Source organism: Flavobacterium sp. UGB4466, assembly GCF_903469665.1.
Lineage (GTDB): Bacteria > Bacteroidota > Bacteroidia > Flavobacteriales > Flavobacteriaceae > Flavobacterium > Flavobacterium lipolyticum.
Window position 1 is genome coordinate 1 of sequence record NZ_CAGKLC010000035.1, and the last position, 42,695, is coordinate 42,695.

The window sequence follows — 42,695 nt, forward strand, 5'->3', positions numbered from 1 at the left end:
GAATTGGAGCGGAGTACCAATCCTATAATTCTGATGCAAAGTATGCTTCTTTTAGTGGACAATATGTTACTAAAGATACCGAAAATGAAACCTTTCAGTTTAGATACAAAGCCACTAACTTCAGAGAAGAACAAAGCCTGAGTTACATAAATGTTCCAATCGCCATTCAATTTGAAACTCCGGGAACTACTCAATTGTACGTTGCTGCGGGTGCTAAAGTAGGATTTGCGATCAAAGGATGTTATCAGAGTACCTTTCAAAACCTTACTACAAGCGGTTACTATCCGCAATACAATGTAGAATTATTTAACCCTGCGTTTGCCGGTTTTGCAAGTACTAATGATGTAAAGATCAGCGAACAGGATTTAGATACTAAAGTGTCTTACTCTGCTACTTTTGAAACAGGTGTAAAACAAAAGATTGGGAACGGAAGTTCATTCTATCTTGGGGCTTATATCGATTATGGTCTAAATAACATCTACAATAAAAATGGAGACAAAAGTCTGGTACAGTACAATCCGGGCCTTCCTGTGCAGCTGCAATACAACAGCGTATTGGATTCTCCATCCGTACACAATGTCAGACTGGTTTCTTACGGACTTAAACTGAGATTTGCTTTACGTTAATTAACAAACAAAAAATCTTAAAGAACTCCTTTTCCCGCTTGGGAAAAATTAAAAATCGGCTTCTTCTTTATTGGTTAATTGACCAAACGGAGTATCCTTTTGGAAGACATTGTATTTTTGCGCAGTTGTCAGCCTGTGTGGTAGGATCCAGCCTGAATTTCTTGTAAAATCTTTTATTTGAGATTTGCCCAATTCGTCTGAATCCATCTTTCCTGCCAGGTGTCAGAGTTGTTAATGTAAACAACCGATCCGGGATTTCCGTTGTAACTATTTCTATTCGTCATTGTCAGCGTATAAAATAGAAGTTGTTCCGGTCGTTTTATTGTTGTGTATCCAGATGAGATCGTTTAGTTGTTCTTGTCCTGCCATTTTTCATAATCTCTGTCGAAAATAGTGCGATAGCTTTCATGGGTTAGGACGTAAGAATAAGCTAATAATTTATTCCAAATTTCATCGGTATCATGATTGGTCACGAAGGTTATTGCTTTGTACGGATTTCTTTTGAACATGCCCCAAATAGTGTCTAACTATTTGGGGGCAGTTCAATGATGCAGATTCCCTCTTTTCTTATTGAAACTTTATTGGTTAATTGACCAAATGGAATATCCTTTTGGAGGACATTGTATTTTTACCCATTTGTCAGCCTGTGTGGTAGGATACCAGCCTGAATTTCCTGTAAAATCTTTTATCTGAGTATTGGCCCAATTCGTCTGAATCCATCTTTCCTGCCAGGTATTAGAGTTATTAATGTAAACAACCAATCCGGGATTTCCGTTGTAGCCGTTTCTTCTGGCGATGTATTCGTCATTGTCGGCGTATAAAATAGAAGTTGTTCCGGTTGCTTTATTGTTGTGTATCCAGATCAGATTGTTTAGTTTGTTTTTGTCCAGCCATTCTTCATAATCTCTGTAAAAAATAGTAGGATAGCCTTCATGGGTCAGGATATAAGAATAAGCGAGTAATTTACTCCAAATTTCATCGGTATCATGATTGGTTACGAAGGTCACTGCTTTGTACGGATTTCTTTTCCACATCATGTCATCATTCAAAAGTGCCAGATTATTTCCGTCAAAAGCATCATTCATTTTATAGTAACAAGCAAAATCGAATACAGAGCTGTTAGCATTGTTTGCCCAGTCGTTCAGAGTATTTACATTAGAATCCCATAATTCACCAACAGAAAATCCACCTACATTCGCATTCCAGGAGTTTACCACCCAAGCACCAAAACCTTTTACATAATCGAATCTCCAGCCGTCAAATTTCATGGTATTTTTATAATATTTTCCCACTCCGTCAGCTCTCAGCCATAGCCAATCTTGTACATGTGGGTTTGCGTGGCATAAATCAGGGAAACCGCCAAATGCGCCTTCATCATTGTTACCATAGCTGTTTTTATAAAAATCGTTATAATTACGAGTGAATTTTCCCGAAGCAACTCCGCTAAAATTAGTCCAGGTGTTTGTTCCGGTAAAAGGATTTGCTTCCGATTGTCCACCGCTGTTGTGATTGATCACAATGTCTGCGTATACTTTTAAATTCTCGGCATGTGCGTTAGTAATTAAGTTAACCAGTTCGGTTTTTGAACCAAAACGGGTTTCGACAGAGCCATTTTGGTTGTAATCTCCAAAATCAAAATAATCTGTAGGGTCATATCCCATAGAGAAAGCACCGTTTTGTGCTTTAGAAGCCGGAGGAAGCCATATCGAACCAATTCCTGCGTTAGACCAGGCGGTTACTTTACTGCTCACCGTATTCCACCAGGTCCCTCCCGAAGGAACATCCCAGTAAAAGGCCTGCATCATAACACCGCCTCCGGGATTGTCTACATATTTTCCGGTCGATGATGAATTGGAAGTTCCGGTACTAAATGGTCTTCCGTTATGATGTGTAACGTTAATAATTTCGAATTGTTCGCTCTGAGCTTTAGAATCTGTTTCAGTAGTTTCATTTTGCGAACACGAACCTAAGAATGCAGTAATCGCTGCAATCAGGTAAAATTGTAAAATTGGTTTTTTCATAATTTTCGGGTTGGTTAAAAAAGTTAATAAAGTTTGTAATTATAGTTTTAAGAGGTGAAAAGAGTTGTTATTTATAATTTATCCCTCTTTAAATTATCAATTACATATCTAAAGTAGGTGTTTTTTGATTTCATTTGATTTTACAGGAAATTAGTTATTCAACGAAAACGTTGTAGTATGGATAACTTTTTTAGGGTAAGGGAGTTTAACAGCTTGAGATGTAATAGAGTATAGTTATATAACCCATTTTTTCAGGGCTTAAGGATGATTTATGCCGGTTTTTCGGAACCCTTGAACGAGACTCAGAACTTAGTTCCTTTGAAAATAGAGATACATCTCTATAATTTTTTGTTAATAGTATAGCCGATAGTTGTATTATGTAATTGAATTGTTATTTTTGTTCGTCATAAGTCAAAATGAACTAGATCTTAATTGTTTAATATTTCAGGAATTATAGGTCTGAGGTATTTTTTAAATGATTTTAGTTTATGACAAATTCTAAAGCAGGATCTTTACATTCAAATTAAATTTTAAATAATGTTATTAAAAAAATTAGCGCTAAAAACAATTGATTTCCGATACGTGTTGACAATGTGTTTTTTATTTTTTTTCAACTCAATTATTTCGGCACAAGAAGTTATTAAGGATACAGTAGTCAGCAAACCTGCCATTACAATGACCTCCGGACAGAAGTTGAAAGTTGATGGTATTATTGCTACAGTTGGAGATTATATTGTTTTAGATTCAGATATTGATAAAGCATTTTTAGAAATTTCAGCACAGGGCGGATCTACAAAAGACATTACAAGATGTCAGATGTTAGGGAAGCTTTTAGAAGATAAACTTTATGCACATCAGGCAATTCAGGATAGTATCGTAGTGAGTGATGCCGAAGTAAGAAGCATGATGGACGAGCGATTGAATTATATGGTACAGCAGGTAGGGGATATTAATAAAGTTGTAGCCTATTATAAAAAGAATTCTGTAGAGGAGTTTAAAACCTATTTTGCAGATATCTTAAAAGAACAAAAATTAGCGTCAGAAATGACAAAAAAAATTGTTGATGCTGTAGAAATAACTCCTGAGGAAGTTCGTAACTTCTTTAAAAAGATTCCTAAAGAGGAATTACCGACTTTTGGAGCTGAGATGGAAGTAGCACAGATTGTTGTGGAGCCAAAGGTTTCTAAAGAAGATGAGCAGAAGGTAATTGACAGACTGAATGCGATAAGGAAAGATGTTCTTGAGGGATCCAGTTTTGCGACAAAAGCAGTATTGTATTCGCAAGATCCCGGATCTGCACCAACGGGAGGTTTTTATAAAATGACACGAAAGACTCCTTTTGTCAAAGAATTTAAAGATGTAGCTTTTAGTTTAGCACAGGGAGAGATTTCCGAACCTTTTAAAACTACTTTCGGATACCATATTATCATGGTTGAAAAAATTAAAGGACAGGAAATTGAATTACGACATATTTTGATTCCGCCAACAGTTTCTGAAAATGCATTGAAAGAAGCAAAAGAAAGAATCACTAATGTTAGAAATAAGATTATAAATAAAGAGATTACTTTCGCAGAAGCTGCAAGAACAGAATCTGATGAAAAAGAGACAAGAGCAAACGGAGGAACACTGGTAAATCCAAATACTCAGGATACCCGTTTTGAACTGACTAAAATGGATCCGACTTTATACGGTCAGGTTTCAAATTTGAAAGACGACGAAATTTCACAGCCACTTTTAAATACAGACGATAAAGGAAAAAAAACATATAAGATAATCACAGTTACGAATAGAATTGAACAACACGTGGCTGATTATGCTAAGGACTACACTAAAATTAAAGAACTGGCATTGAAAGAAAAACAGATCACGACAATCTCGAAATGGTTTGATACTAAAATAAAAGATACCTATATCAAAATTCTTGGAGAGTACAGAGATTGTAAGTTTGTTTACAATTGGCTAAAAAAATAATTTTTATTAAATAAAGAAAAAGAGTTAGTTTTATGAATTCATAATACTAACTCTTTTTAATTTTAAAAACATATCTAAATGTCTGACGTAACAGCAATTCATAATTTAGTTCAGAAACGAAACGAATTAAAAAACGAAATAGCAAAAATTATTGTTGGCCAGGATGCCGTAGTTGACCAAATTTTACTGTGTATATTTTCAGGTGGTCATGCTCTTTTGATTGGTGTTCCGGGCTTGGCAAAAACTTTAATGATTAATACTTTGTCTCAGGCTTTAGGTTTAGATTTTAAAAGAATTCAGTTTACGCCGGATTTAATGCCTTCAGATATTTTAGGAAGTGAGATTTTGGATGAAAACAGACATTTTAAATTCATTAAAGGGCCTATTTTTTCCAATATCATTTTGGCTGACGAGATCAACAGAACTCCGCCAAAAACACAAGCAGCTTTACTGGAAGCCATGCAGGAGAGATCGGTTACCATTGCGGGGCAAAACTATAAGTTAGATTTACCTTATTTTGTATTAGCTACTCAAAACCCAATTGAACAGGAAGGAACCTATCCGTTACCGGAAGCACAGTTAGACCGTTTTATGTTTGCTATTAAGCTGGAGTATCCAACTTTCGAAGAAGAAGTTCAGGTAGTGAAGCGTACGACTTCTGATGCTAAGACAGTCATTAACCCATTATTCAGTGCACAGGAAATTATTGATTTTCAACATTTGATTCGCAGAATTCCCGTAGCCGATAATGTAATTGAATATGCAGTAACTTTAGTGAGTAAAACACGCCCTGATAATGCTTTGTCGAATGATTTTGTTAAAAATTATTTAGATTGGGGAGCAGGACCAAGAGCTTCACAGAATTTAATTTTAGCAGCAAAAGCCCATGCGGCTTTTAATGGGAAATTCTCGCCGGATATTGAAGATGTCAAAGCAGTGGCAACCGGAATTTTAAGACACAGAATTATTAAAAACTATAAAGCAGATGCCGAAGGAATAACGGAAGAAGTTATTATTAAAAAACTGATGTAACAGATTCAATAAAAACAGCAGAAACCCAAACTAGTAATGATCTCTAGTTTGGTTTTTTTGTTTAATTTGATTTTGAGGTTTCGTTTATTAAAAAAATGGGTTGGCCATAAATCAATTTTATAAGTAAAACTTCAATAAGAGAGCTGTATTTTTTGCCATTAGATTCGTACCACCAATACGATGTATAATTTTGGCTGTCTTTCTCCATTTTATTAAACCATATTTCCTCTTTGTTTACTGCAACTTTCTTAGATTCAATAATTTTGTATCCGGAGCCAGTCCAGCAAACCATCGGATTATGAGAGGGTGTTTTTATATAAGTCAGTTTCTCAGGAGTTTCAATTTTAAAAACCTCCTTGTTTACCCAAGAGCCTTTTTTTGTATTGTATTCAAAACTAACTTCCTGGTGAAAACTAGTTTCTGTTTCATTTTTGATTTTTATACTGGTTGCTAAAAGGAGTGTAAAAGATACGAATACAATAAGTATTTTAGGTTTGATTTTGTTTGAATCATTGTTTTCGGTTTTTGGTTTTATATACTTAATAATGAATAGCATCGGTATAATTTGATAAACGGTAAAGCAGATTAAACCAATAGCGTGATGCAAAAAGTTTTCCTGAGTACAATTGAAAAAAATTAAGGTTACGATTCTAAAATAATTAGAGGTAATATTGAGCGCTATTATAAGTAAGCAGAAAGAGAGTATCTGAAAAACGCCGTAATATTGTTTAAGTCTTCTTTCTTCGAGAGTCATTAAAACTGCGCCAAACAACAATCCTGTCTTGAACATTGACAATCCCATGCAGGCAGTGTCGATGGTGATTTTTGCATTATTGATGTAAAAATTAACACCTTCGATTTTATTTATAGGTATAAAATTCTTTAGTGTCAGATAAACTATGTAGCAAAGACTTTGTTTTATTTCGGAGGTTAAGTGTGCAAAAAAAGCACTAAAAAGGGTCGAAAATAAAACAAGACAAATGAAAGCAATAAAGGAAAATTTCCCAGTGAAATAATGGAAAACCAAACACAGAAATAATAGTATAGAAAGAAAATGAACTGATTTTGTGTTTAAACGCCAGCTGATGAATTCTAACAATAGAATACTTGGAATTAAAAAATAATTAATTCTGAAATTTGTTTTTCTTCCGCCAACGATAAAAAGACAAAGAGAACCCAGAATTCCAAGGAAATCGTTGTTTAGATTTATAAACAATATCTTGCTGTTTATGGCAAAAAGCAATAAGATTGCAAAAACAGCAAGTATTGTTTTTTTCTGTAGAATTAAATTCTTCATTAATTCGTTAATTTTTGCTTTCTGTAATAGAATAAAATGGCAGATAAAACGATGAATAATAGCGCCCATTCGTGTGGCTCAGGTACGGCTCCGTCATTATTGATAGAAGCATTTCCTAAAGTATTGACGTTTTTCTCAATTCCGTTATTTTTGTAATCTTCATCAGTCTCAAGTACGATTAAAGAAGAAATAGGAGTTACAATATTGGCATCCTTTGCCAGGTCAACATATTTGTTTTGTTTTAAAGTGTCAGCCTGAATTTCGACCTGATCGTTTAAAACTTTTCCAAAACAGAACATTCTGTATAAATGATTTGAACCGGTATGAGCTGTTTGCTGAATTGCTGAATTTTCATGGATTGAGATTCCGGCAGTTTCTATATTAATACTGTTTTCATTAGTTTGAAATTTTATGAAATGCTTTTTGCTGATAAGGTCTTTACAAGTATTAAGATTTGTTTGTATAAAATTCGCATATTTCTGTTCCTTTGCGGTCTGCCAAAACGGATTTATTTCGTTCGAGATATTGATAACTTTTAAGCCTTTGTCTTTTGTTCCTTTTCTTATTTTTTCTAAATATTTTGAAGATTCTAACTCTTCAAAGTTCGAAGAAAATGTACCGCATTTTGTGATAATCAAAGTATTTTCCTGTAAATCAAAAAGTGGCAGAAGTGAATAATTCAATTCGTCAAATTGGTTCCAAATATTCTCGTAATTGGAAGTATTGATTTCTTGTTTTGTATTATTTATAAGTACAAAATATTTATTTTTCGAGAGATTGAGTATCGATTCAAGTTCTTCTATTTTCCAGTTGTTATTGAGGTCAAGAATGATTTCGCTTGGCGTAAAAGCAATCCTTTCTTTGATAAGCGGTTTAATCTCATAACTTTTATTCTTCCAAACAAATGCGCTGCTCAATGGTTTTTGGGTTAAAGGGAGTTCAGCTTCCCATTTGTCCAGACCTTTAGATTCATTTATGTGGTAATTATCCGCAAAGTCAAAATCTTTTGAAGTCTTAAACTCAGTATTTCCATTAACCTGAAATCTCGAAATAGTCGCAGCATTATTGATATTTGGACCTTTTATACTTAAACTTTGATAGATCAGTTTATCGCCTGTAATTTTTAAAGGTGTTGTAAAGCCACATTTAAAAGTTCGGGGTAATTCGCTTGTAATTGGAAATACGCGAACTGTAACTCGGTTTCCTTCTTTCCACTGCATCAATGAAGGGTCTCTTGCCTCAATACCCACAACCTGATTGTACGCTTCTTTTGCTTTTTCTTTGGTAGTCAAAACACCTTTTCTTTCTATTCCGTTAACCCACAATGACAAAGAAGTTGCAACAGAGCCTTCAGGCAGTTGGAAGGAATAAATAGCTTCTTTCTGCCCCCTGCTTTCTTCTTCGCAAACAACATCCATTGTAATCTCGGTGTAAGCGAGTCTGTCATTTGGATAAATTTTTACATCTTCCTTAATGTTTTTTGTAATAAGATCTCGTCCACTCCATAATTGCTCTTCGGATTCAAGTCTTTTATCAAAATTAGATTTCAGAATATTGACTTTATCATCATCGCTTAAATTGATGTTTTCTGCAAAATGATAAGCAATATTTAAAAAAGGATTGTGAGTCTTTCTTTCGTGATACTGAACATTGTTATTAAATCTGCCAAAACCGTCTAGTTCAAAGAAGTCTTCTGATGCAATGTATACAATGTTTTTCTTTAGCAGAATTTCATTCAAAAAATTAGGTTTAAGATTCTGAGAAACTTTAATGTAAGTGGGTAAATCGTTATTTTCTTCAAATGTTTTGGTAATGCCATATTGGTTTATTTTTTGACTTTCCCTGTTTAATAAAAAAGTAAACACAATCAGGCTGGTTAAAATGATTCCGATGCCTGAGAGGAACGCATAGGTGTTGTTTTTTTCTTCAAAAAGAACCTTAGACAGGATGTAGGTGTGGATTGTAAGTACAATTCCGGGCACTAATCCATAAAAACCTAATCCTAAGGCAAGAATTCCTATAATAGAAAACATGCTTATTGGTATCAGGAATACAGCATAATATACGATTAAGAGAAAGGAACAGCCGTTGATGAAATAAGAAATGAAGTTAATGTTGCGATTTGTTATTTCGCGATTGTAAATTACAAAGTTTGAAAAGCAAAACAGAAACGTTGTGCAATACACCCAAAGGGGTAAATTTTCGAAAACATTTACATAAACATTGGTAGAGAAACATCCGATAAACCAATTGAGAAATAAGAAAGGAAGTAAATGAAGGTAGCTCTTTTTGTTTCTTAATAGGTTGTAAGTAAGGATAGTACCGTACGGGAGGAGAATAATGATATTGAGTACAGAAAGCATTTCAAAGCTTTCGTAATCTGATTTACTTCCCAATAAAGAAAGTGCCAGCATCGTTGTGCTGAATAGCGTAATAATAAGGCTAATTTTTACTCCAATTTGGTCATTTAAAAAAGAGTTTATTTTGGTTGCATTCATAGAAAGTGTTTTTTAATTAAAAGAACTTTGAATTGCAAAGTTATAATAATAATTGAAAAATAAACTTTTTGTTTCCTTTTTTTGATTTAAAGATTTCTTTAAATATTCTTAATGATTTTTTGGTTTTGAAAGAGGCTGATTCGAGAAGACAAATCGGTTACTATAACGTTATAATTGCTTATTTAGAAAGGTTCTTTGTTAAAGTTGGGGTAAAATCTCACTTCATTTATAGCATCAAATTTCGACTTTGCTAAAGAAAGGATTTTAAAATGGCAATAATTCATTTTTTTAATATAAAATTGAAATTTTGGCAAAAATAAGTAATGAAAATTGTTTTTTAGCAATAATAATGTTTGAAAAGGCGAGTTCTGTTATATTTTTTTTAATTCTCGGCTTTAATAGCTAAATTTGCAAACAAAAAATAAAAAGACTTCTATAATATTATGAATACTTATCAAGATTACATTAAAGAAATCGAGGAAAGAAAAGGCCAAGGTCTTCATCCAAAGCCAATCGATGGTGCAGAATTAGCAAGCGAAATCATTTCACAGATTAAGGATGTTAACAATCCGTATAGAGAAGATTCGCTTAAATTTTTTATTTATAATACTTTGCCGGGTACTACAAGTGCTGCAGGTGAAAAAGCTGAGTTTTTAAAAGAGATTATTCTTGGAGAAGCTGTAGTAAGTGAAATTACTCCTGCTTTTGCGTTTGAATTATTATCTCACATGAAAGGTGGTCCTTCTATCAAGGTACTGCTTGATTTAGCTTTGGGTAATGATGTTGCCATTGCAAAAGATGCAGCAAAAGTTCTTAAAACACAGGTTTTCCTTTACGAGGCAGATACAGATCGTTTAGTAGAGGCATTCAAAAATAATAATGAAGTTGCTAAAGAAATTCTGGAAAGCTACGCGCAAGCAGAATTCTTCACGAAACTTCCGGAAGTAGCTGACGAAATTAAAGTAGTTACTTTTATCGCCGGTGAAGGAGATATCTCAACAGATTTACTTTCTCCGGGTAATCAGGCGCATTCGCGTTCCGATCGTGAACTTCACGGACAGTGTATGATTACACCACAAGCTCAGCAGGAAATTAGAGCTTTACAGGCACAACATCCTGATAAAAGTATAATGTTAATTGCTGAAAAAGGAACAATGGGAGTTGGTTCTTCAAGAATGTCAGGTGTAAATAACGTAGCACTTTGGACAGGAAAACAATCAAGCCCGTATATTCCATTCGTAAATATTGCTCCAATTGTTGGAGGTACAAATGGTATTTCTCCAATTTTCTTAACGACAGTTGATGTTACCGGTGGTATTGGTCTTGACCTTAAAAACTGGGTTAAAAAAGTGGATGCAGCAGGTAATGTTGTGCGTAATGAAAATGACGAACCAATTTTAGAGCAAACGTATTCTGTAGCTACAGGGACTGTTTTAACAATTAATATTAAAGAGAGAAAACTTTACAATGGAGATCAGGAACTGATCGATATTTCTAAAGCATTTACTCCTCAAAAAATGGAATTTATCAAAGCAGGTGGTTCATATGCTATTGTATTTGGTAAAAAACTTCAAACATTCGCAGCAAAAACTTTAGGGGTTACGGCTCCGACTGTATTTGCTCCTTCAAAAGAAATTTCTCATGACGGACAAGGTCTTACAGCAGTAGAAAAAATCTTTAACAGAAATGCTGTAGGTTCGACACCAGGAAAAGTATTACACGCTGGTTCTGATGTTCGTGTTGAAGTAAATATTGTAGGTTCTCAGGATACTACTGGTCTTATGACAGCTCAGGAATTAGAATCTATGGCGGCAACTGTAATTTCACCAATCGTTGATGGTGCTTATCAGTCAGGATGTCACACTGCTTCAGTTTGGGATAAAAAAGCGCAGGCAAATATTCCTAAGTTGATGAAATTTATGAACGATTTCGGTTTAATCACAGCTCGTGACCCGAAAGGGGTTTACCATTCAATGACAGACGTAATCCACAAAGTATTAAACGATATCACTATTGATGAGTGGGCTATTATTATTGGTGGTGACTCTCATACGAGAATGTCAAAAGGGGTTGCTTTTGGTGCGGATTCAGGAACAGTTGCTCTGGCATTAGCGACAGGAGAGGCTTCTATGCCAATCCCGGAATCTGTAAAAGTAACTTTCAAAGGAGATATGAAAGGATATATGGATTTCCGTGATGTGGTTCACGCTACACAAGCTCAGATGTTGCATCAGTTTGGTGGAGAGAACGTATTCCAGGGTAGAATTATTGAGGTTCATATCGGTACGTTAAATGCAGATCAGGCGTTTACATTTACAGACTGGACTGCAGAGATGAAAGCAAAAGCTTCTATCTGTATTTCGGAGGATGATACTTTGATCGAATCATTGGAGATTGCTAAAGGCAGAATCCAGATTATGATCGATAAAGGAATGGATAATGACAAACACGTTCTTCAGGGATTGATCAATAAAGCGAATAAGAGAATTGAAGAGGTGAGAACTTCTGAGAAACCAGCTTTAACGCCAGATTCAAATGCTAAATATTATGCTGAAGTTATCGTTGATTTGGATCAGATTGCTGAACCAATGATTGCCGATCCGGACGTAAACAATGCTGATGTTTCTAAAAGATACACTCACGATACGATCAGACCGTTATCTTTCTATGGAGGAGAGAAAAAAGTAGATCTTGGATTTATCGGATCTTGTATGGTTCACAAAGGTGATATGAAAATCCTTGCTCAAATGTTGAAAAACGTAGAAGCGCAAAAAGGAAAAGTTGAATTTAAAGCGCCTTTGGTTGTTGCTCCGCCTACCTATAATATCGTAGACGAATTGAAAGCAGAAGGTGACTGGGAAGTTTTACAAAAATACTCAGGTTTTGAGTTTAACGATAGCGCTCCAAAAGGTGCAGCACGTACAGAATACGAAAACATGTTGTACTTAGAGCGTCCGGGATGTAACCTTTGTATGGGGAACCAGGAAAAAGCAGCAAAAGGAGATACGGTAATGGCAACTTCTACACGTCTTTTCCAGGGAAGAGTTGTGGAGGATACTGAAGGTAAAAAAGGAGAGTCTTTACTTTCTTCTACACCGGTTGTTGTGTTGTCTACAATTTTGGGCAGAACTCCAACACTAGAGGAGTATACCACTGCAGTTGAAGGAATCAATTTAACTAAGTTTGCACCTTCAAACAAACAGTTAGTGATGTAATTTACGATTAGTTATAATCATTATATATAGAGAGCCCGAGTGATAAACTCGGGCTTTTTCTTTAATTACTCCTCTATTTTTTGTAACTTGGGATGTTCAAAAAAAAACACAAAAACAATTATACTTATGGCTTTTGATATTGAAATGATTAAAAAAGTGTATGAGAACATGCCCGGTCGTGTTGATAAAGCACGAGAGCTTGTTGGTCGCCCACTTACGTTAACAGAGAAAATTTTATACAATCACCTTTGGGACGGAGTACCGTCTCAGGTGTTTAAAAGAGGAGTAGATTATGTTGATTTTGCCCCGGATCGTGTAGCCTGTCAGGATGCAACAGCACAGATGGCATTATTGCAGTTTATGCATGCCGGAAAATCTAAAGTAGCGGTACCTACAACGGTACATTGCGATCACCTGATTCAGGCAAAAGTAGATGCTGCAACCGATTTGGCAAGGGCAAAAACACAAAGTAACGAGGTTTTTGACTTCCTATCATCGGTTTCAAATAAATACGGAATTGGCTTCTGGAAACCGGGAGCAGGAATTATTCATCAGGTTGTACTTGAAAATTACGCTTTCCCCGGCGGAATGATGATTGGTACCGATTCTCACACCGTAAATGCAGGTGGATTAGGAATGGTTGCGATTGGTGTTGGTGGAGCTGATGCTGTAGACGTGATGTCAGGCATGGCTTGGGAGTTGAAGTTTCCAAAGTTAATAGGAGTAAAACTAACCGGTAAGTTATCAGGTTGGACAGCTCCTAAGGATGTTATTCTTAAAGTAGCCGGTATACTTACGGTAAAAGGTGGTACAGGAGCTATTGTTGAGTATTTTGGCGAAGGAGCAACTTCTATGTCTTGTACCGGAAAAGGGACGATTTGTAATATGGGCGCCGAAATTGGAGCTACCACTTCAACTTTTGGTTATGATGCTTCTATGGGGCGTTACCTGCGTTCTACAAACAGAGCTGATGTTGCGGATGCTGCCGATAAAGTGGCTTCTTATCTAACAGGAGATCCGGAAGTATATGCTAACCCGGAACAATATTTTGATCAGGTGATCGAAATTAATTTATCTGAATTGGAACCGCATTTAAATGGTCCTTTCACTCCGGACTTAGCGACTCCAATTTCTAAAATGAAAGAGGAAGCTATCAAAAATAATTGGCCTTTACAGATTCAGGTAGGTTTAATTGGTTCTTGTACCAATTCCTCTTACGAGGATATTTCCCGAGCGGCTTCTTTAGCCCGGCAGGTAAGTGCGAAAAACTTAAAAACAAAATCTCAATTTACAATTACGCCGGGTTCCGAAGTAGTTCGTTATACCATCGAGCGTGATGGTTTTATTGATACCTTTCATAAAATTGGAGCGACTGTTTTTGCTAATGCCTGCGGACCTTGTATTGGTATGTGGGACAGAGACGGAGCAGAGAAAGAAGAAAGAAACACCATTGTGCACTCTTTCAATCGTAACTTCTCCAAACGTGCAGATGGTAATCCAAATACTTTAGCCTTCGTAGGTTCGCCTGAATTGGTGACTGCTATGGCTATTGCAGGAGATTTAAGTTTTAATCCGTTAACAGATACTTTAATCAATGAAGATGGAGAAGAAGTAATGTTAGAGGAACCGACAGGAGACGAATTGCCTCCAAAAGGATTTGATGTTAAAGATCCTGGATTCCAGTCTCCTGCTGAAGATGGTTCAGGAGTTCAGGTAGTGGTAAGCCCAACATCTGAGCGTTTGCAATTATTAGCGCCTTTTGATGCCTGGGACGGTAAAAACATTACGGGTGCTAAATTGTTGATCAAAGCATTCGGAAAATGTACTACCGACCACATTTCTATGGCGGGACCATGGTTGCGTTTCCGTGGACATCTGGATAATATTTCGAACAATATGCTGATTGGTGCCGTAAATGCCTTCAATCAAAAAACAAATTCGGTTAAAAATCAATTAACAGGGCAATACGATGCTGTTCCTGCTGTAGCACGTGCCTACAAAGCTGCCGGAGTTCCATCTATTGTTGTGGGAGATCATAACTACGGAGAAGGTTCTTCGCGTGAGCATGCGGCTATGGAGCCTCGCTTTTTAGGAGTTAAAGCGGTGTTGGTAAAATCTTTTGCCCGTATCCACGAAACCAACCTTAAAAAGCAAGGTCTTTTAGGATTGACTTTTGCTAATGAAAAGGATTATGATAAAATCAAGGAGGATGATACTATTAATTTCACTGATTTAACCCAGTTTGCTCCCGGAAAACCATTAACATTAGAGTTCGTTCACGCCGATGGCACCAAAGACATTATTCTGGCGAACCATACTTACAACCAAGGTCAGATTGGCTGGTTTGTAGCAGGTTCAGCTTTAAACTTAATTGCTGCCGGAAAAGCTTAATCTTTAAGATTTATTCCTATTAAAAATGCTCTGTGAAAACAGAGCATTTTTTTATGTAGATTTTCAAAATGAATACTAATAAATACATTTGTAGTATTCAATAAGTTTAGCTGAAAGTTGCTTTTGAGGTATGATTTTAGTTTTAATAGGCTTAAAAATGAAACTTCTCATAAAAAGCATTATTTCAGGGGGTTGGATCAATTTTTATGCCGAGTTTGTTAATTTCAATAAAATAAGTTGTTAAAAAAGATGCTTTTTTTACTTTAAAAAGTTAAATTCGCTTATCGGGTAAAATAATTGCTTTTTTTGAGCCTATAATTCAGAAAAGTAATTGCATTCAGAGCGTATAATAATAGATGTAAATGTAACAGATAATGGTTTTCAGGTTAATAGCAATTTTGTTTTTTTTCAGTGTTGGTGCTTTCTCACAAGAAAAGTATATTAAGCATAAAATCTCACAAGGAGAAAATCTTACTGTAATTGCTAAAAAGTACGGAGTAAAACCAAAAGATATTACAGCAGCAAATTCTAATGCACCCAAAGTTCTAAAGTTAAATTCGGTTTTGTTAATCCCAAATCGCAATAAAACAGTTGCTAAAACAGCTACCAAAAAGCCTGAGGAAATTATTGCAAATGTTACTGCCGAAACTACTCCAGGCTCTCATGAAGTTGCTGCCAAAGAAACGCTTTGGGGAATTTCTAAAAAATACAATGTTTCAGTTGATGACTTAAAAAAGGCCAATCCGCTTCTGGAAAGTGAAGGTTTAAAAATCGGACAGCAAATTGCTATTCCATCCAATACAGCTACAACAACTGCAACAACAGTTCCGGTAATCGAGAAAGTTCAGGAACCTGCAATGGTTGAGGTAACCCGGGAAGTTTTGTCAAAAGAAACGAAATATGCGATAGCAAAGGAGTTTGGGATAACCGTTAAAGAACTGGAAAAACAAAATCCTGCAATTAAAAAGAGACTAAAAGTGGGGTACCTGCTTAAGATTAATGTTTCTCCGGAAAAAGCAGCAGCCTTACAAGAAATAAAGCCTATCGAAACCACAACATCGACACCATCCATACAAATTGCTGAGGAAACTGTTGTAAAAAAAGATTCCACATTTGTTAGAGGAATAAGTAATAATTTGGAACTTATTGAGCAATTGATTGTAAATGCAACAGAGAATATTGGGACTCGTTACCGGTCAGGCGGAACTACAAAAGCTGGTTTTGATTGCTCAGGATTAATGATTTGCACCTTTAATAATTTTGACATTAAACTGCCTAGAAGTTCGATCGAACAATCCAGAATTGGGGTTAGAGTTGACACCGATGCCGCGCAAAAAGGAGATTTAATTTTCTTTAAAACTAACGGAAGACGCCGCATCAATCATGTTGGAATGGTAGTCGAAGTGACCGAAGGTGAGATTAAGTTTGTGCATTCTTCTACACATGGTGGGGTAATGATTTCATCTACAAAGGAACCTTATTACCAAAGAAGTTTTTCTCAGGTAAACCGTGTTCTTCAATAGTTAAGCAGTATTGTTTTAAATTCATCTATTGGAAACGGCTTGTTTAAAAAAGCACTTACATATTTATTTGCCGTAATTGCAGCAATTTCGTCAGGATCTAAAGTCGATGAAAGTATGTAAATTTGAATTCCTTTTTTTATTTCTTTTTTTAATTTATGAAATTCTTCTAAGAATTCAAAACCATTCATTATTGGCATTTGAATATCCAGTAAAATGATAAGCGGATGGTCATTGTTTTTAGTAACAAGCCACTGAATTCCTTCTCTGCCATTATTCGCAATGATGATCTGATCGATATCAAGGACTTTTGTCAGTAGTTGTTTGATGACAAGCTGATCAATCAAATTGTCTTCAATGACCAGGAATATGGGCTTAATTTCCATGATAATTTGGAATTGCTACAATAAATTTACTTCCGATAGTGTTTTCAGAGAAAACAGAAATACTTCCTTTGATGTTTTCTACAGCTTCTTTTACAATGTAAAGACCTAATCCCGAACCTTTGTTTTTGTTCGTACCAAAATACATTTCAAAAATATTGTTTTTAAATTCATCTTTAATTCCAATACCGTTATCTGTTATTTCAATTTTGTCGTAACCCTCTTCCGTATAAGTTTTAATCGAAATAAACATTTCCTCCTTATTAATGTCAGCGTATTTTATAGCATTCGAGAGCAAATTCGAGATAATGATTCTCAGACGCAAGTCATCGCTTTGAATGGTATCGATTAACAGTTCTTTTGTGAATTTTATTTTATTGGCATTTTCAATATGCATCAACTGTGAAATGGATTCGTCAAATATTTCTTTTAAACTGACAGGTTCTATAATAACTTGTTTGCGTTTATTTTTAGAGTAATCGATAATATCAACTATAAACTGATCCTGCCTGATAAGACTTTTGTGCATAAGTGTCAGGTAGTCTCTGACTTGCTGAATGTCATCTTCAAGCTGGGTAATTTCGATCAATCCTTTTAGTGATGTTATAGGTGATCTTAAATCGTGTGATGCGCTATAGACAAATCGGTCCAGTTCATGATTTACATGGATTAGGTTTTCATTTTTTTCTTCAATTTCTTTCTTCGAAATGAGCAGACGTTTTACCATAATCGAGTAATAAGTGCATACGCTTATTACGATGATCAGAATAAAAATAATATTGGTGATGATGAGAAGGCTTTTTATTTTTCGTGTTCCTTCTCCTAATGTATTCAGGAAGTTACGTTCGTTAATAGTGAGTTTATCGCTGATGGTACTAATTTCGTTAAGAAATTTTTGCTGACTTGCCGGTGTCAGCAGATTTTGTTTGATCTGGCCATCGACTTGCTGACCCAACGTGGATAATTTAGCGATTAATTCGTCACCCTGACCCCATTCGTGAATCGCTTTTGCCAAAAAAGAGACATCTTTGAAGTTTACAAACAACCAGACAATATCATCCAGGTCATCTTTATGATTTCGTCCTGTCAGAAACCCTTTTCGGGCAATTTCGCTGTCTCCATATTTCAAAAGCGATCTCCTCGCAATACCATCACCCTGAGGGACTTTTAATTCCTGAGAAAAGAGCTTCCATTGGTTTGTATCTTTAGTGAAAAGGTACATAATGAGATATCGTACCGCATCCTTTTGTCCTTTTGAATAATGTGATTCACCATGGACATAAGCCCTGTTTGCGGAGAGTATTTTTATGGTGAAAAAGTTGATACAGATAAGTAAAGCGCAGGAAATAAATACAATTATCAATAGAATGAAAACATTCGGGAAACGTATATTTTTAAAAAACGGACTCTTAGACATAGTTTTCAGATTTGGAGGTTAATACTGCTTTTTCTGTTAAGAGCGCTTATTGTTGAAGGAATCTTTTAAAAAAAATCAGGTTACTGAGAGTGTTGTCTTTTGACGGTTTTAAAATAAACAATTGTTAATAAAAGATTGATTTTTCAAAATTGTTTTATGCATGCATAAATTTAGTAAAAAAAGAACAGAATTTTAGAATTAGTGTTTTTTTTCTTACGAGATAATTGTTTTTTGTTCCAGTTTTGTTGTAAATAAATCAAATGTATTCTGTGAAGGCTCTTGTTTTAAATTAGAAAGACTAAGAAAAGGAAAACAATTTTAAAATTTAATAGATAAGAACAAACTGAAAAAAGGTTAAACAGAAAAGTTTTTGTTTAACAATTCTTTGATGAATAAAAAAGAAGTTCTTCTTGCGGGGTATAAAAAAAACTACAACTTTTGGCTGAGTTGTAGTTTCTAAGTATTTACAGATAGGATGGTAGGTATATTTTATTCTTATCCATGCCAATAGTGCCCACAGCCATTTTTACACGCTGTATTTCTTCGTTCAGTGTCTGTTACTTTAAAAATCCAAAGTAGTGAGGTTAGAATTTTTTTGTTCTCGTTTTCAGGAAGTTCCGCTAGTTTGTAAAAAGCAATTCGTGTTGGGAAATTTTTTAAAAGTACAATCGGGGTATAGGTTGATTTTAATGGAATAGTATGAATAGCATTTTGATAAGTTTCTGTATTGTAATGCATTTTTTCGGGAATAGAGTTGAAGATATAATTTTTTAAAGTGGTAAAAAGTCTTTCGAAATTATATTCAGCATCTTCTAATAAAAGCTGTACCCCAATATTAAAGTCTATTTTATCTTGGGCAATCTTATTTATTATTATCTCTTCTTTAGACAGTTGTTCCATAAAGATATTTTGATTCCATTTTTATAGTTTGTTGTTCTGCAATATTGAACTTTAATTAGTACTAAAATATAGAATTACTCTTGTAATTGTTTAGTAGTTGTTGCTTTTTAATCTCCTGAGATTTGATAATTTCTGAACGAAAAAAAAAATCATGATTATCTAATAGGATTACTCCGTCTAAGGACTATAAATAAGAATCTAAAATCAACACTCTAAAATCTTAAATTTCAGAAAAAAGTATATCTTTAACCAACCGAAAAACTAAAATTATGCAAGAAAACGACCAGGAACATTTTAAAAGAGAACTTGGATTATTAGACGGAACCATGCTTGTGGTAGGTTCTATGATTGGATCAGGAATATTTATTGTGAGTGCCGATATCGCCAGACAGGTAGGTTCGGCAGGATGGTTAACTTTAATTTGGCTGCTCTCCGGACTGATTACAGTTATAGCCGCAGTAAGTTATGGTGAACTTAGCGCGATGTTTCCAAAAGCAGGAGGACAGTACGTGTATTTAAAGGAGGCTTACAATAAACTAATTGCCTTTTTGTACGGATGGAGCTTTTTTGCTGTAATTCAGACCGGAACAATTGCTGCGGTAGGAGTTGCTTTTTCAAAGTTTGCGGCTTATTTATACGAACCATTAAGCGATGAAAATATACTTTATGAATTAGGTTTCTTCAAACTCAACGCCGCTCAGTTGGTTTCGATTTTTACAATTATTGTATTGACCTTCATTAATAGTAGAGGGGTGAAAAACGGAAAAATTCTGCAAACTGTTTTAACCATCATCAAAATTTTGTCATTGTTGGGATTAATTATTTTTGGACTAACCTTAGGAGCAAAAGCTTCAATCTGGGATGCCAATTGGACTGATGGCTGGGTGACACGTAGCTATAATGCCGAAAGCGGTTCATGGCTGCCTATTAGTGGAACCACTTTGATTACCGGAATTTCTGCCGCAATGGTGGGGTCGTTATTTTCCAGTGATGCCTGGAATGGAGTTACCTTTATTGCAGGAGAAATAAAAAATCCAAAACGAAATGTTGGTCTAAGTTTGTTTTTAGGAACTTTTATAGTAACGATTATTTATGTGCTAACCAATTTGATGTATTTGGCGGTAGTTCCGTTTGAGGAGATTGCTACAGCTAAATCAGACCGAGTAGCGGTAGTGGCTTCGCATTACATTTTTGGCAATATTGGTACATTGATTATAGCAATAATGATTATGATTTCGACTTTTGCCTGCAACAACGGATTAATTATGGCAGGTGCGAGAGTGTATTATACGATGGCAAAAGACGGTGTTTTCTTTAAAAAAGCAGCTGTTTTAAACGAGTCCAGTGTTCCTGGATGGGCTTTGTGGGCACAGTGTTTCTGGGCTTCGGCTTTGTGTCTGACAGGAAAGTATGGAGATCTGCTGGATTTTGTAATCATCATTGTATTGATTTTCTATATTTTAACGATTTACGGTATTTTTATTTTGAGAAAAAAGATGCCGAATATTGAAAGACCTTACAAAGCTTTTGGATATCCGTTTTTGCCTATGTTGTATATTGTAATCGCAAGTGCAATCTGTATTTCGCTATTAATTACCAAATTCTCGACTTGTGGATGGGGAGTTTTAATTATGCTGACCGGAATACCAGTGTACTACCTGAATAAACCGAAAGAAGTTTAAAAGGAGGTGCTAAGGTGCTGAGATATAAGGTTCAAAGGTTAAGTTTGTTTACAAGTTTTATGTACCAAATGGGTGCCTGCAATTTTTTAACTTTGATATTTACTTCAAAATATAGATGCCTTGTCTTTGACAAGGCATTTTTTTAGTCATAAAATTTAGTGTCTCCAGAAATTTGCCAGATCTGCATGCAAAAAAAAGAGATTTTCTTATGTGGGCAGTCTGGCTGAGCGAAGATGAAGCTCCTTTTTTATATGAAATTTTTCTTAAAAGAGACTACAGATAGGTGTGTTCAGAAATTGCTCCAAGTATTTATAAAGCATGTGATTTCGCAAGATCAAAAGCCCCAACGGAGCGGAACAGAAATCTTTGAGAGAGTTCTTTTTTGGTGCTCTGTCCTGAGTAAAAAAAAACACTACTTATGCGCAAAAGCAAAAAGTAGTGTTCTAAATGTAAATAATCCTGGAAGCGGGCTTGTGTAAATTAAGCGATTTCGGCTTCAACAGTTGATTCTATCGTTGAATTAATAATAGATAAAGTAAGAGGATCTGTTTCTCCTGAAAAGAAAGCATCCAAAATTTCCTGAAATACAGGATTTGTATTTTCTACCAAAGAGAAAAGCGTCATAGACGAACGTAATTTACGAGCGTCTAAATCTCCTAAAATTCCATCGGCTGATTTTCTTTTAAAAGTTAAAAACAACTCTGAAATTTCGATAAGATGTTTTCCTAAAATAGGGTGTTCTAAAAACTCGGTTGCTTCTTTTAGATCGTTAATGGCGTAATAATTTGCTGTATCGCTCTTACCCAATCCTTTTATCTGAGGAAAAATGAACCACATCCAGTGTGTCTCCTTTTTTCCTTTTTTGATTTCGGAAAGAGCAGTAAGATAAAGTTTGTTTTGTGCATCTAAAAAACGCATTAAATCATTGTTTGAATAAGCCATTGTGGTATTGTATATGTAAAAAAAGGTTGCAAAAGTAGTAAAAAAGATAGGGTTTTCCTAGTAAAAGGTTCATACACTGAGGATTTTAACTTTTTGAGGAGGAATTTTCTACACTATTTTAGAATAGAAATAACGCCTTTTTAGTTATTTTATTTCAGCACAAGTTTTAGAAAATCAGCTTTTTCTGTTCGTTCTCCTAAAGGTTAAGTTGATTCTTGGTAAAACATCGCGTGCGGTTTTTGGAACCTGATGTTGCCAAAAACTATTGGTTGTTCCAGACATTAACAGAAAGGAACCATGATGAAGCGGAATCTCTACCTGCGGGATTTCTTTCCGGAATTTATGACGCAATCGAAACATGCGGGTTTCTCCAAAAGTGACCGAAGCAATAATGGGGTCTGGTCCGGAGTTATGTTCTTTATCACTGTGCCAGGAAACACCATCATTGCCATTTCGATATAAATTAAGCAGGAGACTATTAAATTCAAGTTGGGTTTCTCTTTCGACACGGCCTCTGATAGTTAATAAATCATAAGTCCAGTCAGGACCATTTGGATCTGCTCCAACATTATCTTTATCTTCGTACCATGAAATCATTCGGGGAGCTGTAACAATTTTATCATACATTTCCATTTCATATTCTCTCCATTTCGTTTGATGAAGTATTCTTTCATAAAAACGATCGGATTCTTCTTTGGCAAAAAAGTTGTCGATCAAAATAAGTTCTGCATCAGGCAAATCAAATATTTTTTTTCCTTTCAAGCCTGTGGCAAATAATTCGGTATCGCTAAATAGTGTCATAAGTCAATACTTTAAGTTTATAGCTCTATTTTTAAAATTAGATTCGTTTTATATTCTTGATGTCAGCAAATTTTTGTTGAAAAACACTTTTCGGGGATTCTTTTCTGCATAAGCAAAAATCAACTGTACAATGTATTGATTGCTTTTATATGGTGTGGCATAATTTTTTACTTCTGAAGGATCCGTAATCGCAACATCCAACGGAATATATCCCATACCATAAAAATGACCATTTTCTATCCAAATGCAACTGCGTTCGTGCGCTGTTCTTCCTTTTTCTATAATGGCAAAAGTGGGTCTGTTATTTAATAAAAAATCAATAGCATTGTCGACTTGCTCATTGTGGAGGAAGGTATCCGGCAAGTCTTTTACATCATTATTTTGAAATAGTTCTCCTTCTTCAGGTTTTGAATATTTGCAAAATCTATAATCAATTTCAAATCGTTCTGCTAAACCCCGCAGTATATTTGTTGCTTCGTGTAAACTACTGAAGTGCTCGATACACGACTGAAATTTATTGAGTTTTCCAATAGCCAGGTACTTGTATCCATTACGGGCTTCATATTGATACAATCCAAATTTCGGTTCAAATCGCTTTAAAGCTCTATTGTAAGTTGGCCAAAGATGTTTGATTTCAGTACATTCTAACAGAAGTGCCATCAACTCGTTGCCACAAATTTCATAGGAAATAGAATAAATATCCCGTAAGAAATGTTGTCTTTGCGGATTGATATTGTGGCCGCTGAAATGAGAAGCAACGCGTTTTTTTATATTAACTGCTTTTCCCACATAGATTACTTTTTTTACCTCATTATAAAAATAATATACGCCTGGTTTTTCCGGTAAATTATTAAAATCTTCCGGCGGAAGGTTAGGAGGCAAACGCTGATCCTGTGCCGTGTTTTTGATCATTTGTTCCATATGACCTTCGTCGTCCCATTCCAGTAATCGAGAGAACAATATAGCAGTAGCTTCTGCGTCGCCTCCGGCACGATGCCTGTTTTCTAAAGGGATGTCGAGCGAATTGCAAAGTTTTCCTAAACTATAGGAGGCGAAACCCGGTCTGATTTTTCTGGCTGCGCGAACGGTACATAACTTTCTGGCCGTCCATTTGAATCCGGATGCCTCTAGCTGGTGGCGAACAAACGAATAATCGAAATTGACATTATGAGCAACAAAGATCCGGTCGTTTAGCAATTCCATTACTTTTTCGGCAATATCATCAAAAATAGGAGCATTGGCTACCATTTCATTGTTGATACCCGTTAAGGCAAAAATGGGAAGCGGTATTTCCTTCTGCGGATTTACGAGCGTCTCAAAGCGTTCCATTACTTTTTTGCCGTCGTGAATGACAATGGCAATTTCTGTAATGCAGCTGCCACTGGCGTTACCACCTGTGGTTTCAATATCGACTATGGCATATTCCTGCTTTTTCATCTTATTTGTATAATGTCTAACTTATTTCTTTTTAGTTTTCAGTCTCAGTCTCAATGTGCATTTTTTTAAGGACTGTTTATTTGGCTGAAAACGGTGTCGACTGTGACTGAAAACTAAAACTTCATTCGGTGTCGGGGTAAATTAATTTCATGTCCTTGCGGATAAGGCTCCCGATGTGTTGGGCTGACATCTTCTTTTATCTGACGCTGTGTTTTAAACTGATCTTTAGCATCCATATAACGCGGATCGGGAATAAAAGGCATTTTGGCCATTTTGGTTATGGTAATGGTTGGAAAATGATAATCGACTTCGACATTTCCTAGCAAAAGATAGCAGCCACCTCCCTGAAAAGGATAGTTTGCGAGACTGTCCGGAAAATGTGCGGTGTCAAAATAAGTACCTTCATGATCGATCCAGGTGCCAAAATACATGGTTCCTTTTTTGGTAGGAACCTGTTTTCTTGAAATCAAATAAGCAAGCATGCGAACCTGTTTTTTATGGCAGGCTGTTAAATCTCTGGCCATGATATCACCTCGGTATTTAGTTTGTAAAAGGTCAAAAACAGTACAGGAAACAGGAAAACTCAAGAGCTCAATCTCATCAAAGGCATCTTCATATAAAGAACGTTCCAAAGTAGGAAGTTTGTATTCTTTTGCCGGTTCCTGTATCAGCCTCAGATTTCTGTTTTCGGGTTTGAAATTGTTCAAAAGCAAACTGGCAATAACTAAAAGCTGATTTTTGGTTTTTCCTGTAAAACGAAAAGCATCTATAAAAATTAGAATTTTCATGTTTTCAATCCCGATAGGAATTCTGTTGATAAAGTCCTCCAATGAAAGAAAAGCACCATTTTTCTCGCGTTCTGATTCGATCAAATGAGCTGTTTTGGATTCCAGACTCTGCACATGCATAAAACCCAGATAAATGTCTGTACCGTATAAAGTAGTCTGATATTCACTTTTATTCACGCAGGGGTTGTGTATGCTTCCGCCTGACATACGTGCTTCGTGTACATAAACCTCGGTTCGGTAAAATCCGCCCTGATTGTTGATTACCGCTGTCATAAATTCTACCGGATAATAAACTTTCAGGAACAAGCTCTGATAACTTTCTACCGCATAAGAAGCCGAATGTGCCTTGCAAAACGAATATCCCGCAAAAGATTCAATTTGACGGTAAATTTCCTGACTCAGTATTTTGGGATGTCCTTTTTGAGCACAGCAGGCAAAAAAATTGTCTTTTACCTTTTGCAAGGCTTCAAGTGATCGTCCTTTTCCGGACATCGCTCTACGCAGGATATCACCATCTGCAGCGGGTAGCCCTCCATAATGTTGTGCGATTTTGATCACATCTTCCTGATAGACCATAATGCCGTAAGTTTCGCCAAGCTGTTCTTTAAAAACGTCATGGAAATACTGAAACTGATTGGGGTTATTATGGCGAAAAATATATTCTTTCATCATTCCGGATTGTGCTACACCAGGGCGAATGATAGAGGAAGCGGCTACCAGAATTTTATAATTGTCACAATTCAGCCGGCGTAGTAAACCACGCATGGCAGGGCTTTCGATATAAAAACAGCCAATAGTGCGACCCTGAGCCAGATAAATGTTGCATAAAGCTTCGTTTTTAGAAATCGAAGTATTGCGAATATCGACTTTTATCCCTCTGTTTTTCTCGATGAGTTTTACACTGTCATCAATATGGCCAATGCCTCGCTGACTCAGGATATCGAATTTTTCGAAACCGATCTCTTCGGCAATGTGCATGTCGAAAAGCACGATAGGAAAGCCTTTTGGAGGCATTTCTAATGGCGTATAATTCGTAATAGGTTCTTCGGAAATCAAAATACCACAGGCGTGCATACTGCGTTGATTGGGGTATTTGCTAAGCATTTGACCATAATACTGAACCTGTTTTACAATTTTATTTGTTTCGTGAAGCTCTTCGGGATTTTTAGCGAGCATGTCCAGTTCTTCTTTCGGAAGACCAAATACTTTTCCCACTTCTCTATAAATAGAACGGTATTTAAATTCGACATTCGTACCGCAAAAAGCCACATGATCTTTGCCGTATTTCCCGAAGATATATTCCAAAATTATATTGCGTTCCTGCCAGCTCCAGTCAATATCAAAATCAGGAGGAGTTTTGCGGTTGAGGTTTAAAAAACGTTCAAAATATAAATCCAGTTCAATAGGGCAGATATCGGTGATTCCGAGACAATAGGCGATAATACTGTTGGCACCGCTTCCACGACCAATATGCATAAAACCCTGACTGTTGCTGTATTGTACAATATCCCAGGTGATGAGGAAATAGCCACTGAATTCTAATTCATCAATAACTTTCAGCTCTTTTTCGACACGTTTTTTGGCTTCCTGATTCTCGTCTTCATAACGGTTTTTGAATCCTTCCCAAGCCAGAGCAGTCAGTTTTTCTAAATCTTCCTGACGACTATTAGTATAGAATTTTTTGTTTTTTGGAACTCCAAAATCATATTCAAAATTACAGCAATCAATTATTTTCTGAGTATTGCTTATAATTTCAGGATATTTTTCATAAAAAGGCAAAAGAGATTCCGAAGACTGCAGAATTTCAGAAGCTTTACAGTAATCAGATTCGGTTAGTTTAGATAAGATAACATTAGTATCAATGGCCCGGAGAATTTTATGCAGATTGTGTTCTGTTTTAGTCCTAAAAGTAACAGGCTGTAAAATGACCATCTGATTCATTTTATTTTTGTGTTCGGATGTAAAAAGCTTGGAAACTTCGTCTGTTCGAATCCCGATGAATTCATTTTTACGAAGAACTTCCGGAGCATTTTCTAAAGTATAAATCACGAAAACGGATTTAAATTCAGGTGCAATTGAAGGCAAAAGTTCTCCGCTGAAATTATGATGGGTTAAGAAGCGGTTCATTTCTGCCAAACCTTCCGCATTTTGTGCCAGACCAATATATCGGAATTGATGACGGCATCGAAATTCCATTCCCACTAAGGGTTTAATCCCTTTTTCCTGGCATGCTTTTATAAAATCATAAATTCCGGTAACGGTATTAATATCTGTAAGTGCCATTGCTTTTACCCCACAAGAGACGGCCTGGCTAATCAATTCTTTAAGCGGAATTGTGCCATAACGTAATGAATGGAAGGAATGACAATTAAGATACATTATTTGGTACGTTTTAAAATTTCGTCTTTAGTATTGGGTTTAAAAGAAGCCCCCGCGCAACGCATTACAGCATCATAGCCATAACGGTTTTTTATTCGGTCCATAGCGGCGTAGAGTGATAACATTTCCTGGGTGTCTTCAAAAAGATCAATTTGATAGGTTCCTCGTACAAGCCCGCTAAAGCGAATACCAATTAAGCGAAGCCGCATTCGACGTTGGTAGACCTTATCAAATAATTCGGTTACATTTTTGGTCAGAATATGATCTGCAGAGGTATAGGCAATTTTAGATTGTTTGGTCTCGGTATCAAAATTGGCATAACGTATTTTAACCGTAATGGTCGAAGTCAGCCATTGTTCAGCGCGAAGCTGGAAAGCCAGTTTTTCGACCATTCCTAAAAGTATTCTTTTGAGTTTTGCAATGTCAATCGTATCCTGAGAAAAAGTAGTTTCGGTAGATATTGATTTTCTTTCCGTATAAGGTTCAACGGGAGTGTGGTCGATTCCGTGTGCTTTTTTCCAGAGCTCCAGACCGTTTTTACCAATCATTTGCTGTAGCACCTCGGCAGGCATTTCGGCCAGCGTCTGAATTTTGCGAACACCAATTCTGGACAAAAGCTGAAAAGTAACTGCTCCGACCATTGGAATTTTCTGAATCGATAAAGGATTTAAAAAGTCCTGTACATTTTGTTCCGGAATTTCAAGCTTTCCTACCGGTTTGCCTTCTCCGGTTGCAATTTTAGAAACCGTTTTATTAATCGATAATGAAAAACTAATAGGCAGACCGGTTTCTTTCATTACAGATTGAGCCAGCTCATTAGTCCATTTATAGCTGCCGTGAAATTTATCCATTCCGGTAATGTCGAGATAAAATTCATCGATGCTTGCTTTTTCTAAAACAGGTGCTTTTTCCTGAAGAATTTGTGTAACATCATGCGATAATTGCGAATACAATTCCATATCGCCTTTCATTACTTTCGCATCAGGACAGAGTTTTAATGCCATACGAATGGGCATAGCAGAACGGACTCCGAATTTACGGGCTTCATAAGAACAAGAGGCAACAACGCCACGATCACCACCTCCGATAATTAGAGGTAATCCTTTTAATTGTGAGTTGGTTAACCTTTCACAGGATACAAAAAAAGTATCCAGATCCATGTGTACAATTGCCCTTGCCATTTTCTTGTTTTTTGGAATAAACAAAATTAGCACAGATAATAACATTTTTCGTATATTTGCTGTTCCAAATTATAACAAATTAATTATGTCCTTATTTTCAGACAACATCAGAGCATTAAGGGTTAAGCATAAAATATCGCAGGAGAAATTAGCTGAAAACCTGAGTATTACAAGAGGGAGATACGTGAAATATGAAGACGGAACTTCGGAAGCACCGTATGACATTTTAAAGAAAATCGCCTTGTATTTTCATACCAGTATCGATTTATTATTGTCAGTCGATATTCGGAAAATAAACATCGAAAATTTGATAAAACTCGAAGGGAATCGGCTTATTCTACCTATTCAGGTCGATAATTTTGGAGAAAATTATATCGAAATTGTATCCCAAAGAGCAAAAGCAGGTTACCTGAACGGATACGCCGATCCGGAATATATTGAAAGTCTACAGCAGGTTTCTCTTCCGTTTTTAGGTCCTGGGAAACATCGCGGATTTCCGGTCGAAGGTGATTCAATGCCGCCACACGAAGACGGATCGATTATTATTGGACGTTATGTGGAAAGGCTGGGAGAGGTGATGGACGGTAAAACGTATATCCTGATTACCAAAAATGAAGGAATGGTTTATAAACGTCTCAATAAGAACAAAAAAAATAGTCTGGTTTTAGAATCAGATAATAGTTTTTACCCCAATTATGAAGTGAAAGCTTCTGATATTTTGGAGATTTGGGAATACGAGTGCAACATTGGCCGTTCGGACAAAAAACAGCAATTGTCTGAAACGGAAAGTATGAAAGAACTGCTTCTTCAGGTCAAAAGAGAGGTGATGGAGATTAAGAATAATACGGCGAATACATAAGATTTCAGAACGAAGATTAACGATTTTTGATCTAAACCCGATTTATAATTGATATCCGTTTGTCGGTCTGAGCGGAGTCGAAGACCCTTTTACGCCAGGAAGCCCTTCGACTCCGCTCAGGGAGACTATAGTCAATAAAAAAACTAGAAACTTTTACAAATGTCGTTAAGTTTGGAGATTTTAGAACAAAGATCAACGATTTTTGATTTTTGATCTCGTGTCGTTAAATAACGAAATTATCGATTAAAACATCTGAAGTCAACAATCGTTAATCAACAATCTTATTTAAGATCTAAACCTTCAACGAAAACCAAAACGTACTTCCCAGGCCTAAATTACTCTCAACACCAATAGTTCCGTTTTGAGCCTCAATAAATTCTTTACTGATGGCGAGTCCTAATCCGGTTCCTGATTTCTGACTTCCCGGAATCTGAAAATATTTATCAAAAACTTTGTCTTTGTAGCGTGCATCAATTCCTTTTCCGGTATCAATAACCTGAAACGTAATTTGATCGTTTTCTTCTTTTAAGCGGATGGTAATCGTACTTTTTTCAGACGAGTAGGTGATCGCATTCGATAAATAATTAATCAAAACCCATCCTGTTTTTTCACTGTCGGCTTTTACATTTTGCAAGTGTTCATTGGCCTCAACGATGAGTTTTATTTGTTTTTGCTCTGCCTGAATTTTTACCGCTTCGGTAGCATAATTTACAATGGCGTACGGATTGCTTTTTTCGATATTTAACTGGATATTCCCGGTTTCTAATTGAGATAAATTAAGCAATTCACCCGTAATTTTCAATAAACGCTGACTATCTTCTTTAATGCTTTCGACGAGTTGTTTCTGATCGTCGTTCATCTCTCCCGTTTTATTATTCTGAAGCAATTGAAGACTCAGTTTTATAGACGCAATCGGTGTTTTTAATTCGTGTGAAACGGTTGCAATAAAATTAGTTTTTGCAAAATCGAGTTCTTTAAATAAGGTAATATTTCGAAGGATGATAACATCTCCAATATTAATTTCCTTTTCTTCGCCTGTTGGAGTTATGGTGATATTGATCGTTTCTTTATCAAAATAACTTTCTTTTCCGTGGGCAAAAATCTTCATCGGCTGTTTTTTCTGAGAATCATTTGCCGGTTCTTTCAGGATCAAAGAGCGAATCAAATCATTGGAAACTGCCAAAGCAGAAGCGGATTGACCAATAACATCTTCCAGTTTCATTCCGATAATTTTCAGAGCTTCGTCATTCACAAACAAAATAACACCTTCATGGTCTAGTCCAATAATAGGATCGTGCATGTTATTGATTAAAGTTTCCAGACGTTTTTTCTCAAAGAATAATTTGTACAAACTACTATTGTTGTATTCCTGAAGTTTTTGCGCCATGGTATTAAAAGATTTTGCCAGATCACCGTATTCATTGTGATTGGTAAAATGCACCCGTTCCGAATAATTTTTATTGGCAATTTCTTTAATACTCTGGGTCAGTTCCTTAATCGGATTAGCGATATTATTGGGCAGATTAACCAGTAAATTAAAAGCGATTAAAAAGCAGAGCGTTCCTACAATAGCAATCCATAAATTGGCATTTTCGGCGGTATGTTTGGCAATATCGCTTTTTTGTTTGATGGCATCGAGATTGAGTTTCATAATCGAAAAAATATCCTGCCTGATTTGCGCTTTCACCATTTCGTTAGAACCGTTTTTTTCTAAAAGGGCAAAGTCATTTTCCAGTTTGGCAGTGGCTTCTTTTTCTCCGGGTTCTGTAACATTGTGGGTTTGTTTCTCCAGATATTCCTTAAAAGTATGAATCGTACTATCACTATTCACTTTGATTTCATCTAGTGACAAAATCATATTTCTGGAATATTCCAGCGTATTGTAATTTGCTTTCAGAATATTTTCGGTATCTGCTTTTATCAGAAACACAGCATATCCGCTTACTAATGAGAGTATAATAATCATTAAAAATAATAATCCGACTCCCAGATTCAATTTGGTTTTAATTCTCATAATTTATTTTTTATGTGAAATGTAGTTTGTAAAATGTGAGATGTTATTGGTGAGATGATGTTTTCGCTTCATACTTTACATCTCACATTTCACATGAAACATTTTACATTTAAGACAATATAACAAGATCCACATTTGATAAAGACAGACTATTTAACAGACGTCTGAAAATGGTTGTAGACAAAATTACTTTAAATAAATTTAAATGTGGTTTTCCAATACAAACCGTTGTGATTTGTTTTTCTTCAACAGTCATTAAAATAGCATCTGCGATGTTTTTGTTCTCTACTTTAATCACTTCGGCGCCCAGTTGTACGGCCAGTTTAAAATTATTAATCAGATAGCGTTGTTTGTCTAACGCAATTTTGGTACTGCTTTCTTTTGGAGTTTCTACATATAAAACATACCAGGATCCATTGTAATAACTAGCCAGACGCGCCGCTTTTCTGATTACAATTTTGGCTGTTTTATCGTTGCTGCTAATACAGGCCAGTAATTTTTCGTGTCTTAAAGCATGCAGTTGAGGTACTTCGTTTTCTACTTTTCGCACTACCTGGCTGGCTACTTCTTTCAAAGCCAATTCACGCAACTGTAAAATTTGTTCCGATTTGAAAAAATTAGACAAAGCGGTCTGAATCTTATCTGCTGTATAAATTTTTCCTTCTTTCAGCCGCGCAATCAAATCTTCAGAGGTCAAATCGATATTTACAACTTCATCGGCCAATCGTAAAACATTATCCGGAATACGTTCCTGAACATCAATACTCGTGATGCGTTTAACGTCTTCATTTAAACTTTCAATATGTTGAATATTTACTGCCGATATCACATTGATTCCGGCTTCCAGAATTTCCAAAACATCCTGCCAGCGTTTTTCATTTTTGCTTCCTTCAACGTTGGTGTGTGCGAGTTCATCGACAATTACAACTTCGGGTCTAAGGTTGATAATGGCCTGTACATCGAGTTCTTCCAGCTCTTTCCCTTTATAGAAAATGGTTCGCCGTGGAATCACAGGCAAACCAGATAAAAGCTCATGCGTTTCTTTTCGCATGTGCGTTTCGATGTAACCAATTTTTACATCAATTCCATTTCTTAAGAGTGAATGTGCTTCCTGCAGCATCCGATAGGTTTTACCCACACCGGCACTCATTCCGATGTAGATTTTGAATTTTCCCTTTCGTGATTTCTGAATTAAATCGAGAAAGTGCTGTGCATTATTTTCTTTTTCCATATTTTTTGCTTTAAGCAATAAGCTGTAGGCTCTAAGCAGTAAGACGAAAGCTTACTGCTTAAAGCCTATGGCCTAAGGCTAAAAAGAAATCGCCAGCGAAGTCGTTACAAATGTATTGGTATCCGTTGGGAGATTGTTTTTTGTGAAAATTTCATCTTTACTGGAAAGATTTCTAGCTTCTATTCTAAACATTACATTGTCAGTTACTAAGTAATCAAAGTTAGCTGAAAATCCGTAAGTTTTAAAACCATTTGGAGTTTCTGTGGCAATAATTACTCCTTTTTCATCACTGTAATATTCGCCACGAGCTGCCAGCTGGATTTTATCTGTAGGTTTGTATTGGACAATCAAAATCGGAGAAAACCAGGTGTCGTATTTGTTACTGTTTTTAGCCGACTGTTGTGAACCAATATCAAAACCAGCCGTGATGTTTGTTTTGTCGGTTACTTTAAATTGTCCGTAGAAATTATTAAAGTAACGCCATTTTTTGTTGATATCCGGTTGTTCATTTCCAACATAAGTGCTCCAGTTTAAAACCACTTTGTCTGTTGGTTTGTAAGTGACCTGAGTTCCAAAAGCCGGAGTTTGGTTGCCTTCTACTTTTTGGATACGCTGCCAGCCGTTTAAATACATACCGGCTAAATACCATTCTCCGGACTCCGAAGTGTAACCAATTTTAACTCCCGTTTCATAATAAGGAGAGTTTTCAGCCAGAATTCCTCTGGTAAGATTTTGACAATCCTTTCCAATAGCACTTTCAAAACCAAGATGCGAAGGCATAATTCCCGCATCGACCCATAAATTATGAGAAGAAGAAATCTTCACTCCCACATTTGCTTCATATACATTTTTTAATAAACCTTGTTCGGCAGCCAGGTTGTACTCGGCGTAAGTTCCGGCCATCAGCGCAAAATTTCCGCGTACATTGCCTTTGCTGTAGTTTACTTTTGCTAATCCTAAATTGATGTTCATTTCATTACTTCTATTGTAGTTATAAATAAACCCCGGGCGAGTATGATTATCCGGTTTTGCGAAATCATAGCTGTAATAAACGTCTACATATCCTGAAAATGTAAACGGACTTTTAGATTCTTCCTGAGCATGTAAATTGCTAAAACCAAAAGCGATTAAAGCAGTAAGTATTGTTTTTTTCATTTTGTTTTGATTGTGAGGAAACAGTGTCCTCGGGTAGTAATTTATTTAGTAGATTTTTTAGGAGCTAATCCCGCTATTCACTGCAATCTTTTGTGTCCTCCGCGGCGGACACAAAAGGATTTCCGTTTCTATCGGGGCTAGGGTATTTGGGGCAAAAAGGGGTTTTGTATTATAATCGATTTTATATCCGAACAGGTTTCCAAAACCTGTTCGAAGAAAAACCTTAGAATCTTAGTATCTCAGTACCTTTATTTCAACTGATCAAGAGCAATGTTCAATTCCAGTACATTCACCGTTGATGGACCTACAACAGCGGTATTGATTTTAGATGCTACCAAAGCTTTCACTTTAGCTTCGTCTAATTTTCTTTCTTTGGCAATACGTTTTACCTGAATCAAAGCACCTTGTGGTGAAACATTCGGATCTAAACCGCTTCCTGAGGCCGTAACCATATCGGCAGGAATCTCTGATTTTTTCAGGTAGGGATGAACGATTAAGAAAGTATCCACTCTTTTTTGAACCAAAGCCAGATATTCCGCATTGCTTGGTCCTTTATTGCTTCCCGCACTTCCGGCAGCATTATAATCTACAGCCGAAGGTCTTCCCCAGAAATAATTGGACTTATCGAATTTCTGACCAATTTTTTGGTACCCTACCACTTTTCCGTTAACCGAAATGGTTTCTCCTTTTCCTTGATTTGGAGCAAATTGAGCGATTCCGTAGATTGCCAGAGGATAAATAACGGCAAACAAAATTACGGTGATCAGTGTAAGTTTTAATAGTGAAAGTATATTTTTCATTTTTTTATTTTTTAAGTTTCTGAGATTCTAAGTCTCTAAGATGCTAAGGAAAAAACTCAGAACCTTAGCAACTTAGTTCCTTAGTAACTTCATGTTTACATAAATAGAGCAACAACTATATCAATTAACTTAATTCCGATAAAAGGTACAAGCAAACCGCCTAAACCATAGATCAATAAGTTTCTTTTTAAGATCGCACTTGCTCCGATTGGTTTATAATCGACACCTCTTAAGGCTAATGGAATCAATATAGGAATAATCACCGCGTTAAAAATTACAGCCGATAAAATAGCACTTTCCGGACTGTGCAGACGCATGATATTTAAACCTTCCAATGCCGGGATTGCCGTGATGAAAAGAGCAGGAACAATAGCAAAATATTTCGCTACGTCATTGGCAATGGAGAAAGTAGTCAGCGTACCACGAGTCATTAATAACTGTTTTCCAATTTCGATGATCTCGATTAATTTTGTTGGATCATTGTCAAGATCCACCATGTTTCCGGCTTCTTTAGCGGCCTGTGTTCCGCTGTTCATGGCAACACCCACGTTAGCTTGTGCAAGAGCAGGAGCATCGTTGGTTCCGTCACCCATCATGGCAACCAGTTTACCCAGATTTTGTTCGTTTTTAATGTAGTTCATTTTATCCTCAGGTTTTGCTTCGGCGATAAAATCATCAACACCGGCAGCCTCGGCAATAAACTTCGCAGTAAGCGGATTATCTCCGGTTACCATCACCGTTTTAACGCCCATTTTTCTCAAACGGTCAAAACGTTCTTTCATTCCCGTTTTAATGATATCCTGTAATTCGATAACCCCTTGAACCTGATTGTCTTTAATAACCACCAGCGGTGTTCCTCCTTTAGACGAAATATCAATTACCTTTTGAGCAATATCTTCAGGGAAAGAGTTTCCAGCCTGCAGTGCTATGTTTTTGGCGGCATCCTGAGCCCCTTTTCTAATATTGGTACCGTCTTTTAAAACAACTCCGGAAGTTCTGGTTTCTGCGGTAAATTTGATTAAAGTAGCACCTTCAATGGATAATTTACTGGCAAGTTCGGCTCCTGCCAATTCTACGATACTTTTCCCTTCCGGAGTGTCATCTGCCAATGAACTTAGCACGGCTGATTTTATAAAATCTTCTTCTGAAACCCCTTTCGCAGGATAAAAATTCGTTGCTTTTCTGTTTCCGATTGTAATGGTTCCGGTTTTATCTAAAAGTAAAACGTCAATATCTCCGGCAGTTTCAACCGCTTTTCCTGATTTTGTAATAACGTTAGCACGTAATGCTCTGTCCATACCCGCGATACCAATAGCTGAAAGCAAACCACCAATTGTAGTTGGAATTAAACATACAAACAAAGAGATGAAAGCCGCAATTGTGATAGGTGCATTTGCGTAGTCAGCAAACGGTTTTAAAGTCACACAAACAATGACAAAGATTAAAGTAAAGGCAGCCAGTAAAATCGTCAAAGCAATTTCGTTTGGTGTTTTCTGACGGCTTGCACCTTCTACCAAAGCAATCATTTTGTCTAAAAAGCTTTCTCCTGGTTCAGACGTTACAATTACTTTGATTTTGTCTGATAATACTTTTGTTCCGCCGGTTACAGAGGATTTGTCACCTCCGGCTTCTCTAATTACAGGGGCGCTTTCTCCTGTAATGGCACTTTCGTCAATGGTAGCCAATCCTTCGATAATTTCACCGTCAGTGGCAATTAAATCGCCTGATTCACAAATGAAGATATCTCCTTTTTTCAATTGAGAAGAACTGATGTTTTTGATCTCTCCGTTAGGTAAAATTTGTCGGGCCGGAGTTTCTTCACGTGTTTTTCTTAAACTGTCGGCTTGTGCTTTTCCTCTGGCTTCAGCAATAGCTTCAGCAAAATTAGCAAACAACAAAGTGGCCAGTAAAATTAAAAATACAATTAAGTTGTAAATGAAACTACCCTGATCTGCAGCTCCCATTAAAATGGAAACACAAACAGCAAACATAATGGCGGTTCCTATTTCTACGGTAAACATTACCGGATTTTTGATCATCAATTTTGGATTAAGCTTTACAAAAGACTGCACCAAGGCTTCTTTTACCTGTTTGCTTTCAAACAATGATGTGGATTTATTATGAGTCATTTTTTTATATTATTTATTAGTTGACTGTTTATTTTAACACATAGAAACATAGATTTTTTCTTTTGAGATTAAGGACGTTTTACTTTCATACATTCACATAGCTATGTGAAAAAATGAGTTTTTCTTTAATTTTCTTTTGATTTCATAATAACTATGTTTCTATGTGTTTAAAAAACATCGTTTAGCATTGAGAAATGGATTATTTTAGTGTAAAATATTCTGCCAATGGACCTAAAGCCAACGCTGGGAAGAATGATAACGCAGCAATAATTGCGATTACGGCAAAAACCATTATTCCAAAAATTGTAGTATCCGTTTTTAAAGTTCCTGCACTTTCCGGGATGTATTTTTTACCTGCCAGTAAACCTGCGATAGCCAATGGTCCAACGATTGGAATAAAACGGCTTAACAATAAAACAATTCCTGTAGTGATATTCCAAAACGGATTATTATCTCCTAAACCTTCAAAGCCTGAACCATTGTTGGCTGCACTTGAAGTATACTCGTATAACATTTCCGAGAATCCGTGATGTCCCGGATTGTTAAGCCAGCCTGTTGCATTTCCGCTAAACCACCATCCCATTGCTGTGTCATTTGCTGCAAAATAAGAAGCTAAAGCTGTTCCGGATAAGATTAATAAAGGGTGAAGAATTGCGATGAAAGCTGCAATTTTAACTTCCCGTGCTTCGATTTTCTTTCCTAAAAATTCAGGAGTTCGACCCACCATTAATCCGGAAATAAACACAGCCAGAATAATGAAAATGTAGAAGTTCAAAATACCAACACCACAACCACCATAAAACGCATTCACCATCATGGCAAGCAATTCCATAGCACCAGAAACCGGCATTGAGCTATCGTGCATACTATTTACAGAACCTGTAGAGATTACTGTTGTAGCAATACTCCAAAAACCTGAAATGGCTGGCCCTAGACGAGCCTCTTTTCCTTCCATTGCTCCAGTGGTCTGAGCGATTCCCATTTTCTCAATAGCAGGGTTTCCGTTCATTTCGCTCATTACCGTTGGGATAACCAGTAACAGAAATCCAACCGTCATAACACCAAAAATGACATAAGATAATTTTCTTTTTTTCAGATAAAAACCTAAAGCAAAAATCATGGCAAACGGAACAATTAATTGTGCCCATAATTCAACCGCATTACTAAAATAAGTTGGGTTTTCTAACGGGTGTGCTGAATTGGCTCCAAAAAAACCACCACCATTGGTACCGATATGTTTAATTGCAATAAATGCTGCGGCAGGTCCGCGGGAAACTTCTACGGTATCACCTTGTAAAGTGGTAATTGCATCTTTTCCTTCAAACGTCATAGGAGTTCCGCTAAACAATAGAGCAACTGCTACAATAGCAGAAAGAGGCAATAAAATACGTGTACAGCTTTTAACAAAATAATTGTAAAAGTTACCCAGTTTTTCAGTTGTTCTTTCCTTCATTGCAGTGAAAACCATTGCAGCTGCGGCTAGTCCTACACCCGCAGAGACAAATTGAAGGAACATCAGTAACATTTGTGACAGATAAGAAACACCGCTCTCCCCTGAATAATGTTGTAAATTACAATTGACAACAAAGGAAATGGCAGTATTAAAAGCCAGATCCGGACTCATTGATGGGTTGTTATCGGGATTTAAGAACAACGATCCCTGGAACAATAAAACAAAGAAGCAAAGAAAGAACCAAATCATGTTAATACCTAAAAGAGCTTTTAAGTGTTGTTTCCAGTTCATTTCTTCAGTGGAATTGATACCGCTGATTTTAAAGATAATTTTTTCAATTGGATTGAAAATGGGGTCAAAAAGTGTTTTGTCACCTAAATAAACTTTAGCAATATATTTTCCTATTGGAATGGCTAAAACTATCGTGATGATAAAAATACCAATGACACCTAATAATTCTGTATTCATATTTTGTTTGTTAGAAATTAAATAAAGTTTAAGCTTTTACAGATACATGATAAGTATGATAAAGGCTAATGTCCAAGCCATGTAAACAGATACCAGAAATATTTTTTTGGATTGTGACTTTTTCATTTTTTTAGAATTTTTCGGGTTTAATTAATACGTAAACCAAATAGCCAAAAACGGCGATCGAAATAATAAATAGTGCTGTCATGATTTAGATTTTTTCAAAAAATTCAACAGATTTGAAACAGATGCCAAAGAGCAGGGCACCCAGTGCGAGTAAAAGAAAGGTGATTAACATAGATTATTGGATTATTAGATTATTGGATGTTGGATCATTAGATTGTGATTTGTGAGATGTTAATTGTGAATATGATTTCATTTTACTTTTCACATCTTACAGTTTACTAAAATCAGACTCCTGAAGTATTAATTTGTCGGATGTATTCAGCCTTAAGCGTTTGTGGAAAAAGATGAGAGATATTGCAGTGACGCATTTCCATAAAAGAAGAAACAGAGAAAACATATACATTTGAAATGGCGTTTTTAGTTTCGAAACTTCCGCTGATGAATAGGCGTTCAGCAAGTGCAAGACATTTTTTTGCCCGAACAATATTGCCGGATATAATTGATTTTTTGGTTATCTCAGCAAAGCGTTCCGCTTGTTTGTAGATTGAAGTGACTTGATTTTTCATGAGAATGAATTTTTGTGTTCTTCCCACTTATGCCAAAAGTCAGACCTAAATTGTAAAGGAATAGGTAAGGTGTTGTTGATAAACGAATTGCGGGTTTGTGCCAAAAATGAGGCAAAAAAAAAGCCTATCAAAATGATAAGCTTTTATTGAAATGATAAGGAAATTTTAAGTTGCTTGTGAAGTGTGAAAAGTAAAAAGCGAGGTGTAAAAGGTAAAAGGTGAAATAGGATATTTAAAAAGTAAAAGGTCAGAATTTCACAAATCGCATTTCACATTATCACATTGTCACATTGTCACATTACTACTGAATCCCGTACTCGTCTAATTTTCGGTACAAAGTTGCAATACCAATTTCGAGTAAACGGGCAGTTTCGGCCTTATTTCCTTTCGTATAGTTTAAAACCTTCTGAATGTGCAGTTTTTCAACACTCTGCATCGAAAAGGCCGACATTTGTTTGGTGTTTTTTTCTGATTGATGTTGCATTTCGTATGGTAAAACATCTGAGGTCAGCGTATCGTCACTGCTTAGAATAACCGACCTTTCGATAATGTTCTTAAGTTCACGAATATTTCCCGGCCAGGAATAATGCTCGAGCTTTTGAATAAAATCGTCCGTTACATGCAGTGTCTTTTTATTCGTTTTTTCAGAGAATTGTTTGACAAAAGAGTGCGTCAAAAGTGCAATGTCTTTTATTCTTTCACGTAATGGTGGCAGCGTAATCTCAAAAATGTTGAGACGGAAATACAAATCCGAACGAAAACGATGTTCTTCGCTTTCTATTTTTAAATCTCTGTTTGTTGCGGCTATTAGCCTGAAATTTGATTTCTTTGGAGTGGTATCTCCAAGCGGAATGTACTCGCTGGTTTCTAAAACACGCAATAATTTGGCCTGCAGTTCAATAGGCATTTCCCCAATCTCATCCAGAAATAAAGTACCGCCATTGGCCTCTTCAATAAAACCTTTTTTATCTTTTAAAGCTCCGGTAAAAGCACCTTGTTTATGTCCGAAGAGCTCGCTTTCGAGGATTTCTTTGCTGAAAGTACTGCAATTTAAAGCGACAAAAGATTTACCTGTACGATTACTGTTTTCGTGAATAGCTTGCGCAAAAACTTCTTTTCCGGTGCCGGTTTCTCCCGTTAGTAAAACAGTCGAGTCCGTTTTAGCTACTTTTTTGGCTAAATCGACAACCTGTTCGATTCCTTTTGATTTTCCAATAATAGTATTAAAAGAGTATTTGTCTCCAATGCGTTTTTCAAGTTGTTTTACTTTTTTTTGCAAATGCACTTTCTCGACAGCTTTATAGAGTAGTGGAATAATTTTATCATTATCGTCTCCCTTTACAATATAATCGAAAGCACCATTTTTCATGGCCCGAACACCATCAGGAATATTCCCGAAAGCGGTGAGTAAAATTACTTCAATTAAAGGAAAGCTGGTTTTTATGTTCTGCAAAAAGTCTACACCATTTCCGTCGGGCAATTTTACATCACATAAAACGACATCAATATCGGTTTGTTCGAGTTTCTTGAAACCTGATTTTAAATCTTTGGCTTCAATTACTTCAAATCCTTCCGATTTAATAATGCGTGCCAGAAGACTTCTTAGTTTTTCTTCGTCGTCTATAATTAAAATTTTATGTGTCATTTGGGGATATTGTTAAGGAGGGGAGTTAATTTCGAGATACAAATTTACTCTTTAAATCTTTTGACTTACGTATTGTGGGATAAATTTGAAGAAAAAAAGGAGGGATGAATTCAGGTTTAAAAAAGTAAAGCTTCCGGTTTTTTCTGAAATTGCTCCAGCGGAGCAAAATATTTATAGCAAATGTAATTTTCCGGTATCAAGAAGCTCCGGCGGAGCGAAATATAAATCTTTTGTTACGTTCTTGAATGAAGTGAAAAAATTTTATAAATATAGAATCTATGTCTCTAGTAGTTAAAAGCAATTATGCTAACAGATTATTGAAAGATAGTATTCACTAGTGTTCCGTTTTTACGAAAGAAATATTATAAATCTATTAACAACAGAAAATAAAAGGGATCCATGTAAATGAAGTAGTTTTGTATTCTAGCATTTTTTTATATGAAAAACCCAATTTCAGTCTCATTATTAGAGCTCGCTATCATTACTCAGGATAGCAATGCCAAAGAAACATTTCAAAAAACAAAAGAAATAGCGCAACTAGCAGATAATTTAGGATACAAGCGATTCTGGCTTGCTGAACATCACAATATGGCACATGTTGCCAGTTCGGCTACGGTGGTGTTAATTGGTTACATTGCCAGTCAGACTCAAAATATTCGGGTGGGTTCCGGTGGAATCATGCTGCCCAATCACTCTCCTTTAATAGTAGCAGAGCAATTCGGAACCTTGGAAATACTTTATCCGGGCAGAATCGATTTAGGTTTAGGAAGAGCGCCCGGTACAGATCAACCAACAGCTGAAGCTATTCGAAAAGATTTCTTTGAACAGGCACAGCGGTTTCCGCAAAACGTAACCAAACTTCAGGATTACTTCTCGGTAGAAAATGCAACAGCAAAAGTACGAGCATTCCCAGCCGAAGGAACAAATGTTCCTGTCTGGATTTTAGGCTCAAGTATGGATAGTGCTGCCCTTGCTGCTGCTTACGGATTGCCTTATGCATTTGCCGGGCATTTTGCTCCCCGACAAATGATACAGGCGTTTGAATTCTATCGTGAAAATTTTCAGGCATCAGATACATTGGATAAACCCAAAACCATGGCATGTGTCAATATCGTTGCCGCAGCTACCAATGAAGAAGCCGAAAGATTGTCTACAAGTCTCTATCAGATGTTTTTAAATTTAATTCGAAACGACCGCAAAGGATTACAACCTCCTGTAGATTCACTTGATGATATTATGAGTGAAGAAGAACGCTTCCATGTGAATCAAATGACAGCTTGTACTTTTACCGGAGATAAAATACAGCTGGAGGCAGATCTTAAAAAGTTTATCAGTTATGCACAGATTGACGAGTTAATGGTAACCAGTCCAATATTTGATCGTCAGGCTAAGCTTAAAAGTATTCAAATTACAAAAGAAGTTATCGATAGCCTAAATTAAATGACTACATATATATAATAGTAGATTGGTTTATTGTACTAATATAGTATATAACCCTACAGGTTTTGAAACTTGTAGGGTTTGTTTTTTTACTATCTATATATAAGGAGTAATTCTGTCCAGCTGAGCGAAAATGCAAGAAAAGTAGTTTCTGTCCGGCTGAGCGAAGTCGGAGCCTTTATCCGCTACTATCGGGGCTAGGGGATGGGTTTTCAAAGGAAAGATCGGTCATAAAACAAAAACTTCGGGTCTTTGCGTCATTGCGAGATTAGTAAAAACCCAGTAAAAATGGGGCTTTGTATCTAAGAGTTTCATTTGAGAGAAGAAA

At 36.2% G+C, this 42,695-nt stretch carries 29 protein-coding genes and 1 pseudogene; 9 read left to right on the plus strand and 21 right to left on the minus strand.

The features are described from left to right. Positions 1-626, plus strand: a 626-nt coding sequence (locus JO950_RS10770; RefSeq protein WP_202702647.1) for a hypothetical protein, incomplete at its 5' end; no start/stop codon positions are given. Between the two features lie 67 nt (positions 627-693). Here the strand turns inward: JO950_RS10770 and JO950_RS10775 are convergent. Beyond that, positions 694-1,135: pseudogene (locus JO950_RS10775) on the minus strand (alpha-amylase domain-containing protein); the annotation flags it as partial. 69 nt (positions 1,136-1,204) lie between these two features. Beyond that, entirely contained in the window at positions 1,205-2,647 is a 1,443-nt protein-coding gene (locus tag JO950_RS10780) for an alpha-amylase (RefSeq protein ID WP_202702648.1), read from the minus strand. A 537-nt stretch (positions 2,648-3,184) separates the two neighbouring features. Between JO950_RS10780 and JO950_RS10785 the strand changes: the two genes are divergently transcribed. After that, entirely contained in the window at positions 3,185-4,618 is a 1,434-nt protein-coding gene (locus tag JO950_RS10785) for a peptidylprolyl isomerase (protein WP_202702649.1), read from the plus strand. Between the two features lie 78 nt (positions 4,619-4,696). Then, entirely contained in the window at positions 4,697-5,650 is a 954-nt protein-coding gene (locus JO950_RS10790; protein ID WP_017496734.1) for a MoxR family ATPase, read from the plus strand. Between the two features lie 61 nt (positions 5,651-5,711). On the opposite strand, the gene xrtN is transcribed toward JO950_RS10790, so the two are convergent. Further along, a complete protein-coding gene (xrtN, locus tag JO950_RS10795; RefSeq protein ID WP_202702650.1) occupies positions 5,712-6,947 on the minus strand; it encodes an exosortase N in 1,236 nt (411 codons plus the stop codon). Beyond that, complete coding sequence (locus tag JO950_RS10800; RefSeq protein WP_202702651.1) at positions 6,947-9,445, minus strand: XrtN system VIT domain-containing protein; 2,499 nt, start codon at positions 9,443-9,445, stop codon at positions 6,947-6,949. Before JO950_RS10800 ends, xrtN begins: the two co-directional genes overlap by 1 nt. 443 nt (positions 9,446-9,888) lie before the next feature. On the opposite strand from JO950_RS10800, the gene JO950_RS10805 reads away from it, so the two are divergent. From JO950_RS10805 to JO950_RS10815, 3 genes are all read left to right on the plus strand, one after another. Continuing rightward, positions 9,889-12,660: a bifunctional aconitate hydratase 2/2-methylisocitrate dehydratase gene (locus JO950_RS10805; protein ID WP_202702652.1), complete on the plus strand. Its 2,772-nt coding sequence runs from the start codon at positions 9,889-9,891 to the stop codon at positions 12,658-12,660. Positions 12,661-12,786: 126 nt separating this feature from the next. After that, positions 12,787-15,051 carry an aconitate hydratase gene (locus JO950_RS10810; RefSeq protein ID WP_202702653.1) on the plus strand — a complete coding sequence of 755 codons (2,265 nt, stop codon included), beginning with the start codon at positions 12,787-12,789 and terminating at the stop codon, positions 15,049-15,051. A gap of 374 nt (positions 15,052-15,425) precedes the next feature. Then, positions 15,426-16,574 (plus strand): peptidoglycan endopeptidase, encoded by a 1,149-nt coding sequence (locus tag JO950_RS10815; RefSeq protein ID WP_202702654.1) that lies wholly within the window; start codon positions 15,426-15,428, stop codon positions 16,572-16,574. Here the strand turns inward: JO950_RS10815 and JO950_RS10820 are convergent. The 3 genes from JO950_RS10820 to JO950_RS10830 all read right to left on the minus strand — a co-directional run bounded on the left by JO950_RS10820 (position 16,568) and on the right by JO950_RS10830 (position 19,271). Next, positions 16,568-16,957 carry a response regulator gene (locus JO950_RS10820; protein WP_202702655.1) on the minus strand — a complete coding sequence of 130 codons (390 nt, stop codon included), beginning with the start codon at positions 16,955-16,957 and terminating at the stop codon, positions 16,568-16,570. The genes JO950_RS10815 and JO950_RS10820 overlap by 7 nt on opposite strands. Then, the gene (locus JO950_RS10825; RefSeq protein WP_202702656.1) at positions 16,947-18,371 is read right to left on the minus strand and encodes a HAMP domain-containing sensor histidine kinase; all 1,425 of its coding nucleotides are present in this window, start codon (positions 18,369-18,371) and stop codon (positions 16,947-16,949) included. Before JO950_RS10825 ends, JO950_RS10820 begins: the two co-directional genes overlap by 11 nt. 495 nt (positions 18,372-18,866) lie before the next feature. Then, a complete protein-coding gene (locus tag JO950_RS10830) occupies positions 18,867-19,271 on the minus strand; it encodes a DUF5958 family protein (protein ID WP_202702657.1) in 405 nt (134 codons plus the stop codon). 269 nt (positions 19,272-19,540) lie between these two features. Between JO950_RS10830 and JO950_RS10835 the strand changes: the two genes are divergently transcribed. After that, a complete protein-coding gene (locus JO950_RS10835; RefSeq protein ID WP_202702658.1) occupies positions 19,541-20,953 on the plus strand; it encodes an APC family permease in 1,413 nt (470 codons plus the stop codon). A gap of 480 nt (positions 20,954-21,433) precedes the next feature. On the opposite strand, the gene JO950_RS10840 is transcribed toward JO950_RS10835, so the two are convergent. From JO950_RS10840 to dinB, 5 genes are all read right to left on the minus strand, one after another. Beyond that, positions 21,434-21,895: a DUF1810 domain-containing protein gene (locus JO950_RS10840; RefSeq protein ID WP_089077068.1), complete on the minus strand. Its 462-nt coding sequence runs from the start codon at positions 21,893-21,895 to the stop codon at positions 21,434-21,436. Between the two features lie 174 nt (positions 21,896-22,069). Then, positions 22,070-22,696 carry an alpha-ketoglutarate-dependent dioxygenase AlkB gene (locus tag JO950_RS10845; RefSeq protein WP_202702659.1) on the minus strand — a complete coding sequence of 209 codons (627 nt, stop codon included), beginning with the start codon at positions 22,694-22,696 and terminating at the stop codon, positions 22,070-22,072. Positions 22,697-22,744: 48 nt separating this feature from the next. After that, entirely contained in the window at positions 22,745-24,133 is a 1,389-nt protein-coding gene (locus JO950_RS10850) for an exonuclease domain-containing protein (protein ID WP_202702660.1), read from the minus strand. Between the two features lie 113 nt (positions 24,134-24,246). Beyond that, positions 24,247-27,300: a DNA polymerase III subunit alpha gene (locus JO950_RS10855; RefSeq protein ID WP_202702661.1), complete on the minus strand. Its 3,054-nt coding sequence runs from the start codon at positions 27,298-27,300 to the stop codon at positions 24,247-24,249. Continuing rightward, positions 27,300-28,481 (minus strand): DNA polymerase IV, encoded by a 1,182-nt coding sequence (gene dinB / locus JO950_RS10860; protein ID WP_202702662.1) that lies wholly within the window; start codon positions 28,479-28,481, stop codon positions 27,300-27,302. Before dinB ends, JO950_RS10855 begins: the two co-directional genes overlap by 1 nt. 85 nt (positions 28,482-28,566) lie before the next feature. Between dinB and JO950_RS10865 the strand changes: the two genes are divergently transcribed. Further along, a complete protein-coding gene (locus JO950_RS10865) occupies positions 28,567-29,340 on the plus strand; it encodes a LexA family transcriptional regulator (protein ID WP_202702663.1) in 774 nt (257 codons plus the stop codon). A gap of 292 nt (positions 29,341-29,632) precedes the next feature. On the opposite strand, the gene JO950_RS10870 is transcribed toward JO950_RS10865, so the two are convergent. From JO950_RS10870 to JO950_RS10910, 9 genes are all read right to left on the minus strand, one after another. Then, positions 29,633-31,354, minus strand: coding sequence for an ATP-binding protein (locus tag JO950_RS10870; protein WP_202702664.1), 1,722 nt, complete (start codon positions 31,352-31,354; stop codon positions 29,633-29,635). 109 nt (positions 31,355-31,463) lie between these two features. After that, positions 31,464-32,585: a universal stress protein gene (locus tag JO950_RS10875; protein ID WP_202702665.1), complete on the minus strand. Its 1,122-nt coding sequence runs from the start codon at positions 32,583-32,585 to the stop codon at positions 31,464-31,466. 78 nt (positions 32,586-32,663) lie between these two features. Continuing rightward, on the minus strand, positions 32,664-33,740 hold the full coding sequence (locus JO950_RS10880; RefSeq protein ID WP_202702666.1) for a porin: 1,077 nt from the start codon (positions 33,738-33,740) through the stop codon (positions 32,664-32,666). A gap of 248 nt (positions 33,741-33,988) precedes the next feature. Next, positions 33,989-34,540 carry a K(+)-transporting ATPase subunit C gene (locus JO950_RS10885; RefSeq protein WP_017496757.1) on the minus strand — a complete coding sequence of 184 codons (552 nt, stop codon included), beginning with the start codon at positions 34,538-34,540 and terminating at the stop codon, positions 33,989-33,991. Between the two features lie 95 nt (positions 34,541-34,635). Further along, positions 34,636-36,669, minus strand: coding sequence for a potassium-transporting ATPase subunit KdpB (gene kdpB, locus JO950_RS10890; protein WP_202702667.1), 2,034 nt, complete (start codon positions 36,667-36,669; stop codon positions 34,636-34,638). Positions 36,670-36,868: 199 nt separating this feature from the next. Next, entirely contained in the window at positions 36,869-38,590 is a 1,722-nt protein-coding gene (gene kdpA / locus JO950_RS10895; protein WP_202702668.1) for a potassium-transporting ATPase subunit KdpA, read from the minus strand. 130 nt (positions 38,591-38,720) lie between these two features. Continuing rightward, entirely contained in the window at positions 38,721-38,798 is a 78-nt protein-coding gene (gene kdpF, locus JO950_RS10900; protein WP_072975519.1) for a K(+)-transporting ATPase subunit F, read from the minus strand. 202 nt (positions 38,799-39,000) lie between these two features. Continuing rightward, positions 39,001-39,282 carry a hypothetical protein gene (locus JO950_RS10905; RefSeq protein ID WP_202702669.1) on the minus strand — a complete coding sequence of 94 codons (282 nt, stop codon included), beginning with the start codon at positions 39,280-39,282 and terminating at the stop codon, positions 39,001-39,003. A gap of 301 nt (positions 39,283-39,583) precedes the next feature. Beyond that, entirely contained in the window at positions 39,584-40,927 is a 1,344-nt protein-coding gene (locus JO950_RS10910) for a sigma-54 dependent transcriptional regulator (protein WP_202702670.1), read from the minus strand. Between the two features lie 438 nt (positions 40,928-41,365). Here JO950_RS10910 and JO950_RS10915 point away from each other — a divergent pair, with 438 nt between their 5' ends. Continuing rightward, a complete protein-coding gene (locus JO950_RS10915; protein ID WP_202702671.1) occupies positions 41,366-42,367 on the plus strand; it encodes an LLM class flavin-dependent oxidoreductase in 1,002 nt (333 codons plus the stop codon). The last annotated feature ends 328 nt before the right edge of the window (positions 42,368-42,695 follow it).

What these genes read in the sequence shown, in the direction of transcription:
- JO950_RS10800 (WP_202702651.1), bottom strand. Translation starts at nt 9,445, where the DNA reads ATGAATGCAACCAAAATAAACTCTTTTTTAAATGACCAAATTGGAGTA.
- dinB (WP_202702662.1), bottom strand. Translation starts at nt 28,481, where the DNA reads ATGGCAAGGGCAATTGTACACATGGATCTGGATACTTTTTTTGTATCC.
- kdpA (WP_202702668.1), bottom strand. Translation starts at nt 38,590, where the DNA reads ATGAATACAGAATTATTAGGTGTCATTGGTATTTTTATCATCACGATA.
- JO950_RS10835 (WP_202702658.1), top strand. Translation starts at nt 19,541, where the DNA reads ATGCAAGAAAACGACCAGGAACATTTTAAAAGAGAACTTGGATTATTA.
- JO950_RS10855 (WP_202702661.1), bottom strand. Translation starts at nt 27,300, where the DNA reads ATGTATCTTAATTGTCATTCCTTCCATTCATTACGTTATGGCACAATT.
- JO950_RS10840 (WP_089077068.1), bottom strand. Translation starts at nt 21,895, where the DNA reads ATGGCTTATTCAAACAATGATTTAATGCGTTTTTTAGATGCACAAAAC.
- JO950_RS10845 (WP_202702659.1), bottom strand. Translation starts at nt 22,696, where the DNA reads ATGACACTATTTAGCGATACCGAATTATTTGCCACAGGCTTGAAAGGA.
- JO950_RS10850 (WP_202702660.1), bottom strand. Translation starts at nt 24,133, where the DNA reads ATGAAAAAGCAGGAATATGCCATAGTCGATATTGAAACCACAGGTGGT.
- JO950_RS10830 (WP_202702657.1), bottom strand. Translation starts at nt 19,271, where the DNA reads ATGGAACAACTGTCTAAAGAAGAGATAATAATAAATAAGATTGCCCAA.
- JO950_RS10780 (WP_202702648.1), bottom strand. Translation starts at nt 2,647, where the DNA reads ATGAAAAAACCAATTTTACAATTTTACCTGATTGCAGCGATTACTGCA.
- JO950_RS10905 (WP_202702669.1), bottom strand. Translation starts at nt 39,282, where the DNA reads ATGAAAAATCAAGTCACTTCAATCTACAAACAAGCGGAACGCTTTGCT.
- JO950_RS10810 (WP_202702653.1), top strand. Translation starts at nt 12,787, where the DNA reads ATGGCTTTTGATATTGAAATGATTAAAAAAGTGTATGAGAACATGCCC.
- JO950_RS10915 (WP_202702671.1), top strand. Translation starts at nt 41,366, where the DNA reads ATGAAAAACCCAATTTCAGTCTCATTATTAGAGCTCGCTATCATTACT.
- xrtN (WP_202702650.1), bottom strand. Translation starts at nt 6,947, where the DNA reads ATGAAGAATTTAATTCTACAGAAAAAAACAATACTTGCTGTTTTTGCA.
- JO950_RS10790 (WP_017496734.1), top strand. Translation starts at nt 4,697, where the DNA reads ATGTCTGACGTAACAGCAATTCATAATTTAGTTCAGAAACGAAACGAA.
- JO950_RS10870 (WP_202702664.1), bottom strand. Translation starts at nt 31,354, where the DNA reads ATGAGAATTAAAACCAAATTGAATCTGGGAGTCGGATTATTATTTTTA.
- kdpF (WP_072975519.1), bottom strand. Translation starts at nt 38,798, where the DNA reads ATGACAGCACTATTTATTATTTCGATCGCCGTTTTTGGCTATTTGGTT.
- JO950_RS10820 (WP_202702655.1), bottom strand. Translation starts at nt 16,957, where the DNA reads ATGGAAATTAAGCCCATATTCCTGGTCATTGAAGACAATTTGATTGAT.
- JO950_RS10825 (WP_202702656.1), bottom strand. Translation starts at nt 18,371, where the DNA reads ATGTCTAAGAGTCCGTTTTTTAAAAATATACGTTTCCCGAATGTTTTC.
- JO950_RS10785 (WP_202702649.1), top strand. Translation starts at nt 3,185, where the DNA reads ATGTTATTAAAAAAATTAGCGCTAAAAACAATTGATTTCCGATACGTG.
- kdpB (WP_202702667.1), bottom strand. Translation starts at nt 36,669, where the DNA reads ATGACTCATAATAAATCCACATCATTGTTTGAAAGCAAACAGGTAAAA.
- JO950_RS10815 (WP_202702654.1), top strand. Translation starts at nt 15,426, where the DNA reads ATGGTTTTCAGGTTAATAGCAATTTTGTTTTTTTTCAGTGTTGGTGCT.
- JO950_RS10865 (WP_202702663.1), top strand. Translation starts at nt 28,567, where the DNA reads ATGTCCTTATTTTCAGACAACATCAGAGCATTAAGGGTTAAGCATAAA.
- JO950_RS10885 (WP_017496757.1), bottom strand. Translation starts at nt 34,540, where the DNA reads ATGAAAAATATACTTTCACTATTAAAACTTACACTGATCACCGTAATT.
- JO950_RS10880 (WP_202702666.1), bottom strand. Translation starts at nt 33,740, where the DNA reads ATGAAAAAAACAATACTTACTGCTTTAATCGCTTTTGGTTTTAGCAAT.
- JO950_RS10910 (WP_202702670.1), bottom strand. Translation starts at nt 40,927, where the DNA reads ATGACACATAAAATTTTAATTATAGACGACGAAGAAAAACTAAGAAGT.
- JO950_RS10805 (WP_202702652.1), top strand. Translation starts at nt 9,889, where the DNA reads ATGAATACTTATCAAGATTACATTAAAGAAATCGAGGAAAGAAAAGGC.
- JO950_RS10875 (WP_202702665.1), bottom strand. Translation starts at nt 32,585, where the DNA reads ATGGAAAAAGAAAATAATGCACAGCACTTTCTCGATTTAATTCAGAAA.